Genomic DNA, 55,500 nt, shown 5'->3' with positions numbered 1-55,500 from the left:
CCATGCCGCGCGCTGGGTGGTCGAGCCGGGCCGACCGGCGCTGGCAAAGATCGTCGAACACTTCGGCGCCGAGATCCTGCAAGCAGACGGCACGCTGGATCGCGCCGCCCTGCGCCAGCGCATCTTCGCGGCCCCCGACGAGCGGCGCTGGCTGGAGGCCCTGCTGCATCCGTTGATCGGCCAGGAGATCGTGCAGGTGCTGGCGCGCGCCGAGTCGCCCTACGCGATTCTGGTATCGCCGCTGCTGGTGGAGTCCGGCCAGCATCGGCTGACCCAGCGTGTGCTGGTGGTCGACGTTCCCGAAGCGCTGCAAATCGAACGCACCATGGCGCGCGACAGCGCCAACGAAGAGCAGGTGCGCGCCATCGTGAAGGCCCAGGCCGACCGCGAAGAGCGCCTGCGCCATGCCCATGACGTGCTGTGCAACGACCGCGACCTGGCCTGGCTGGATCGCGAGGTCGACCGCCTGCACGACTTTTATCTGACCCTGCGTGGAGGCCAACCATGACCACCCTCGTTCAGTGCCCGACCTGTGGCGCACCCGTCGAATGGAAAGCCGAGAGCACCTATCGCCCGTTCTGCAGCGAGCGCTGCAAACTGATCGACCTGGGCGCCTGGGCGGCCGAGGAACATGCCATTGCTGGCAATGAGCTGGAAGATGAGCTGTTCAGCGGTGATCTGCCGACCAGACCGCACTGAGGCGACGCGCACTCGCTAGAGTGATGCAACAGCCTTGTGGGGTGTTGATACCGGACTGGCAAGTTTGTTTGTTTTTGGTGTTCTGGACGCCGCTACGGTGTGTTCGGATATTCCGGGTTTCGCCCTCTCGGGCGACTCACTTTTCTTTGAAGTGCGCAAAGAAAAGTAAGCAAAAGAAAACGCACCCCATCATCCGGCCCCGGCTGCGCCGGGGTTCGTTCGCTCCATCGCTGCTCCGAGGGTCGGTGTACATGGGCCATCCCTGGCCCATTACGCCTCTCGCGGCATCCATGCCGCTCGCCCCTCTGCGCAACGATTCCACTCACCCTCCTGAAGGGGCAATTCGCGCGTCTGAACGAACTGGCATTCCAAGGTACGCCCGGCGTGTTCTGGTAGCTGTGAAGTTGCGATGTGGCCGTCGAGTTAAACCAATACTTTCATTCGCGTAGGGCGCCCCTGTACGCCTGCCGCTCGGAAGCAGTACGCCGCTGGGTGTATTGGACGCGGATTGTGGTGCCGAACTCGGCATGGCTCGGCGGACTGTTTGCTGACGCTCCTGAGTTCCCCCTAAGGCTGCCACCATAAAGCATGCAGCGTTCCAGAGAGTTGCCTAGGGCTCAGGCGCGTGCAGAGCCCGCCCAGGAGGGCGAACGGAATCGTCGTGGAAGAGGTTGAGCGGCATGGATGCTGCGAGAGCCGCGATGGGCCAGGGATGGCCCTTCGCGGCGGGCCTCTGGAACGATGATGGAGTGAGCGAACCCTCGCGCAGCGAGGGCCGGATGAACGGGCGGAGGGTTTTGGTTACTTTTGCCCGCAAAAGTTACTCGCCCGGGAGGGCGAAACCAAAAACATCAACAAAAACGCGGCAATTCGGAACAGACGCCTAAAGACAACAAACAAACTTGCCAGTCCGGTATCACCCCCCTCGCAAAGAGCCCATGCCTGCATCCCGACCAAAAGATGAACAGCCACTAAGGCCGCATAAAAACATACTCCCGCTCATCATCAAGATTGTCGGCCAGAAACTGCAGCTCATGCGCCAGCTCCTGCACCTCGCGCTGCGCCTTGTTCATCTGCACCACTTCGCTCAGCAGCGTGCGCAGCGCCAGCAGCCTGTCAAAGCCTTGCGCCTCGGCCGCCTGCAGATCGGCCTGCAACGCCGCCTTCGCCCATGCATGAATACTCATGTTCACCTCCTGCGTTTTGCCACAGGATGGCGCGGGCGACAGCAGCAACCTTGACTCGGATCAATGCGAAGCCCTGCATTCAGCAGGCTGATGAAAGCCGATCAACCGTCGCGCTCGTTGTCCTTCCATGGCGCCTGCAGATAGCGGCTGCGATTGAAGGTTTCCAGCCAATCCGGATAGAACACCACCAGCGCTGTGACCACCGTGCCGTTGATAAAGGCCTCGGGGAAGATGATCAGCCACAGGTAGCCGACGAAGTCGTCGAGCCAGGGCGGCATGGGAAATAGCCCATCCATCCACAGCAGCGCCAGCCCACCGAGCAAGGTCACAAGGGTGGCCAGGGCCGCCGGGAAGAAGCCGCAGCAGAAGATGTAGACGAATAGATTGCGCGGCTGCCGGCGCTCGACGTACAGCGCGCAGAGTTCGGTGATCAGCACGGGGAGCAAAATTAGCAGGATGCCGTTGACGCCCAGCGCGGCCAGATCCAGACGCCCCAGCAGGAGCAGGCCAAGCTGCGCCGCCAGGCCGGCGAGGATGGCCAGCGGCCAGTCCAGCAACAGGGTCACGGCGGTCATGCCGATGAAGTGGTAGGACAGGCCGGAGTCGAAGTCGCGCCGCACCAGCCACAACAGAAACAGGCCGAGCATGGTGCCGAACAGCAGGTGCTGGCGACGCAGATCGCTGAACAGCTCGACCCAGGGCGCGCGCAGCAAGGCCCAGAGCAGCACCGGCAAATAGATCAGCCAGCCCACCAGCAAGGTGCTGAACGCCAGCAGGTTGGAAGCGATCATCTCAATACGCGCTCCGTCTGTCATGAGTCGTACGGCGCAGTCTACACCGCCATTCACAAGCCGAGAGTTCCTCGCGGGGATGGCATGCACGACAGCGCTGCGGCTAAGCTTTGCCCATGGACGATTCCGACTACCTGCGACTGCTCACCCATCAGGCCGAGCAGGCCAACGCCTTTCTCTCCAACGCCAAGAAGTGGGAGCGTGAGCGTTGGGTCTGCCAACGGCTGCTGCAGGCGCTGAACGTGCGCCAGCGCAGCGAGGACTTCACCCCCAGCGGCCAGGAGCCGCCGGATGTACTGTTTCGTGATGCCAACTTCGAGGTGTTCTTCGTGCTCGACGAGGGCCGTCGCCTCAATGACGAATGGCGCGCCGAGCTGGAACGTCGCCGCAGCGCCTTCTCGCTGAGCCAACTGGTGCGCCGTGAAGCGCGCCCCAAGCGCATCCCGGCCAGCGAGCTGCAAGCACGCCTGGCGCCAACGCTGCGCAAGAAGGCGAACAACTACCAGGAACGCGGCATCGACCTGGGCGAGCTGGATCTGGTCGCCTTCGTCAACCTCAAGCGCGCCGAGTTGGACTGCAACAGCTTCTTCCCGCCACCGACCGAATACCTGCGTCAGGGCTGGCGCTCGCTGTCGATGGTCGGCCCGCGCTTCGCTCGCGTACTGTTCGCTCACCCGGATGCCCCGGAATTCCTGCGCCAAAACCTCGGTCGCAGCCTGTTGTTCGACGTAGGGATTGGCCTATGAGCACCTTGCAGGAACTGCTCGCCGAGGTACCGCAGGTCGGCCAGGTGCGCTGGATCGGCGTCCGCCCGCAACGCGGCGCGCCAATGCTCGAGGTCGAAGCCGTGGAAAGCAGGCTGGAAGCGGGCCTGACCGGCGATCACAGCCGCCCCGGCCCTCGCAACGCCCGGCAGGTGACCTTGATCCAGTGGGAACACCTGGCGGTAGCGGCCGCTCTCATGGGCCGTGAAACACCTCTGCACCCGAGCGAGCTGAGGCGCAATATCGCCGTGGCCGGGATCAATCTGTTCAGCCTCAAGGGCCGGCGCTTTCGTATCGGCCAGGCGATCTTCGAGACCACCGGCTGGTGCCAGCCCTGCGCCAAGCTCGAAGCCCGCCTGGGCAAGGGCACCTTCCAGGCCATGCGTGGTCATGGAGGTATCACCGCACGCGTGGTGCAGGGCGGCATCATTCGCCAGGGCGATGCTGTGCAAAGCCTGGGACCTATACTCGCCAATACGCCCGGCCAAGCCTAAAATGGCCGCCATATCAGAGAGGCCCCGATGACCAGCCGCCTTAGCCCCGACGACCAGCAAAAGGTCGATCAGTACCTGAGCGCCCCCCAGCACCAGACCGAACGCCAACCCTTCCGGGTCTGGCGCCTGTTGGCCTGCCTGCTGGCGGCGGTCATCGGCCTTGGCCTCCTCGCCCGTTTTCTGAGTCGACTGGTGCTATGAGCTGCCTCGCGCTCGCCCGGCCCGACTCGCAACGCCTTTTTCAAAGCCTTGTGAGCATTCATCATGACCCATCGCATCGTGATCGTCGGCGGCGGCGCCGGCGGCCTGGAGCTAGCCACCCGCCTGGGTAGAAAACTCGGCAAGAGTGGCGCAGCGCGCGTCATTCTGGTCGACGCCAATCTGACCCACATCTGGAAACCACTGCTGCACGAAGTCGCCGCCGGCTCGCTCAATTCGTCGGAAGACGAGCTGAACTACGTGGCCCAGGCCAAGTGGAACCACTTCGAATTCCAGCTCGGGCGCATGGCAGGCCTCGACCGCGCCGGCAAGACCATCACCCTGGAGCCGACGCTGGACGAAGACGGCAAGGTGCTGATGCCCGAGCGGCAGATCGCCTACGACAGCCTGGTGATCGCCGTCGGCAGTACCACCAACGACTTCGGCACCCAGGGCGCCGCCGAGCATTGCCTGTTCCTCGACACCCGCGCACAAGCCGAACGCTTCCATCGCCAGCTCCTGAGCCACTACCTGCGCGCCCATGCCAACGAACAGGCCCAGGGTACGCAGATCGACGTGGCCATCGTCGGCGCCGGCGCCACCGGTGTCGAACTGGCGGCTGAGCTGCACCATGCCGCGCAGCAACTGGCGGCCTACGGCCTGAACCGGATTCGTCCGGAGGACATGCGCATCACCCTTATCGAGGCCGGCCCGCGCGTATTGCCAGCACTGCCCGAACGCATCGCGGCCCCCGTGCACCAGACCCTGCTCAAGCTGGGCGTCACCGTACTGACCGGCGCGGCCGTCAGCGAAGTCACCGCCGACGGCCTGAAGACTGCCGATGGCCAGTTCATCAAGGCCAGCCTCAAGGTGTGGGCCGCCGGCATCCGCGCACCGGGCTTTCTCAAGGCGCTCGACGGCCTGGAAAGCAACCGCATCAATCAACTGGTGGTACGCCCGACCCTGCAGACCACGCTGGATGACGACATCTTCGCCTTCGGCGATTGCGCCGCCTGCCCACAGCCCGGCAGCGACGGCCGCAACGTGCCGCCCCGCGCCCAGGCGGCGCACCAGCAAGCCTCGATGCTGGTCAAGTCGCTGCGCCAGAAGCTGGTCGATGGCCCGCTGCCGGAATACCGTTATCGCGACTACGGTTCGCTGATCTCGCTGTCGCGCTTCTCCGCCGTGGGCAACCTGATGGGCAATCTCACCGGCAGCGTGATGCTCGAAGGCTGGCTGGCGCGGATGTTCTATGTCTCGCTCTATCGCATGCATCAGATGGCCCTCTACGGCCCGCTGCGCACCGCCCTGCTGATGCTCAGCGACCGCATCGGGCGCAGTACCGAGCCCCGCCTCAAGCTGCACTGAGGCCGTCTACACTGGGCAGGGACGCCCCTTCAGGATGCCCACCTTGTCGCACGACACCGCCTCAGCCCCACGCCAGTCCGCCCTCACCCTGCTGATCGCCGCCACCGGCGTGGTGTACGGCGACATCGGCACCAGCCCGTTGTATACCCTGCGCGAAGTGTTCAACTACGGCGTGCAACCCAATCACGATGGCGTGCTCGGTGTGCTGTCGCTGATCATCTGGTCACTGGTATGGGTCGTCTCGATCAAGTACGTGCTGTTCATCCTGCGCGCCGACAACGACGGCGAAGGCGGGGTGATGGCGCTCACCGCCCTGGCCCAGCGCGCTGCCCGCGACTACCCGCGCTTGCGCCGCGTACTGCTGTTGCTCGGCTTGTTCGGCGCCGCGCTGTTCTTCGGCGATAGCATGATCACCCCGGCCATCTCCGTGCTTTCAGCGGTAGAAGGGCTGGAGGTGGCTTTCGACGGCATCGATAGCTGGATCGTGCCACTGGCGCTGGTGATCCTGGTCAGCCTGTTCCTGATCCAGAAGCACGGCACGGCGCGCATCGGCATCCTCTTCGGGCCGGTGATGCTGATCTGGTTCCTGACCCTCGGCGGCCTCGGGCTCTACGGCATCGCCCAGCATCCATCCGTGCTGCATGCGCTCAACCCTTACTGGGGCGCACATTTTTTCATCAGCCACCCCGGCGTTGGCGTCGCCATTCTCGGCGCCGTGGTGCTGGCGCTGACCGGCGCCGAGGCGCTGTACGCCGATATGGGCCACTTCGGCCGCCAGCCCATCGCCCGCGCCTGGTTCTACCTGGTGCTGCCGGGCCTGCTGCTCAACTACCTGGGCCAGGGCGCGCTGATCCTCAGCAACCCCGAGGTCGCCCATAACCCCTTCTTCCGCCTGGCACCGGGCTGGGCCTTGCTGCCGATGGTGCTGCTCTCGACTCTGGCCACGGTAATCGCCTCGCAGGCGGTGATCTCCGGCGCCTTCTCCCTGACCCAGCAGGCCATCCAGCTCGGCTACATCCCGCGCATGTTCATCCAGCACACCTCGGAAACCGAGCAGGGGCAGATTTATGTCGGCACGGTGAACTGGGCGCTGATGATCGGCGTGGTGCTGCTGGTACTGGGCTTCGGCTCGTCCGGCGCGCTGGCCTCAGCCTATGGTGTGGCGGTGACCGGCACCATGTTGATCACCACACTGCTGGCAGCAGCCGTGGTTCTGCTGCTGTGGAAAACGCCCAAATGGCTGTCGATCCCGCTACTGCTCGGCTTCCTCCTGGTCGACAGCCTGTTCTTCGCCGCCAATCTGCCAAAAATCGTCGCCGGCGGTGCATTTCCGCTGATCGCCGGGATCGTCCTGTTCACCCTGATGGTCACCTGGAAGCGCGGCAAGGAGATCCTCGTCGAGCGCCTGCTGGACAATGCCCTGCCACTGGCCACATTCATCGATAGCATCGCCCGTCAGCCGCCTTTGCGCGTGCGTGGCACCGCAGTGTTCCTCACCGCCCGTGCCGATGCCGTGCCTCACGCCCTGCTGCACAACCTGCTGCACAACCAGGTGCTGCATGAGCGTGTGGTACTGCTCACCGTGGTCAACGAGGACACTCCCAGAGTCAGCCTGGATAAACGTATGGAGCTGCATGAGCATGGCGAGGGCTTCTATCGGGTGATACTGCACTTCGGCTTCACCGAACGTCCGGATGTGCCCTACGCATTGACCCATTGCCAGTTGAAGACGCCGGACTTCGAGCCGATGAACACCACCTACTTCCTCAGCCGTGAGACGGTGATCGCCAGCCCGCGCACCGGCATGGCACGTTGGCGCGAGGTGTTGTTCGCATTCATGCTGAAGAACGCCAACAGCAGCCTGCGCTTCTTCAACCTGCCGCTGAACCGGGTGATCGAGCTGGGTACGCAGGTAGAGATCTGACGCTGCATCACCTGAAATCGTAAACGCCGGAAACGACGAAGCCCGCACAAGGCGGGCTTCGTCGTTTTATATGGTGGGTCGTGTAGGATTCGAACCTACGACCAATTGGTTAAAAGCCAACTGCTCTACCAACTGAGCTAACGACCCTGAAAATGGTCGGGGTAGGGGGATTCGAACTCCCGACATCCTGCTCCCAAAGCAGGCGCGCTACCGGACTGCGCTATACCCCGTCTGGAATTTGGCTCCGCGACCTGGACTCGAACCAGGGACCCAATGATTAACAGTCATTTGCTCTACCGACTGAGCTATCGCGGAACTACTGCATTCCAACCTCTGCTGCGTTTCGGCTTTCGCTTTACCGCTTCAGAGGCGCGCCATTTTACTTAGCAAATTACCCCTGTCAACCCCCATAAACTGCTTTTACGACAATGCTTTGCAGTCGGAGCATGGACTACTATATGTTGCATTGCATGGCAGCCGCGGCAAGACGCCGCCGCAGCACGATTTCAGGACAGTCCATGAGCAACCAGGACAAGCCACCGCAGCCCTCCAAAGTGGTCAGCCTCGCCAGCCGAGGAATCCAGCCACGCTTCGGCGACCTGGTGCAAAGCTGCCGCAAGCTGGTGATGAATCGCCTGGCCGAACACTTGGCCGGTGTATTCGGCCAGGTCGACGACACCCTGTTCGAATGCGCGGAAAAGGCCGAGAACAACAAGGTTCAGACGCTGTTCTTCGACAACATGCGTGAGATCCGCCGTCAGCGCCCGCAGATCGAGCGCAGTTACCATCAGCGCATCGCCCAGAACTTCTCCGACTTTCTCGACGGCAAGCTGCAGGAGCAAACAGTTACCTCGCTGGACGCCGAGCAAATGGCGCTGGTGCAAAACGAGGATTACGAGGAAACCCTGCAGGTGACCAATATGGTCAGCCGGGTCAAGGCGCGTTCGACCCAGGCCCTGTTCGCCCTGGAGCAACGCCTGGCGCTGCTCAACAACGGGCAGAAGCTCGGCGAAGACAGCAACCCGTTCGGCCCACAGGCCATCGCTCAGGCCTTTCGTGAAGCCCTGGCGCCCTGCCCTTTTCCGCTACAGATCAAGACCATCCTCTACATGCTCTTCGATCGGCATGTCATGCAGAGCTTGGAAGGCCTGTATGGCGCCCTCAACCAGCGCCTGATCGAGGCGGGCATCCTGCCCAACCTCAAGTACAGTGCGCAGATCACCGCCAAACAGGCACGCCCGACGCCGTCCCCGACCGCCTCTGCCCAGGCAGCGGGCCAGCCGATTTCGCCGACGCAGCCCGCCACCAGCGCCTCGCCAGGCAGCTCAGCTGGGGTCACGCAGCCGCTCGATCTCAGCGCGCCACCGCCGGGCGACCCGCTGGCGTTATTCAGCGGCCTGTCCAGCCTGCTCGGCGAGCATCGCCAAAAGCATCCGGAAGAACCCTTGCTCGGCGGCACCCCGAGCATCGCCAGCTTCTCGCCGCGTGGGGCCAACCGCACCTACAGCGCCAGCGAGCTGCTCGACGCGCTCAATCGCATGCAGCAGCAATCGGCCCAGGAACTGGCGCAGCGCCTGCACAAGCCGCAGCCGGTCGAGGGCCTCAAGGCCGCCCTGCAGGAACAACTGGCCACACACAGCAGCCACGCCCAGCAGAGCAAGGTGTCCGACCCGGAAGCGGATGTGATCGATCTGGTCGGCATGCTGTTCGACTTCATTCTCGACGACGCCAATCTGCCCGACAGTTGCAAGACCGCCCTGTCCCACCTGCACACGCCTTATCTGAAGATCGCCCTGCAGGACAAGGCGCTGTTCACCCAGCATCACCACCCGGCGCGCCGCCTACTTAATGCCATGGCCCAAGCCGGCGTGCTGTATGGCAATGAAACCGATGAACGCGGCCTGCAGGCCAAGATGCACTGGGTCGTGGAGCGGGTGATCCATGGTTTCAGCGGTGACCTGAACCTGTTCGACGGCCTGCTGAGCGAATTCAACGAGTTCGTCGACACGTTGCGCCACAAGGTCGAGCTGCGCGAGCGCCGAGCCGTGGAAGCGGCCAAAGGTCGTGACCGCCTGCTAGGCGCCCGCGAACAGGGGCTCGCGGTAATCCGCCGCTGCCTGGTGCAACGCGAGCTGCCCGGCATCATCCGTAACTTCCTGGAGCTGACCTGGGCTGACGTGCTGGTCTTCGTTCTGCTTCGCCATGGCGAACAGAGCGAGGAATGGCGACGCGCCTGCGAGGTCGCCGAACAGCTGGCCTGGAGTGGCATGCCGCTGGATGAAGCCGGCCGGCAACGCCTGCAGACGCTGCGCGTACCGCTGCTCAGCGACCTGCGCAAAGGCCTGGAACTGCTCGGCGGCTACCACGAGGACGGCATTCGCCGTCTGTTGCAGGATCTGGTCGCCTGCCAGCATGCCGTACAGGCCAAGCAGCCACAGTTGGCCGCCCAGCTCAAACCATCGCTGCCGGAAAGCCCGCTGGGCGCCATGCTCGGCGAGGATGCTGAGCTTGCCCGACAGGCGCCACCACGCGCCGAGTTGTCTTCCCGCGCGCAAGCCCTGACGCAGGAACTGACCAAGCTGGAATTCGGCACCTGGTTCGAATTTGTCAGCAATGGCCAGAGCCGCATCCTCAAGCTGTCCTGGTTCAGCCCGACGACGCACAACTACATGTTCGTCGATCACCAGGGCCAGCGCGTCGCGGTCAAGCCCCTGACCCTGCTGGCCAGCGAGATGGAACAGGGCCTGGCCCGTATCGTTTCGCCCGAACGTGCGATTCCGCTGATGGATCGCGCCTTGACCGCCATCTACCGTGTGCTGCAGCGCTTCACCGGGCGCACAGCCGATCCCCGCTAAGGAGCCTTCATGGAAGAGCGTCGTCAGCACAGCCGCCACGGCACCGAGCTGCAGCTGGAAGTCTTCGATCTCAATACGGGCCAGCGCCTGGGCCGCATCGTCGACCTGTCTGCCGATGGTTTCATGCTGTTCAGCGACACGCCGCAAACCGCTGACGCCGTGCTGCAGTGCCGCCTGGTGTGCAGCAACGGCACGCAGGAGATCGCCGAAGTGAGGCTGGGCGCCGATTGTCTGTGGAGCCGCCCGGGTGCCGACGATCAACACTGCTGGGCGGGCTTTCACATCATCGATCTGGCCGAGGATCAGGCCGTCGCACTGGAGAAGTTACTGGCCAGGCTGTGAAGCAAACGCTACCCCTGAAAATGAAAACGGAGCCCACAGGCTCCGTTTTTCATTGGCGGACGCTTACTGCGCCAGCTTCTTGTAACGCACGCGGTGCGGCTGCGCTGCGGCATCGCCCAGGCGTTTCTTGCGGTCGGCTTCGAACTCGGTGTAGTTGCCCTCGAAGAAGTTGACCTTGCCATCGTCCTCGTAGGAGAGGATGTGCGTGGCGATACGGTCGAGGAACCAGCGATCGTGGGAAATCACGATGGCGGCGCCGGGGAAGTCCAGCAGCGCTTCTTCCAGCGCACGCAGGGTTTCCACGTCGAGGTCGTTGGACGGTTCGTCGAGCAGCAGCACGTTGCCGCCCTGCTTCAGAGTCAGCGCCATGTGCAGACGACCGCGCTCACCACCGGAGAGATCCTTGACGAACTTCTGCTGGTCGGCGCCTTTGAAGTTGAAGCGGCCGACATAACCGCGCGACGGTACCTCGTAGTTGCCGACCTTGATCATGTCGAAACCGTCGGAAATCTGCTCCCACACGGTCTTGTTGCCCTCGAGCTGGTCGCGGCTCTGCTCGACGCTGGCGATCTGCACGGTTTCGCCGATCTCGATGGTGCCCGAGTCCGGTTGCTCCTTGCCGGTGATCATGCGCAGCAGTGTGGACTTACCGGCACCGTTACCGCCGATCACGCCGACGATGGCGCCTTTCGGGATGCTGAAGGACAGGTCGTCGATCAGCACGCGGTCGCCGAAGGACTTCGAGACGTTGACGAAGTCGATGACCTTGTCGCCCAGACGCGGGCCAGCCGGGATGTAGATCTCGTTGGTCTCGCTGCGCTTCTGGAATTCCTGCGACTGCATTTCCTCGAAGCGCTGCAGACGTGCCTTGGATTTCGACTGACGCGCCTTGGCGCCCTGACGCACCCATTCCAGTTCGGCCTTCATCGCCTTGGCATGCGACGCCTCGGCCTTGGCTTCCTGGGCCAGGCGGTTGGCCTTGGATTCCAGCCAACCGGAGTAGTTGCCCTCGTAGGGGATACCATGGCCGCGGTCGAGTTCGAGAATCCAGCCGGCAACGTTGTCGAGGAAGTAACGGTCGTGGGTAATCGCAACCACGGTGCCGGGGAAGTCGTGCAGGAAGCGCTCCAGCCAGGCCACCGAATCGGCGTCCAGGTGGTTGGTCGGTTCGTCCAGCAGCAGCATGTCGGGCGCCGACAGCAGCAGCCGGCACAGCGCCACACGGCGCTTCTCGCCACCGGACAGGTGTTCGATCTTGGCGTCCCAGGCCGGCAGGCGCAGGGCATCGGCGGCGACGTCCAGCTGGCGCTCCAGGTTGTGACCATCGGCGGCCTGCAGGATGGCTTCCAGCTTGGCCTGCTCGGCAGCCAGCGCATCGAAGTCGGCGTCCGGCTCGGCGTAGGCGGCGTACACCTCGTCGAGGCGCGCCTGAGCCTGCTTGATCTCGCCTACCGCTTCCTCAACGATATCGCGCACGGTCTTGCTCGGGTCGAGCTGCGGCTCCTGCGGCAGGTAGCCGACCTTGATGCCCGGCATCGGGCGGGCTTCGCCGTCGATCTCGGTGTCGACGCCGGCCATGATGCGCAGCAGGGTCGACTTACCGGCACCGTTGAGACCCAGCACGCCGATCTTGGCGCCCGGGAAGAACGACAGAGAGATGTCCTTGAGAATTTCACGCTTCGGCGGGACGACCTTGCTGACCCGATGCATGCTGTAGACGTACTGAGCCATGAGAACCTGACTTGATGAATAAGTAGAATGAAGACGGTGCGCACGCCGCGCGCTGTGCAGATACCTTAGCCGCTACCCGGGCAAGTGCCACCTGATGCCATGCAGGAGATGCAACAGCGGATCATGACGTGTGCGGCGCAAAGCTACCGGAATGCGGCAGGCAGGGCAAACCGTCGCTCGTCGACTTCACTGGCACTTCGCCACATTTAAGGGCATGCTAGCCGGCTGGCGTGCCAGCACGCCCATCAAGCATCGCCCAGACAGCTGCAAGCAGCAGGTTCACCCTACGTGCCGACGTCTTCCACATTGCCTTCACCGCCGCCAGGAGAACCGCAACCGAGGCGTCGCGAGTCGCTCAGACGCGCCCTGATCGTGCTGGTGCTGGCCATGCTCGGCCTGCTCGCCTGGCAGTTGATGCAGGAACACCATCAGTTGCTGGACAACCAGCGACGTTTGAGCCAGACCTACGCCGACCAGCTCGCCCGGCATCTGAGCCTGAGCATGCGCCTGAAGGCCCAGGCGGGGCAGGCGATTCTTCAGGGCCGACCGAACGAGCCCCTGACCCTGCCGGTGCAGGCCGATCAGATCAGCGCTCTGCGCAGCCTCTTTTCCAGTCTCGATAGCGTTGTCCGCCTGGACGCGGAAGGCCAGTTGCTGAGCGAAAGCAACGCAGGCAGCGGCGACCTGCCCTTCGTCCGCAGCCTGCTGCTGCGCAACGGCAACGCCGCCTACCGCTACGCGATGAGCCCACGCGACGGTGGCCTGCTCTATCTTGCGCTGCATCAGCCAGACGGCGGCCTCGCGGTGCTGCGCATGAGCACCAGCGCCGTACGCAACTGGCTGCAGGAACAGCAGCAAGGCGAATACCGCTGGCTGCTCGAAGACAGCACCAGCCGCCGGGTGATCTTGCGTTCCGATGGCGCCACGGTACCGGCCCAGGCGCTTGAACCGGTCACGGCAGAAGAACATGCCAGCAGTATCCGCCTGTTCCCCCTCGACGGCAGTGAGTGGCAACTGCGCGCGCTGTTCGACAGTTCACGCGCGAGCAATCAGTTGATGCCGGTGCTGGCCGGCAAATTCCTCCTGTTCGGCCTGCTCAGCCTGCTGACACTGCTGGCGCTGCATGGCCTGCAACGCGAGCGGCGCAGCCTGCAACGTCTCAACGCCGAGTCGCGGCGCTCACTGCGCCAGGCCGCCAGCGCCTTGGGTGCGGTGGAGGAATGCATTCTGGTCACGCAGGCCGATGGCGCGCTGCGTTATCTGAACCCGCAGGCCGAGGCGTTGTTCGGACTGGACGGCCAGGCAGTCTGGGATCGTCATCTACTCGACTTGCTGCCGGATCTCGACCCGCTGCTGCTCAACAGCCCTCACCTGGCGAGCGACCTCGGCCCCGAGCTGGTGCGCCTGGAAACCCAGGGGCGCACCCGCCTGTTCGCCGTGACCCGCAGCGACATCAGCGAAGGCGCCCATCATGGCGGCTATGTCTGGGTGCTACGCGACGTCACCGATGAACAGCAGGCCATGCGCGTGCTGCAGGAAACCCGCCGACGCTACCAGGACATCTTCGAGGGTACTGGCGTCGCGCTCTGCGTACTCGATCTGTCCGAGCTGCGCAGCTTCCTGCTGCAACAGCGCGTGCGTGACTCCGCCGGCCTGCAACGCTGGCTGCAAGCCGACCCGGAGCATCACGAGCAATTGCGGCAACAACTGCACATCACCGAAGCCAACCAGGTGGCGCTCAACCTGCTCGGCGCCAGCAGCACCGAACAGGCCTGGGAACAGCTGTTCGATTGCGGCGCCATCGAAGCCGAGGATCTGCGCTTCAAGCTCGCGGTCGCCGTGGTGGAAGGCCCCAACCTGGTCGAGCTGGAAACCCAACTCGTCACCCGCCAGGGCTTGCGCCGTCACGTCTGGCTGGTACTGCGCCTGCCGGAGATGATTCAGGATTACCAGGCGGTGACGCTGAGCATCAGCGACATCACCAGCCGCAAGCGCATCGAGCTGTCGCTGATCGAACGCGAGCGCTTCTGGTCGGAAGTGGTGCGCTCGGTACCCGATCTGCTCTACGTACACGACATGCAGAACAAGCGCGTGCTGTTCAGCAACCACAGCCTGGGGCTCAAGCTGGGTTACAGCCGCGACGAACTCAAGGCCATGGACGATGACTTCTGGGTGGAAGTGCTGCACCCCGATGACAGCGACTATTACTGGCGCATCCGCAATCTGCAGAAGGTCGTCGGCGACGGCATGCTGCTCGAGTCCGTGCTGCGCTGGCGCCATCGCGACGGTCAGTGGCGCTGGTTCAGCATCCGCGAGCAGGCCCTGGCGCGTGACGCCCAAGGACGGGTCAGCCGCCTGATCGGCGTGGCCAAGGACATCACCGAGCAGATCGAACAGAACCAGTCGCTGCGCGACAGCGAACAGCGCTACCGCCTGCTGGCCGAAAGCATCAGCGACGTCATCTTCTCCACCGACAACAGCCTGAAGATCAATTACGTCAGCCCCTCGGTAGAGCCGGTGCTGGGCTATACGGTCGACTGGATGATGAGCAACGGCTTCCAGAACCTGGCCGCCAACCCGCATCAACTGAGCGGGCTCAATCTGCTGCTCGAGCGCATTCGCGATGCCCTGGACGAACGCTCCCGCCTCGACCGCCTACGCGAGGAACTGCCGGATCAACTGTTCGTCTTCGATTGCCTGCGTGCAGACGGCCACAAGATCCCCGTGGAGCTGCGCCTGGTGCTGATGTGGGACGAGAATGGCCGCTTCGAAGGCATCCTCGGTGTCGGCCGCGACATCAGCCAGCAGCGCCGCGCCGAGAAAGACCTGCGCATGGCCGCCACCGTATTCGAGCACTCCAGCGCGGCGATTCTGGTCACCGACCCGGCCGGCTACATCGTCCAGGTCAACAAGGCCTTCAGTCGTATCAGTGGCTATTCCGCCGGCCAGGTACTGGATCAGTTGCCAGGCATGCTCACCGCCGATCGGCAGCAGGCTTCGCACGTGCAGTACATCCTCGGCCAGCTCAATCAGCGTGGCTCCTGGGAGGGCGAGGTCTGGCTCAAACGCCGCGACGGCGAGAACTTCCCGGCCTGGGTCGGCATCACCGCCGTGCAGGACGAGGAAGGTGACCTGGTCAGCTACGTGTGCTTCTTCAGCGACATCAGCGAGCGCAAGGCCAGCGAGCAACGCATCCACCGCCTGGCCTACTACGACGCTCTCACTCACCTGCCCAACCGCACCCTGTTCCAGGATCGCCTGCACAGCGCCCTGCAGCATGCTGAGCGGCATGACGAATGGGTGGTGCTGATGTTCCTCGACCTCGACCGCTTCAAACCGATCAATGATTCGCTCGGCCACGCCGCCGGCGACCGGATGCTCAAGGACGTGGCCGTGCGCCTGTCGGCCTGCGTCGACGGTGACGATACCGTGGCGCGCATGGGCGGCGACGAGTTCACCCTGCTGCTGCAACCGCGCGCCACCCGTGAAGGCGCCCTGAACCGCGCCATCAGCGTTTCCGAACAGATTCTCGCCAGCCTCGCCCGCCCCTTCGTGCTCGAGGGGCGCGAATTCTTCGTCACCGCCAGTATCGGTATCGCCCTTGCCCCGCAGGATGGCAATGAGCTGAGCCAACTGATGAAGAACGCCGACACCGCGATGTACCACGCCAAGGAGCGCGGCAAGAACAACTTCCAGTTCTACCAGGCGGAGATGAACGCCAGCGCCCTGGAACGCCTGGAGCTGGAAAGCGACCTGCGCCATGCCCAGGAACAAGGCCAGTTCGTCCTCCACTATCAGCCGCAATACTCCAGTGATGGCCACCGCCTGACGGGCGTCGAGGCGCTGCTGCGCTGGAACCACCCGACTCGCGGCCTGGTGCCGCCGGACGAATTCATCCCCGTGCTGGAAGAGCTCGGCCTGGTGGTGCAGGTCGGCGAGTGGGTACTGGAAGAGGCCTGCAGCCAGCTCAAGGCCTGGCACGAAGAAAAGATTCGCATCCCCAAGGTGTCGGTCAACCTGTCCGCCCGCCAGTTCGCCGAAGGCGATCTGGAAAGCCGCATCGCCGTCATCGTCGAACGCACCGGCCTGCCGCCAGCCTGCCTGGAAGTGGAACTGACCGAAAGCATCCTGATGCGCGATGTCGGCAGCGCCATGCAGATGCTCAACGACCTGAAACGCCTCGGCCTGTGCATCGCGGTGGACGACTTCGGCACCGGCTACTCGTCGCTGAACTACCTCAAGCAGTTCCCCATCGACATCCTGAAAATCGACCGCAGCTTCGTCGACGGTCTGCCGGATGGCGAACAGGATGCGCAGATCGCCCGCGCCATCATCGCCATGGCCCACAGCCTGAACATGATGGTGATCGCCGAAGGCGTCGAGAGCCAGGCGCAACTGGAGTTCCTGCGCGAACACGGCTGCGACGAAGTGCAGGGCTACCTGCTCGGTCGGCCGATGTCGGCGCAAAAACTCAGCGAGCAGCTCATGGGGGCGACGCTAGTGAACTAATGGCCTTAGCATAGCCAATCTTTCATGGACGAATACAACATGCACTCGACAGAGCTCAACGAGTCGGATCTAGCTGCGCTGGAAGCTAACTATCCAATTTTATATCCAGCATGCTGGAGACAAGCCACCCGCATTAGAACCACCATTAACTTAGAGATCAGTTATCTTCGACTCTACAGCCGTTACGGCACCTCTAGCACTGCGGATCTTCCGACGGAATATCAGCGTTGGAAAAAAGCCAAAATCTATTCCAGCAACATCACCTACGGCGGCATGGAGTTTCACGCACCACAGCGACTTCACAGCCTACTAAGCTTTGCCGGAACAATGAATGCTGAGTTATTGGTTTATGCTAATCAGGCATGGCTTTTGTCTTTTGAGAGCGCAGCACTCAACGGACTGAAATACGACATTTTTGCAGAGTGGCAGGCACTATCCAACCTTCCAACCTATCGAAAATTGACGGCTGCGGATGAGCAGATTCATGACCCTGCGGGCAGGCACCGAGAGCCCCATTTAGATGAAAGGATACTTGCAGGCACAGTTATCATGGGGTTGTGCATGGGCCTTTTCGCCTATGTCGGGGCAAGTATGTTCGCCGTTTTGCCGTTGCTAATAGGCTTGGCACTGATACTGCCAAGCCTGCATTCGGACATATTTCCCGCAAAACGCTGGGGCCGCCTTATTTTGCTAACTACCATAGAACGTTTAACCCTACCCTTCAAAAGCGACCTACAGTGCTATCGCTGTGGCCATGTACTTCTCGTACAACACAGAAGAGACTTGAACACATCAATCCCTGTCGTACTTTATGTAGACAATAGCCCTGGCCATCTTCATATAGCGCCCGCCTACATAGATAACCGGCTCACCCACTGGCCAGACCGTGACGCATTCACCCTATGGGTCAATATGTCGCTGGAACCTTACAACATCGCACTGCCATTAATACCTCTACTGCTATTCGCCGGGTTTAATTTATTGGCTGTAAGAGGTGATAGCTTTGACGGTTGGTTATTGGGGTATAGCCTGTCAGGTGCGTGCATCCTCTTCGCGCTGTGGCGCTCCTGGCGTTCAAAAGCTCGGCACCAGCTACTCAAGAGCTTCAACAAAGAAATCCTTGAGTGCCATTTGCCAGCTCCATGAGCGACCTTCATATGCCTGAATGCGACCTTTGCGGTAGAATCCGCCGCTCTTTTCATCCGCCCAGCTGATTTCAGGGGAACGCCATGTTCAGCCGTGATTTGACCCTCGCTCGTTATGACGCCGAACTCTTTACCGCGATGGAGCAGGAAGCACTGCGCCAGGAAGAGCACATCGAGCTGATCGCCTCGGAAAACTACACCAGCCCGGCAGTGATGGAAGCCCAGGGCAGCGTGCTGACCAACAAGTACGCCGAAGGGTATCCGGGCAAGCGTTACTACGGTGGCTGCGAGTACGTCGACGTGGTCGAGCAACTCGCCATCGACCGCGCCAAGGAACTGTTCGGCGCCGACTACGCCAACGTCCAGCCACACTCCGGCAGCCAGGCCAACAGCGCCGTGTATATGGCCCTGCTCAACGCCGGCGATACCGTACTGGGCATGAGCCTGGCCCACGGCGGCCACCTGACCCACGGTGCCAGCGTCAGCTTCTCCGGCAAGATCTACAACGCCGTACAGTACGGCATCAACGACCAGGGTCTGATCGACTACGACGAAGTCGAGCGCCTGGCCGTCGAGCACAAGCCGAAGATGATCATCGCCGGCTTCAGCGCCTACTCGCAGGTGCTGGACTTCCCGCGTTTCCGCGCCATCGCTGACAAGGTCGGTGCCTACCTGTTCGTCGACATGGCCCACGTGGCCGGCCTGGTCGCCGCCGGTCTGTACCCGAACCCGGTACCGTTCGCCGACGTGGTCACCACCACCACCCACAAGACCCTGCGCGGCCCGCGCGGCGGCCTGATCCTGGCGCGCAAGAACGAAGAGCTGGAGAAGAAGTTCAACTCCGCCGTATTCCCGGGCGGCCAGGGCGGCCCGCTGGAGCACGTCATCGCCGCCAAGGCCGTGTGCTTCAAGGAAGCCCTGCAGCCTGAGTTCAAGGCTTACCAGGCGCAGGTGATCAAGAACGCCCAGACCATGGCCCAGGTGTTCATCGACAATGGCTACGACGTGGTTTCCGGTGGTACCCAGAACCACCTGTTCCTGCTCTCGCTGATCAAGCAGGACATCACCGGTAAGGATGCCGACGCAGCCCTGGGTCGCGCCTTCATCACCGTCAACAAGAACAGCGTACCGAACGACCCGCGTTCGCCGTTCGTCACCTCTGGCCTGCGTATCGGCACCCCGGCCGTGACCACTCGTGGCTTCAAGGAAGACGAGTGCCGTCAACTGGCAGGCTGGATCTGCGACGTACTGGCGAACATCGGCAACGATGAAGTCGAAGGCCGCGTGCGTGAGCAGGTCAAAGCCCTGTGCGCCCAGTTCCCGGTTTACGGCAACTAAGGCTCAGCCTGAAACGAAGAAGCCCGCCAATTGGCGGGCTTCTTTTTGCTTGGGATTTGCCTCAGGCCGGTTGTTTCACATAGCGCGCCAGTTGCGCGTCACGACTCATCACGTCGAGGGTAGCGGCCAGCACCTGCTCGCTGGTGGCGTCGGCTTGGCTGAAGATGCTGCCGAAGTTGTCGTGGGTGACCTTGGCGAAGTGCGCACGATCCTTGGCCTCGACACCGAGCAGGGTGGCGTAAGCATCCAGTGCTTCGCCCTGACCGAGCGCCATGTCCTCGGCGATGGAATCGAGCATGCCGTTCATCGCCAGCATGGAGCGACCGTTGTAACCCAGCGCGCCGCTGGTGTCGCAACCGTTGGTGCCGGAGGTCATACCGAAGGTGGCGTTACCCGAGGTACCGTTGGTGGTGGTGGCCAGGAAGTGTGGCGCCATGCCACGCTGCCCTTCGAACAGCATGTTGCCCCAACCACAACCGTTACCACCGGCTGCATCGGCAAAGGCCCCCAGACTGGCCATGCTCAACACCCCGAAGACCAACCCCTTGCTCAGCATTCGCTTGCTCATAATCTGTCACTCCGCAATATCGAGTAATAAAAACAGCATAAGGAGCTTTGGTGACACTTGGCGAACTGTCAAACTTCCGCCTACCTAACCGACCAATAGTCAGGCAGCCAAGCGCTATGTCGATAGCGCCTGGGCCAGGATGCCAAGTGAGGCGACCGAGGCCACGCAGCACCGTGCTGTTGACTATAGTGTGAGAAACCCTTCAGGAGCTTGATCCATGACCGATACCGCCAACGAGCGTCGGCGCTTCCAGCGCATCGCCTTCGACGCCCCCACCGTCATCGCCCAGGGCGAGCGGCGCTGGACGGCCACCCTGCAGGATCTTTCGCTGAAGGGTTTGCTGATCGAGATGCCCGCTGGCTGGGACGGCGACCCGGAACAGCCTTTCGATACCCTGGTCGAACTGGGCGGCGAAGCTCAGGTACGTATGGAGGCGGTACTGGCACGTACTCAGGATGGCTATCTGGGCTTCGTTTGCCGACATATCGACCTGGACTCCATCAGCCATCTGCGCCGCCTGATCGAACTCAATCTCGGCGATGAGGAACTGCTGGAACGGGAGCTGGCGGAACTGGGCAAAGGCCCGCTGTAACACCGGCGACAACTGCAGGTTGTCGGCCTGGCAAGGGCTTGTCAGCAGCGATGGCGAACGAGCGGCAACGCCTGCCATACGCTTTGTATGCAGAAAGGTAGGCGCCGGTTCAGCGTGACCACGTATGAACCGCACGCGCTGCCAGAGGGAAGAAAACCTGTCCGGTGAAGGCGACTAGTACTGAGAATGCCGCCTCACCTGGCTCGCGGCGGGACGCCCAAATGCGCTGCCGCACCGCCCGCCCAAACACCGGTATCAATGCTGACGCGCGCACGCAACCTCTGCGGCTTGACGGCGCTGGCGGCGTGCCTGAATGCGCTGCTGCTCGCGCAATGCGGCATCGTGCGAATCGACAGCCTTGGCGTCGAAATTGAAGGCCCGGGAAAAGAAGTCGAAGAACAGGAACATGATGGTGTCTCCTCGTGTGGATACGCCTTCATGCTGCGCGCCGATAGCCTGCTATCTATTGATTCGGGTCAATTTCCACCCGGGCCGGGTCGCGGCAGAACGCCGCATGGCGAGATCGCGGCTAAAGCCCCTCCCACAGATACCCGGAGTCTGCTGTGGGAGGGGCTTTAGCCGCGACTTTCTTTATTCGAACAGCGCATCCAGCGCCTGCTCGAGGCGCGTTACCGGGATGACCTGCAACCCCGGCGGAGCCTCCTTCGGCGCATTGCCCTTGGGCACGATGGCTCGCTTGAAGCCGTGCTTGGCTGCCTCCTTCAGACGCTCCTGACCGCTCGGCACGGGGCGGATTTCGCCAGACAGGCCGATCTCACCGAACACCAGCAAGTCGTGCTGCAGTGGCCGGTTGCGCAGGCTGGAGATCACCGCCGCCATCAGCGCCAGGTCGGACGCCGTTTCCAGCACCTTCACGCCGCCAACCACGTTGAGGAATACGTCCTGGTCATAGGTCGGGATCCCGCCGTGGCGGTGCAACACCGCCAGGAGCATGGCCAGGCGGTTCTGATCCAGGCCCAGGGTGACGCGGCGCGGGTTGCCCAGATGGCTGGTGTCGACCAGTGCCTGCACCTCCACCAGCATCGGCCGCGAGCCTTCCCAAGTGGCCATCACCACACTGCCGGGCACCGCTTCCTGGGCGCGATTGAGGAAGATCGCCGAGGGGTTGGACACTTCCTTGAGGCCCTTGTCGGTCATGCCGAATACACCCAGCTCGTTGACCGCACCGAAGCGGTTCTTCACCGCCCGCAGCAGGCGCAGGCGGCCGTCGGACTCGCCCTCGAAATACAGCACGGTGTCGACCATGTGCTCGAGCACACGCGGGCCAGCCAGCGCGCCCTCCTTGGTGACATGGCCGACAAGGAAGATCGCCGTGCCGCTCTGCTTGGCGAAACGCACCAGCAGCGCTGCACTCTCGCGCACCTGGGCAACGCCGCCAGGGGCCGACTGCAATTGCTCAGTGAAAATGGTCTGGATCGAGTCGATCACCATGACCTTGGGCTTTTCCTGACGGGCAGTGGCGATGATCGACTCGATGCAGGTCTCGGTCATCACCTTGAGCTTGTCCTGCGGCAGATCCAGGCGACGCGCACGCATGGCCACCTGCTGCTGCGATTCCTCGCCGGTGACATACAACGCCGGGAAGCGCTGGGCGACGTTGCACAGGGTCTGCAGGAGGATGGTCGACTTACCGATCCCAGGGTCACCGCCGATCAGCACCACCGAGCCATCGACCAGGCCGCCACCGAGCACCCGATCCAGCTCACCGGAGGCGGTGGAGAAGCGCGGAATCTCCTCGACGCTGACCTCGGCCAACGTCTTGATATTGGCCTTGTCACCCGCCCAACCGGTGCGACCGCTGGGCGTAGCACCCTCGACCACGGTTTCCACCAAGGTGTTCCAGGCGCCGCACTCGCCACATTGCCCTGCCCATTTGGGAAAGGTGGCACCGCACTCGGTGCAGCCGTACATGCGTTTTGCCTTGGCCATTGCGCTCGATCCTGCCGCTGTAACGAAGGCTGGCACGATACCGAACAACTGGATAAATTTACAGACCGATGCCCCATTCAGGACACGCCATGCAGATCGAACTGCTGCCTACGACCGCCGAGCAACTGCCGCTGATCGCCAATCTCTACCAGTTCTATGCCTATGAAAGCTCCGACTGGGAGCAGGAGGACGTGGAGACGGATGGTCGCTTCTATATCCACCAACCGCACCTGCAGCGCTACTGGCAGGCGCCGGGCTGGAGCGCGCAGTTGATCCTCGCCGATGGCTTCATCGCCGGCTTCCTGTTGATCGAGCACAGCGAGCTGCCAGGCATCGATGCGCCGGAGTTCGCCGATCTGTTCGTCTTGAAGAAATACCGTCGCCTGGGCATCGGCCGCGCGGTGGCGCAACAGGTGATGGGCGATGCTCAACCCTGGCTGCTGCGCTTCTACCGCCAGGACGAAACGGCCCGCGCGTTCTGGCAACAGCTACTGAGCGACTGGCCGAGACCGCCGCGGGCGGTCTGGACAGAAGATGAAGCGGACGGACTGCTCACTTACCTGATCAACCCGCCCGTACATTGAAGCAAGGCTGGAGGCTTAGCCCTTGCAGCCATTGCCGCAGCCGCAGCATTGCCCGCCGGCACGCTTGAGTTGCCGGGCCAGATCATCCTTGAGCGCGACACGGCTCAGTTTCAGCGCCTGTAGCGTCACGTCGTCGAGCAATTCGACGCCGTCCTCGATGCGGCAGATGCGCTTGTCCAGCGCCTCGTACTCATCGGCCTGACGGGAAAACTGCGCGTCCTGCTGACGCAGGCGCTGCAGTTCCTGACGAAGTTCGGGGAAATCATGAACCAGCGGATGGTGTTCGACGTGCATGGCAAGACTCCTGAGTGAGAATGAAGCCAGCCTAGCTGCACGCGTCCCTGCCACCGTTGATCAGGATCAAGCTCAGCGAACCTGCTGCAACAGCGCGGCAATCTCGTCCTTGAGGGCTACCCGCTGCAACTTGAGCCCCTGCAGCAACAGATCGTCGGCAGCCGCACGACCGTCCTCGATCTCGTAGACCCGCTTGTCCAGCGCCTCGTACTCGGCGGCCAGGCGTACGAAGTGAGCATCGTGCTGCAACAGGCTGCGCAGCGCCTCCAGTTGCTGGGGAAATTCTCGGGACAACGGGTGATGTTCGAGCGGCATGGACAACCCTCCGATTTCGGTGACTTCCTTGAGCCTAGCCGATGCACGGAGGCTTGCCGCCTGCGCGTCGGGATTGTCTTTGGCCGCCGACTGGGGCTGAATCACAACCTACACTCTTGGAACACCATCACCCTAGGGAGCAAGTATGAGCATTCTCAGCGAATTCAAGGCCTTCGCGGTCAAAGGCAACGTGGTCGACATGGCCGTGGGCATCATCATCGGCGCGGCCTTCGGCAAGATCGTCTCGTCCTTCGTCGGCGATGTGGTGATGCCGCCGCTGGGCATTCTGATCGGCGGTGTCGACTTCTCCGACCTAGCCATCGTGCTCAAGGCGGCCGAAGGCGATAGCCCCGCCGTGGTGCTGGCCTATGGCAAATTCATCCAGACAGTCGTCGACTTCACCATCATCGCCTTCGCCATCTTCATGGGCATCAAGGGCTTGAACAGGCTCAAGCGTGAGGAAGAAGCCGCCCCTGCAGCACCGCCCGCGCCGACCAAGGATCAGCAACTGCTCAGCGAAATTCGCGACCTGCTCAAGGCGCAGCAAGGCAAGGAATAAGCGTAACGGCCAGTGGAGCCTGCAGGGGCTCCGCCGGCGCGAGACACGATTTGTTGCAGCTTGCTGAACTGTACTGACGTGTTTTTCGTTAAATTGGTCAGCCCTTGGCTACCTACCCCCCTACATGACACTCCTGATAGCGTTCGCTGTCCTTTCCATCCTGGTTTCGTTCATCTGCTCCATCCTCGAAGCCGCCCTGCTCTCCCTCACGCCCAGTTACATCGCACAGCAGAAGGCCGAAAAACCTCAGCTGTACGAGCGACTGAAAGAGCTCAAAGACAAGATCGACCAGCCCCTGGCGGCTATCCTGACCCTCAATACCGTGGCGCATACCGTTGGTGCGACGGGCGTTGGCGCGCAGGTGGCGATTGTCTTCGGTGACGGTTACCTGGGTATCGCCTCGGCGGTCATGACCCTGTTGATTCTGGTGCTTTCGGAGATTCTGCCGAAGACCATCGGTGCCCGTTACTGGCGCGCCCTGGCGCCCTTCCTGCCGGGCCTGCTGCGGGGGATGATCCTGCTGCTCAAGCCGTTCATCGTGATGTCGGATCTGATCATGCGCCTGTTTGGCGGCAAGGAGCCTGAGCACGACATTCGCCAGGAGATCAAGGCGTTGACCCTGCTTGGCCGTGAAGTGGGCAAGCTCGACGAAGACGAACAGCGGGTGATCAGCAACATCCTCGACCTGCACGAGATTCGCCTGCGCGACATCATGACGCCGCGCATCGTCTGCGAATCCGCCGCGCCGGATGAGTCCATCGCCACGTTCAAGGCCCGTGCCCGCGAGAGCCAGTTCTCCCGCTACCCGGTGATTGGCGAGGATGAATCGCCGCTGGGCGTGGTGTTCCGCTATGACGCCCTGGCCGCCGAGAACGATGGCGAACCGATCACCCAGATCATGAAGCCGCTCAAGGTCGTGCCGGAAAGCATGAACGTGGAGAACCTGATGACCCTGCTGATGCAGGAACGTCAGCACATGTGCCTGGTGTACGACGAGTTCGGCAGTTGGCGAGGCCTGGTGACGCTGGAAGACATCATGGAAACCATCATCGGCAAGCCGATCCTCGACGAGACCGACGATATCCCCAACATGCGCCGCTTCGCCAAGCGCCGCTGGGAGCACCGCATCAAGGCCATCCGCGAAGACTGATCACCAGTAGTTTTCCACCGCCACCTGGCCCGGCCTACGGGTCAGGCTCAGGTTGAGGCTGCGCGCCTTGAGACGCTGACGAATGTCGTCGATCATCTGCGGATTGCCGCAGATCATCACCCGCGACTGCTCGGGCGTCAGTTCCAGCCCGGCGGCACGCTCCAGCTCGCCATTGTCGAGCAAGTCGGTGATCCGCGCAGCCAGGCAGCCCGGCGCCTGTTCGCGGGTAACCACCGGCAGGTAGATGAGCTTGTGCGCGAACTCAGCCAGGTGCTCCAACTCGGCGAAGCTTCTGATCAGCGGCTGATAGGCCAGCTCGGCGCTAGTGCGCGCGCTGTACACCAGCACGATGCGCTCGAAGCGCTGCCATACCTCGAAGTCCTGCAGGATCGACAAAAACGGCGCGATGCCGGTGCCACTGCCCAGCAGCCACAGGTCGCGGCCATCGACGAAGCGATCCAGGGTCAGGAAGCCGGTGGCCAGCTTTTCCACCAGCAGGCTGTCGCCAACCCGCAGGCGGCTTAGCTCGCTGGTGAATTCGCCGCCCGGCACCACGATGGAGAAGAACTCGAGAAACTCGTCATGCGGCGCGGACACCAGCGAATAGGGGCGCCAGACCACGCTGGCATCGGCTTTTTCCACGCCCAGGCGAACGAACTGCCCGGCACGAAAGCGAAACCCCGCATCCCGCGTGGTACGCAGGGTGAACAAACTGGGCGTCAGCGTCTGCACGTCGAGCAAGGCCTGACGGGTGAAGTTGTCGCCGCTGACGGTCATAATCGCCTCCTTCATTGAATACCTGCCCAGTCTGGCGCAATCGACCGCCGACAAACACCGAAGGTTTGCATGCCTACTCTCGACACCCCCTTCGCCAGCCTCGAACTGCAACGCCAACCGCACCAGGCCAACGAGCCACTGCAGGCCTTCGACGCCGCCGACGAATACCTGCTGGGTCATCTGCACGAGCAAGGCATCGAGGCCGGCAGCCGCGTGCTGCTGCTCAACGACAGCTTCGGCGCCCTCGCCTGCTCGCTGGCCGGGCACTGCCAGGTGACCAGCAGCAGCGATTCGCATCTGGGCTTTCTCGCCTTGCAGAAAAACCTCGCCAGCAATGGCCTGAGTAGCGACACAGTCACTTTTTTGCCGAGCAGCGAAACGCCGCAAGGGCCGTTCGACTGGGTGCTGATTCGCGTGCCCAAGACCCTGGCGCTGCTGGAAGAGCAACTGATCCGTCTGCACAGCCAATTGGCGCCGGGCGCTCGCGTGATTGCCGGGGCGATGATCAAGCACCTGCCGCGCGCGGCGGGCGATCTGCTGGAGCAATACATCGGCCCGGTGCAGGCCTCGCTGGCGGTGAAGAAGGCCCGTCTGCTCAGCGCCACGCCTGAGGCTAAAGCCGCTCCACGCTCGCCCTACCCGAGCCGTTATCGTCTGGACAAACCTGCGCTGGAACTGATCAACCACGCCAACGTGTTCTGCCGCGACGGCCTGGATATCGGCACCCGCGCTTTCCTGCCACACCTGCCACGCCACCTCGGCGCACGCCGCGTCGCCGATCTGGGCTGCGGCAACGGCGTGCTCGGCATCGCCTATGCCCTGGGCAGCCCGCAGGCGCAACTGACCCTGGTGGACGAGTCCTACATGGCGGTGCAGTCGGCTCAGGAAAACTGGCAGGCGGCGCTCGGTGAGCGAGCGGTGACGATCCGCGCAGGCGACGGCCTGGCCGAGCAGCCGGCCGACTCGCTGGATCTGGTGCTGTGCAACCCGCCGTTCCATCAGCAGCAGGTGGTCGGTGATTTTCTCGCCTGGCGCATGTTCCAGCAGGCCCGCGCGGCATTGGTCACCGGCGGCGAACTGTGGATAGTCGGCAACCGCCACCTGGGCTATCACGCCAAGCTGGCGCGGCTGTTCCGAGGCGTCGAGCAGGTAGCGGCCACCCCGAAGTTCGTGGTGCTCAAGGCGAGAAAGTGACTCGTTGATTGTCACGGCCGAAAAGTATCACTAAAGTGGCACTTTCATCTTCGCAGCGGTCACCGTCCATGAAAGTCGAGTTGGTCACGAACTTAAAGCGACAGGCCACCAAGATTCTGGCCGACCTTCACGAGTCCAAAGAACCCGTACTGATCACCGAGCATGGAATGCCTTCGGCTTATCTGGTGGATGTCGATGACTACCAGTTCATGCAGAAGCGCCTCGCCCTTCTGGATGCACTGGCAAGCGGTGAACGGGCCGTCGTCGAGGGCAACACGTTCAGCCACGAGCAAGCCAAGGAGCGGCTGGCCAAGTGGCTGAAATAGTCTGGACAAGCGTCGCGCTGGAGCAACTCAACGACCTCGCCGAGTACATCGCCCTCGACAAACCGGATGCCGCCAGAGCGCTGGTCGGCAAAGTGGTGGACGTCGTTGCACGGCTGGAGCAGTTCCCCCTCTCAGGTCGGGTGCCGGAGGAGCTTCCCAGCTCCGTCTATCGCGAGATCGTCGTGCCTCCATGCCGAATCTTCTATCGGTATAGCGATGAAAAGGTCTTCATCATCCACATCATGCGAGAGGAGCGCATGCTGCGCGCTCACATGCTCGGATGAACCTCACAGGGTCAGGGTAAAGCGCGATAGCAACGCCCCCGGCAGCGCCATAGACCCTGTCTGTCGGGCGCCATAGGTACCGCCAGGCAGCAACAGCTCAGGCTCGCGGGTCAGAGCCTCCAGTTGCGGGCCGAGGAAGTCGAACAGCGAATCATCGAAGCGCATGGTGCTGACCGGTGCCTGAATCTGTCCGTCCTCGACCCAGAAGGTGGCGAAGCGGGTCATGCCTGTCAGGCGCCCGGCCGGCAGGTCGGAGAAGTTGCCGTACCACAGGTTGCCGATATACAGCCCGGTGCCGAGGCGCTGCAGCACCTCGTGCTCATCCAGATCGCCGCCGTGCATGTGCAGTGACAACGGGTATTCGCCGCGTCCGGCACCGTTGGCGGTCAGGCCGTACTCGGCGGCGCTGCGCGAGCTGACCAGGCGCTCGCCGGGGCGACCCCGGTCGATCAGGCGCAGCGGCTGGCGTGGCCCTTCAGGCGTGAAGGCCGGAGCCAGACCGCCCTCGATGCGCTCGTCCACGGTCACCTGGGTGTTGAGTTCGGCCTTGCCGCCGAACAGCCGCTGCAAGGGGCTACCGACCGAGGCCAGCGCCTGTGCGCCGAAGCCCCAGCAGCACAGGCTGACCAGCTCCTCCAGCGCAGCCGGCGCCAGATAGGCACGGTAGGCACCTGGCTGCAAAACCTTGGCCGGGAGGCCGAGAAACACTAACTGCTGCCGCGCGTCATCGAGTTTGCGGATGAACGACTGGGCATCCCAGTGCTCGCCAGCATAGGCACTTTTCACCGCCTGGCCATTGCCATGGAACAGGCTGAATTCGAGGTTGAAGCTGCTGGCGGCATACCAGCCGAACGCGCCCCAGGAACTGGCGAAGCCCTGGTACTGCGGGCCGACGGAGAGAAAACCGACCAGATCCAGGCCCTGCGCTGCCGCAACCACCTGCTGCGCGATGGCCGCGCCGTCCAGCGCAACCGCTTCGCCCACCGACTCGCTGCGCCAGGCCTGACGATTCAGGCGCAGATACGGGTCGTCGCTCAGGGTTGGCAGCACACCACGCAGGCGCTGCAGCGCCTGCCGTAGCAGGGGCGCGTCTTCATCGAAGACCCCACTGAGCGCCAGCTTGCTTTCGGCATGGCGCAGGCCTTGGTATAGCGACAAGGTGACGTACACCTGCTGCACCTGCCCGGCCTGACGCACCTGCCCCTGGTTGAAGCGGATAAAGCTGGAGACCTCGGCGCCGTAGGCCAGGGTAAAGCCCTCCTCGCCCACGACTTGCGCCTGCAGATGCGCAAGCAATGCATTGAAATGCTGACGAGCATCCATCAGGCCGCCCCTCCGAAAACGTCGATATCGGCAAACACACAGGCCGGTGAGGCATGCCCGACACGGATCACCTGATTGGGTTCGCCCTTGCCGCAATAGGGCGTGCCCATCACCTCGAAGGTGCTGGCATCGCCGACCGCCTTGAGGTTGCGCCAGAAGCGCGAGCTGATGCCGCGGTAGTTGGGGTTCTTCACTACGCCCTTGAGTTCGCCGTTTTCGATCAACTGGCCCCACTCGCAGCCAAACTGGAATTTGTTGCGCGCATCGTCGATCGACCAGGAACGGTTGTTGCTCATCAGGATGCCGCGCTCGATGCCGCCGATCAGCTCGACCAGGGTCTGGTCACCGGGTTCCAGATTGAGATTGGCCATGCGGTCGATGGGCGGTCGATTCCAACTGCACGCGCGGCTGTTGGCCACACCCGGCAGCCCGCTGCGCCACTGCGACAGCGCACCGCCGAGCGGGCGCTGAAGGATGCCATCCTCAATCAGCAAACGGCGCTCGGCCGGTGCGCCATCGTCGTCATGGCGGTAGCTGGACAGCTCGCCCGGCACGCCGGGATCGAAGCTGACGTTGAGCAGCGGCGAGCCGTACTGGTAATGCCCGAAATCCTCCTGGCGAATGAAACTGGTGCCAGCGAAGTTGCGCTCGTCGCCGAGGATGCGATCCAACTCCAGCGGATGGCCGATGGACTCGTGGATCTGCAGGATCATCTGATCCGGCATCAGCAGCAGGTCACGCGAACCGCTCGGCGTGTTGGGCGCCAGCAACAGTTGCAGCGCCTCGTCGGCGATACGCGCGGCGCTGCCGATCACACCCAGTTGCGACAACACCTCGGCACCGCCCTGGCGCGCCAGGTGCGTGCCACCGAAGCTGCGGCTCTGGCTATCGCGCTCATCGCTGGCGGTGACGCCGATCTGCGGGAACACATAACGCTGGGCGCGGCGCAGGCAGGCACCGGCACTGTTGAGGTAGATCTGCTCGTGATCGGTGAAAGTCAGCCCGAGATGGCTGTCCACCAGGCGCGTATCGCGGGGAATCAGCGCCGACTCGGCCATCAGCAGCTCGAACCAGTGCGCGGCACTGGCCTGCGGCTGCTGGTAGCCAGGCATCACATCATCGGCCTGTTCGGCAGGCAGCGGTAGGTCACCGAGGTTCAACAGGTTATGCCCGGCCAGCGCGCGAGCCAACTGCTCCGCGCGCTCCAATGCTGCTTGCAAGCCGGCCTGACTGAGGTCGCTGGTAGCCGCATAGGCTTCGACACCGCCGATACGCACGGTGAGCATGGCGCCGGAATCATCGACGAAGGACGGCGCCTGCGCCACATGCCGCCGTACCGAGTAGGACGCCCTGGTCTCATGCACATGGCGCAGCGACCAGAAGTCTGCGGTGGATTGCAGCGCGGCGAAGCGGCGCTCGAGCGTATCGCTGAGAGCGAACATGGAGCCTCCCGAAAATGACGGTGGAGGCGGCCAGTATAACGCCGGGGGACAAGCCAGAACCCAGACGATGGCCGCCTGAGTCCTGGCTGGGGCGGTCAGCCCTGCAGGTAGACCACCTGGGTATGGGTGTACTCGTACAGGCCGTGCTTGCCATCAGCACCGCCGATGCCCGACTTGCGCACCCCGGCGTGGAAGCCCTGCATCGCCTCGAAGTTTTCGCGGTTGATATAGGTTTCGCCGAAGTCGATTTCGCGCATGGCGTGCATCGCCTTACTCAGGTCGCGGGTGTAGAGCGACGAGGTCAGGCCGTACTCGCAGTCGTTGGCCAGGGCGATGGCCTCGTCGAGGTCGTCGACGACCTGGATCGGCAGCACCGGGCCAAAGATTTCCTCGCGCATGATCGCCATGTCGGCGCGGCAGCCCGCCAGCACCGTGGGTTGGTAGTGGAAGCCCTGGCCGAGATCGGCCACGGCGCCGCCGGTCACCACCGTAGCGCCCTGCGCCTGGGCCTGGCGTACCTTGGCCGCGACCTTGTCCAGGCCTTCGCGGTTGATCAGCGGGCCCATCTCCACGTCCGGCTGGGCAATCGGGTCGCCGTAGCGGGTGGCAGCCATGGCCTTGGCGATGCGCTCGATGAATTGATCGGCCACGCCACGTTCGACGTAGACGCGCTCGGCGCAGTTGCACACCTGACCGGTGTTGATGATCCGCGAGTCGCGGATGGCGCGTACCGCCAGGTCGAGGTCGGCATCGGCCAGCACGATGGCCGGCGCCTTGCCACCCAGCTCCAGGTTGAGCTTGGTCAGGTGCGGGGCGGCGGCGGCCATGATGCGCTGGCCGGTTTCCACGCTGCCGGTGAAGCTGATCATGTCGGCCTGGCCATTGGCGGTCATACCAGCGCCGACGCGGCCATCACCGCTGACCACGTTGAACACGCCAGGCGGCAGGTCGGTTTGCGCCACCAGCTTGGCGAACTCGAAGCAGTTGTTCGGCGTTTCCTCGCTGGGTTTGATCACGATGGTGTTGCCGGTGATCAACGCCGGCGCCATCTTGCGGGCGATGAGGAAGAACGGGAAGTTCCACGGCAGGATGCCGGCGACCACGCCCAGCGGCTTGCGCAGCAGGAAGATCTGCTCGTTGACGCGGTCGCTGCTGATCACCTCGCCTTCGATGCGGCGTGCCCACTCGGCCATATAGTCGAGGTAGTCAGCAGTGAAATTCGCTTCCACCTCGGCCAGGGCGTTGATCTTGCCCTGCTCCAGGGTGATGGTGCGCGCCAGCGTCGGCGCGTTGGCACGGATCAGTTGGGCGATCTGGCGCAGGTAGCCGGCGCGCTCGATGGCCGGTTTGCGCGCCCAGGTTTTCTGCGCGGCGCGAGCGGCGGCGAAGGCCTGGTCGAGGTCTTCGCTGCTGGAGGCTGGGATCTTGGCCAGCAACTCGCCGTTCGCCGGATTGAAGACGTCGATGTGTTCGCTACTGGCAGTGAAGCGGCCGTTGATGTAGTTCTGGTAGAAGGTGACGGACATTACGATTTCCTGTCTGAATGAGTGTTAGGTGAACTACGGAACTCAATAGGTTCGCGATGTGCTGACCGGGCTGCCGAGATCTTTGTATTTCGCCAGGTTGGCCAGCGCGGCCTGTCGCATCAGGCTGATGTCAATGCCTACGGCGATGAAGCTGCAGCCCCAGTCGCGATAACGTCGGGCGTCCTCCTCGCGGGGCGCGAGAATGCCGGAAACCTTGCCGGCGGCCAGGGTGGCGTCGATTGCGCGGCGAATACAGGCCTGCACCTCGGGTTGGCTGGCATCGCCGGCATGGCCAAGACTGGTCGACAGATCCGCCGGGCCGACAAATACCGCATCAATGCCCTCGACCGCCGCGATGGCTTCGGCGTTCTCCACGCCGGCGCGGGATTCAACCTGCACGATCAGGCATAGCTGTTCGTGCGCCGTTTTCAGGTAGTCGCTGACGCCATCCCAGCGCGTGGCCCGGGTCAGCCCACCGCCGACACCGCGAATGCCATGGGGCGGGTAACGTGTGGCGCGCACCAGGGCGCGCGCTTGCTCGGCGCTTTCCACCATTGGGATCATCAGCGTCTGCACGCCGATGTCGAGCAGTTGCTTGATCAGCGTCTGGTCATCATTGACGGCGCGCACGATGGGCGCACAGCGATAAGGCGCTACCGCCTGAAGCTGCGCTTGCAGCGCCGGTAGCGTATTGGGCGCGTGCTCGCCATCTATGAGCATCCAGTCGTAATCGAAGCTGGCAACTATCTCGGCGGCATAGCCGCTGGCGAAGCCGGCCCAGATACCATATTGGGTCTGGCCGCTACGCAGGCCGGCCTTGAAGGGGTTTTTCGGCAGTTGCATGAGACCTCCTTATTGCAGATTGACGAATAGCCCGCCGTCGACCAGCAGCGAGGCGCCGGTGACATAGCGGGCCATGTCCGAGGCCAGGAAGACCGCCGGTCCTGCCAGGTCTTCTGGCGCGCCGAGGCGCCCGAGCGCGGTGCGCTGCTCCATGTAGCGACGCTTATCCAGATCGGCCAGGTCATCGGCATTGATATCGGTCGCAATGGTGCCGGGCAGCAACGCGTTGCAGCGAATGCCGTAGGGGCCAAGGGCCACCGCGCAGGACTGCATCAGCGACAGCAGGCCGGCCTTGGTCGGCGTGTAATGGGTCTGCATGGCGCCACCGACCAGTGCACTGATCGAACTGACGGCTATGATCGAGCCACCGCGGCCTTGCTTCTTCATCTGGTTGGCAGCCGCCTGCACGGCGAAGTAGGCACCGTTGAGGTTGGTATCGACGGTTTTCTGATACAGCTCGCGGGGCATATCGAGGAAGCTGTGAAAAGGGCAGATGCCAGCGTTGTTAATGAATACGTCGACACTGCCGAACGCGTTTACGGCGGCGATAACCAAGCGCTCGCCGGTATCCGGATCCGCTGCATCGCTGCCCACCTCGATGGCCTGGCCGCCGTCACTGCGGATTTCATCCAGCAGGCTGGCGGCAGCGTCGCTGCCGGTGCTACTGCCGCTATGGCCGATGACGACCCGGCCGCCCTGTCGGGCGCACTCACGGGCGATGGCGCGACCAATACCGCGCGATGCGCCAGTGACGATAACTGTCTTGTTTTCCAGCAGCATGAGACTGCCCTCCTATTCAAGTACCAAGATAATTGCCGTAGCCAACCAGGGTTATCGCGCCGAGGATTACCGCGATGCCGCCCAACAACAGGCGCTGGGTACGAGCGCTGGTGCCCTTCCATTCACCCAGGTAAAGCCCCCAGGCATTGGATACGACGATGATGAAGGACATGTGCAGAACCCAGGAGCTGGCATCGTTGCCCAGCCGGCTCTCGCCCATGCCGTAGAAGAAGAACTGCAGGAACCACAAGCTGCCGGCCGTCGCGCAGAGCAGGTAATTGCGCAGCAACGGTGTGCTGCGGTTGCGGTAGTCGCCCCAGGTGCCGTTACGCCAGTTCAGCCACAGGCACCACAGCGCATTGGTGGTCAGACCGCCCCACATGATGACCATGAAGGTCAGATTGTTCTGGAACAGCGGGTTGCTGCCCGCCGCGACCGCCGCCTCGGCGAGCGGCCTGCCTGCGGAAATGCCGTAGCTGAAGCAGGCGCTGAGGACGCCGGAAACCAGTGCGGCAATCGCCCCCTTGGCAATGGAGAACTCCGCCACGCTCTGTTGCTTGTCCTGCGTGGTGATTTCGCCCTCCTTGCGCAGCCCGGCGCGCCCGCAGAAAGCGATGCCGAATAGCGAGATCGCCACCCCAGCCAGCACCCAATAGCCACCGGCGCTCTGCAGCATGGCCGTCAGCGTGCCGTGCTGGGCGTCGGTGAACAGATCGCGATAGATCGGCGGTGCCAGCGCCCCCAGCGCCGAGGTCAGCGCCATGATGATCGACATGCCTAGCGACAGGCCCAGATAGCGCATGGTCAGGCCGAAGGTCAGGCCGCCAATGCCCCACAGCACGCCGAACACATAAGTCCACAGCAGGGTAACCGGATCGGCTCCGGTAAGGATTGCCAGGAAGCCGGGAATGGTCAGCAGGCAGGCCAGCAGCGGCGCCACCAGCCAGGAGACCAGGCCGCCGACTATCCAGTAGCTTTCCCAGGCCCATCCGCGTACCCCTTTATAGGGGATGTAAAAGCTGCCAGAGGCAGCACTGCCGATGAAGTGCAGGAGCACTCCCAGAGCGATGATTTCCACGTGAAGTCCCTTATTGTCATTGTCATGGGTGCGTTGCGGGGTGAATCAGGTGCCTGCGCGCAAAGAGAAAACGGTCTGCAGATCGGTGCATACCGGTGAGTGGTCAGGGTTGCTGTGCATGATGTCGGCCATGTAGGCCCACCAACGCTGCATCACCGGCAGTTGCGGCAGCTCCTCCAGACGATGCGGCTCGGAGTGATGCATAACGGCGAACAGCGCGTGATCGGTTTCGTCCAAGTAGATGTGGTAGTCCTCCACACCCGCATCGAGTAATGCCGTGCGCAGTTCAGGCCAGAGTTCATCGTGGCGTTGCCGGTATAGCTCGGCGCAGCCGGGGAACAACTTCATGCGAAAGACGCGGGTTGCCATTCAGGCACTCCTATCAGTTAAAGGGTCGGTTTGCGCTCGGCAGCAACCGGGTAGATACGCAAGGCATTGCCGAACAGCACCTGCTCCTGCACCGCATAAGGCAGCTGCGCCAAGTAGTCGCTGGCAAGCTGGAGAATCTGTGGGTAGCTGCCGAGGCGCACACTGTTCGGCCAATCGCTGCCGAACAGGATTCGCTCGCCACCGAACAGTTGCCACAAGCGGTCGAGCCGCTCGCGATAGTCGTCAATGGCGAAGGACGCACCATTGGCCGATGGCTGAGCGATTGCCGACAACTTCATCGACACCTGCGGGCGCGTGGCCAGCTCGCCCAGTGCGCGCCAGAAACGCTCAGCCTCAGCCGGCGCGTATTCGGCACTGGGCAGGTGATCGATGATCAGCGCCAGCTCCGGCACCCGGTCAGTCAACGCCAGCAGCGCTTCGATCAGGGCATAGTCCGGGTTGGCACTGTCCAGCGTGCGGCCACTGGCAGCCAAACGCTGCAGATCGGCGATAAACCGTGGGTTATCCAGCTGCTGCTGCAGATCGCGCTCCCACAGGTTGCCGTAGCGGGTGCCGAGAAACAGCGGTTCAGCCAGGTACTCGTCGAGCAACGCCGCACAGCCGGTTTCGCCGAGCGGCAGGTTACCGACGAAACCGAGCATCTGCGGATGCGCCCGCACCGCCTCGCACAGCCAGTGGTTATCGTCCGCCCAGGGGCTGGCCTCGACCGCAATCGCCCAACCGATACCCTGATCGGCTGCCGCCGCAAACAGATGCGACGCCAGCGTGGTGCGGTGGATCGGCGCGTCCGTAGGCGGCCACGGCACGCCCTGCGGGCGCACCGGGTCGAACAGATGGACGTGCGAGTCGAGAACCAACCCCTGGTAACTGTGCATACCAATCCTTCTTCAACAGAGCGCTACGCTCCTCAGTGGGTGTAAGGTCGATGCAGGGCGCACGCAGGGTTCAGGTCAACCCCGAAACCAGGTTTATCCAGACGCGAGAGGCGCATACGACCGCCCTCAGGCACAGGCTCGCCGAGCAATTGCGGGTGGAACATCGGCACCACCTCGTCAGCCTTCGGTGCCATCATCAGGAACTCGGCGAACGGGCTGTTGGTGCGCGTGGCGACGAAGTGGTAGCTGTACACCGAAGAGCCGTGGGGCACGACCATGACGTTGTGCGCATCGGCCAGCGCCGAGATTTTCTGCAGTTCTGTGATGCCACCACACCAGCCGACATCGGGCTGGATGATGTCGCAGCAGCCCATTTCCAGCAGCATGCGGAAGCCCCAGCGTGTGGCTTCGTGCTCGCCGGTGGTCACCAGCATGCCCGCCGGTACGTTCTTGCGCAGGTCGCGGTAGCCCCAGTAGTCATCCGGCGGCAGCGCCTCCTCGATCCACTTCAGGCCGAACTCGGCTGCACCGTGGGCCAGGCGCGTGGCGTAGTTGAGGTCCAGGCTCATCCAGCAGTCGAGCATCAGCCAAAAGTCCTTGCCGACCCGCTCACGCATGGTCGCCAGCTCTTCGAGGTTCTTGCGCAGGCCTTCCTCGCCCTCGGCCGGGCCGTGATGCAGCGGCAGCTTGCCGCCGATGAAGCCCATTTCCTTGGCCAGATCGGGGCGCGCGCCGGTGGCGTAGAACTGCAGTTCGTCGCGCACCGCACCACCGAGCAACTGGTGCACAGGCTCCTGGCGCACCTTGCCAAGCAGATCCCAGAGCGCCAGGTCGACACCGGAGATGGTGTTGATCACCAGCCCCTTGCGCCCGTAGTACATGGTCGAGTTGAACATCTGATCCCAGATCTTCTCGATGTCGGTGACCTTGGCGCCTTCAATGAAGCGCGCCAGGTGCTTCTCGACGATATAGGCGGCCGGCTCACCGCCGGTGGTCACGGCAAAGCCGACGTTGCCGGCGCTGTCTTCGATCTCCACCACCAGCGTGCCGAGCACGTTGATGCCGAAGCTGCGGCGGCTCTGGCGGTACTCGGGATACTTGCTCATGGGCGTGCAGATATGGTCGTCGATCCAGTGGCCATCGCCCTGGTCGTGGTAATCGGCGCCACCACCACGCAGGGTGAAGGCACGCACTTGTTTGATCGTCGGGACACTCATGACATTGCTCCTTGATTCGATTCAGTGAGAGGTGGCGGGCTTGTGCAGCGGCTGCGCGCCGGGAAGGCGAAAAACCAGAACCATCAGCGCCGCCAATACCGTTGTGGCGGACAGCAGGTAAAGGCCGGCTGCCGGCGAGGCCGCTGCGGTTTCGGCCCAGTTCTTGAGGATCGGCGCGATAAAGCCGCCAAGCGCGCCGCAGGAATTGATCAGGGCGATACCGCCTGCGGCAGCACCACCGGCCAGGTAGCTCGATGGCAGCGTCCAGAAGATCGGCTGCACAGCGATGAAACCGGCGGCGGCGAAGCACAGCGCCAGCACGCCCACCAGAGGGCTGGATACGCTCACCGACAGAGCGATGCCGGCCGCCGACATCAGCAGGGTCAGGCAGGCGGTGCGTTGACGCAGGCCGGTGCGATCGGACCAGGCGGGAATAAGCCAGGCTGCGAACAACGCGCAGACCCAGGGAATGGCGCTGACCAGGCCGACCATGAAACCGACCTTGCTGCCCATCAACCCGGCCACCTGGCTGGGCAGGTAGAACACCACGCCATACACACTGGCCTGAATCAGCAGGTAGATGGCGCACAGATAGAGCACCGTCGGCTGCACCAGAACGGCGAGCAGGTTCTGCCCGTGGGACTGCTTGTCACGATCCTCGGCACTAATCACAGCCTGCAGCGTCTGGCGCTCCTCGGCGCTCAGCCACTGGGCATCGGCCGGTCTGTTGTCCAGGTACCAGTAGGCCCAGACGCCAACCACTGCCGCCATCAGGCCCTCGACCAGGAACATCCATTGCCAGCCGTGCAGCCCGGCGAAGCCGTCGAACTCCAGCAACAGGCCGGACAGCGGCGCGCCGAAGATGAAGGCCAGCGGGGCGCCGAAGTAGAAGAAGCCCATGGCCTTGCCGCGCGACGCCGAGGGGAACCACTGGGTGAGATAGTAGATGACGCCAGGGAAGAAGCCGGCTTCGGCCACGCCGAGCAGGAAACGCAAGGTGTAGAAGGTCGTCTCGTTGTGGGCGAACATCATCGCCGCCGAGAGCAGGCCCCAGGTGACCATGATCCGGCACATCCAGATGCGCGCACCGACCTTGTGCATGATCAGGTTGCTCGGCACTTCGAGCAGGGCGTAACCGACGAAGAAGATGCCGGCCCCGAAGGCGAAGGCAGCATCGCTGATGCCGGTGTCGGCCTGGAACGCCAGCTTGGCGAAACCGACGTTGGCGCGGTCGAGAAACGCGAGGATGTACATCAACAGCAGAAACGGAAGCAGACGCCAGGAAACCTTGGCGATCAGAGCAGCAGGTACGTTGTTCACGGCAGCATTCCTCTTGGAATTATTGTGCACTGCGTGTGCTGGCGACTGGCGCCAGGATCAGAACTCGGGCTTCAGCTGAATTTAGCGCCTGAGCGACGAGTGGATGGAGGATGGCTGCCGGTAGACGGCGGATGGATGGCGAGCATGGAAACCTCGAGCTGTTGTTTTTGTTGCGTCGACTCTAACGGCGGCTACCGATGCACGACCAATCGAATCTCGCTTAACATCGATAATCAAAAGGTATCGATGGAGCCTCCCATGCACTCGCCCCACAGCCCGCGCAACCTGTTCAACCGCTTGCGCTACAAGCACCTGCACATGCTGGTCGCGCTGGGTTCCAGCCAGAACCTGCACCGCGCCTCGCAGATCCTGAACATGTCGCAGCCGGCGGCCACCCGCATGCTGCATGAGATCGAGGAGATGTTCGGTTGCGAGCTGTTCGAGCGCCTGCCACGTGGCATGCGCCCGACTGCGCTGGGCCGGCAGTTGCTGCAGTTCGCCGAGACGGCGCTCAATGGTTTGAACCGCTGCGCCGAGGATCTCAGCGCACGCCAGCAGGGCGGCTATGGCTACCTGACCATCGGCACCATCATGGGCGCGGCGCCGCGCCTGGTGATGAACACCATCGCCGAGATCAAGGCGCTGCAACCGCAACTGCGCATTCGCATCACCGGCGACACCAGCGACCAGATCATCCGCTCGCTGGAACAGGGCAAGATCGACCTCGCCGTGGCGCGGCGCAATGCGGCCATGGACAGCCAGCACTACGCCTTCGAAGCCCTGGGCAATGAACGCCTGCTGCTGGTGGTGCGCAAGGGCCACCCGCTGCTTAGACGCCGACGTCTGACCCTGGAGGAACTGGTCGGCGCCTGGCCATGGATATTGCAGCCAGACTCCAGCCCGGCGCGCATCGCCTTCGATGGCGAGCTGGAACGCCTGGCCCTGCCGCAACCGGCCGACATCATCGAATGCGGCTCGGTATATGCCATGCAGCAACTGGTACAACTGACCAATGCGCTGATGGTGCTCTCGGAAACCGCTCTGAGCGATTACCTGAAGATGGGCCTGATCCGCGCCCTGCCGCTTGAGCTCGAAGAGCGCATGGCGCCCTTCGGCCTGCTCTGGCGCCAAGGTGAAAAACCGACCCAGGCGCAGAGCACCTTCATCGAACTGCTGCGCCGTCGGGCTGCCGAGTTGTGAGGGGCGTGCGCGGATATACCGAGAGCAGCCAACCAGAACTCAGAAGTCGACCGTAGCCGACAGTTTGAAGGTACGCGGCGAGCCCTGCGTCAGGTAGCCGCCATTGGCCGAGGCCCAGTAGTTCTTGTCGGCGACGTTCTCCAACAGCGCATTGAAGGTCACGACATTCTCGTCCAGGCGGGTCTTGTAGCGCGCACCCAGGTCGACCCGCGTCCAGGCCGGGATGCTGTAGTCGTTGGCGCTATCGACGAACTGCCCGCCAGTACGCAGCAGCAGGCCGTTGAGGCTCAGCCCCGGTACACTCGGCACGTCCCAGTCGGCCCCGACGTTGAACTGGAACTCGGGCACGCCGACAGCCTGGTTGCCATCGTTGCTGCCGCCTGCGGTACCGCGCAGCTCGGCTTCCGTCCAGGTCGCCCCACCGAGCAGACGCAAGCCACTCAACGGCTCGCCGAACAGGCTCAGCTCGACACCACGGTTGCGTTGCTCGGCATCCACTGCGTAGTAGCCATTACCATCGGTCACGCCCTGTGGCTGCTCGATGCGGAACAGGCTCAGGTTACCGCCGAAACGCCCCCAGTCGAGTTTCACCCCCGCTTCGGTCTGCTTGGAGCGATAAGGCGCGAACATCGTACCGCTGTTTTTAGCGCTATTGGGCGCGGTCGGCCCCTGCTGCAGCGCCTCAATGCGATTGGCATAGAGCGACAGGTAATCGGTGGCCCTGAACACCAGGCCGTAGGCCGGCGTGGTGATGCTTTCCTGGTAATTGGACGTACGCGCTCTGCTCGCCGCACTCCAGGCATCGGCGCCGATGGACTGGCGGCGTAGGCCGAGCGTCAGCAGCACACGATCATCAAAGAAGCCCAGGGTGTCAGAGACCGCCAGGCTCTTGTTCTGCACCTTGCCGGTGGTGTCCGGGTCATGCAGGTCGCCGGAGGGCTTGCTGGCCTTGGGTACGGAAACCGGCGAGCCGTCGTACAGATTGCCCTCCTCGCGATTGGCCGCACTGGTCGACTCGAAGGCGTTGCGTTTTTCCTGCCAGATGCCGTTGGCCGCCAGGTTGACCCTGTGGCTTACCGAGCCGCTCTGCAGCTCGCCGCGCAGGCCCGTGGCCAGGCTCAAGGTTTCCTGATCGAGCGGCGAATACAGCCGGCCGATGCGCGCCGCGCCATCGGCGCCGTACACGTAGTTGGAGGCATATACGCCGTTCTCCCGCGTGTACTTGCCACCGCCGCTGACGTAGGCCGTCCACGACGGCGACAGGTCGTACTCAGCGCTGAACATGCCGTAGGTGTCTTCAAGTTGCGACCAGCTCCAGGGTTGGGCGTAGTTGTGCTTGGAGTCCGGCGCGTCCGGCACCTTGCCATTGAGGGTGGACGTGCTCCCCGTGGTGGTCAGGTAGACCACCGAGCGTCCCTGGTTCACACGCTGCTTCTGGTAGCCGATGTCCGCGGCCAGGCGTAGGCGCTCACCGCGATAGTCCAGGGCCAGGGAAGCCAGACCGAAGCGTGAATGCTCATCGTCGACGCCCGTTTCCCCTTCACGTTGCGCCAGGTTCAGGCGCACACCGAAACGGTTGTCTTCGCCAAAACGCTGCCCCAGATCGAGATGACCACCCACCCGACTGTCGCTGGCATAGTCGAGGGTGAAGCGGCGTGTCGGGGTGTCCTCGGCACGCTTGGACACCACGTTGATCGCCCCACCGACACCACTGCCGCCAGGCGCGACGCCATTCAGGAAGGCATTGGCACCCTTGAACACCTCGACCCGCTCGACAGACTCGGTGGCAATGATCTGCCGTGGCAGTATCCCGTACAGGCCGTTGAAGGCGATGTCGTCGCTGTACAACTGGAAGCCGCGCACGACGAAGACCTGTGAGAAGTTGCCGAAGCCGTAGGACTGGCGCACGCCCGGATCGCTGGCCAGCACGTCAGCCAACGTCTGCGCCTGGCGCGTTTCGATCAGTTCGGAGGTGTAGCTGGAGAAGGCGAAGGGCACGTCCTGCATGTCCTGGTTGCCCAACAAACCGATATTGGCACCGCGTGCTACCTGATCACCGGCATAGTGGCTCGGCAGATCCGCACGATCATCAAGCCGACCGCTGACAGTGGTGGTGCCCAACTCCAGCACATCGCCGCTGGCGGGTGCGGGGATCAGCGTGACGGTGCCATCGCTGCCAATGCTGAACGTCAGCCCGCTGCCCTGCAGCAGCCGCTGCAACCCGTCGCTGACGGAATAGTCGCCCTTGAGCGCAGTGCCTCCACTCATGCCCCGAGTCAGGCTGGCGTCGTACAGCAGACGGATGCCCGCCTGCTCGGCAAAATCGGTTAACGCCGCATCCAGTGGCTGAGCCGGGATGTCGAGTTCGACGGCCTGCACCTGCGCGGCAACGAGGCCGAGTGAGAGTGCGATCAACGTCGGGATGAAGGGAATCGAACGCATGCGGATGTCCTGTGCTCTGCTGGCTATTCATGCGAAGAAGTCGCATTTGCAGAAACAGAAGACGAAGGCGTTGCGCATTCCTGAACCTGCGCCTGAATATTTTTTGAAACCCACCCAACATCGCCGTCATTCGTAGCCCGGACGCCATCCGGGAAACGGCGGCACAAGCACGGTGTCAGCTGCGCGATGACACCAGCAGCACACCAGGCAAGCGTGTCAGCCTGACCGGCAACGCCGTTTCGATGGCATGCAGCAGCGCCGCCGGATCATTCAGGGCGAACACGCCTGTCACCTTCAACTCGCGCGCCTGACCATCGAGAAACAGCACTTGTTGCGCCTGTTGCCGCTGCAGCTCCTCGAACACCTCGGCCAGTGGCCGGTCGCGAAACACCAGGCGCCCGCGCTGCCAGGCCAGGGCGCGTGCCGCATCCAAAGACTGCGGGGCTTGCAGTTGGCCGTCGAGCCAGGCGATCTGCTCGCCGGCGCTCACGGCACGCGCGTGGCCATCAGCATCGCTGACCTGCACATGCCCCTCGGTCACCGCCAGCAGCACCTGTTCGCCCAGCAGGTTGAGGTCGAAGCGAGTGCCGGTGACACGGATATGCGCATCTCCCGCATCGATCAGGAAAGGATGCTCGGCATCGGCAGCCACCTGAAAATCCACCTGCCCCCGGTACAGACGCACTCGCCGCTGCCCATTTGCATTGGCATCCCAGTCCAGGGCCGTGGCACCGTTGAGATGCAGCCGCGAGCCATCTTCGAGCGTCACTTCACGCCGCTCTCCCGCCTCGGTGCGCACATCGGCATGCCAGCCCGGCGGCGCCATCCACAGGGCAAGCAGCAGGCAGGCAGCAGTCGCCAGGGGTAATGGCCAGCGCCGCTTGCGACGCGGCAGGGGCTGCACAACGGCAGCGGGTCGTTCGACCTGGCCAAGCAGCGCCCACAAGTGCTCCACCTCGGCCATCGCCCTGGCGTGCTCGGCACTGCTCTGACACCAATGCTCGGCTGCGGCCCGCTCGGCCGCACCAGCCCGTCCGGAATTCAGCAGCACCAGCCACTCCCGAGCCTGGCTGCGCAAATCGGGCTCATTCATGACGGGTCATCCATGCGTTCCTGACAATATTCGAGGGCCTTGAGGATATAGCGTCCGGCCATGCTTTCCGAGACACCGAGGCGCTCGCCGATTTCACGCTGAGTGAGGCCATCCAGGCGATTCCACAGCAGCGCCTGACGCAGATGCTCAGGCAACTCGTGCATCAACGTCTGCAAACGGGCCAGGCGCCGGCTGTCTTCAGTGGCCCGTTCGGGTTCAGGCAGTTCGCTTTCCAGCGCCTCATCGAGCGGCGCCAATTGCGGACGCGCCTGCTGCTGGCGGTGGTGATCGATGAGCAGATTACGCGCGATGCGGTAGAGAAAGGCGCGTACATTACCGATCTCCCCCGCCGGACGGCCTTGCAGGCGCAGCCAGGTTTCCTGACGCAGATCGGCAGCGAGTTCGCTGCAACGTGTCTGTCGGGTGAAGAAACGCAGCAGCTCCGATGAATGACGCCGGAACTGCTCTTCGGGAGGCTGTGGATCGACAGGCGTGGACACGAGCGGCTCTCGGTGCCGGAAAGCACGAGAAAATAGTACAAACGCAAATGATTTTCAAATGAATCCATTCGACCCTGTAGCGAATGGAGGTCGGCTGGATCGCCGGGCTCAGCCCGGCGTCCCCAACCCCGCCGCGCTCATGAACAGGCGCAGCAGCCAGGACACCACGCCCAGCGTGGCGACGCTACAGGCCCAGATCAGCACCAGCCAGCCCAGGCGCTGCCACAGCGGCTTCTTCTCTTCGGTTTCGGTCATGGCCGCGTCCTCAGTGGTAGCCATCATCCACGGTCACCTTGCCGCGAAATACGTAGTAGCTCCAGGCGGTGTACATGAGGATGAAGGGGATGATGAACAGCGCGCCCACCAGCATGAAGCCCTGGCTCTGCGGTGGCGCGGCGGCGTCCCAGATGCTGATGGACGGCGGGATCACGTTCGGCCACAGGCTGATGCCCAGGCCGCTGTAGCCGAGGAAGATCAGCACCAGGGTGAGGATGAACGGCGCGTAGTGGGCATTATTCGCCACCGCACGCAACAGTGCCCAGGTGCACAGCAGCACCAGTACCGGCACCGGCATGAACCAGAACAGGTTGGGCAGGCTGAACCAGCGCTCGGCGATGTCCGGGTGGGCGAAGGGCGTCCACAGGCTGACGATGCCGGTCACCCCCAGCAGCACCAGCACCAGCGGGCGGCCCAGGTCATGCATCTGCTGCTGCAGGCGGCCTTCGGTCTTCATGATCAGCCAGGTGCAGCCGAGCAGCGCGTAGGCGGCGATCAGCGCCAGGCCGCAGAACACCGAGAACGGCGTCAGCCAGTCGAAGGCACCGCCGGCGAAGCGCCGGTTGACCACTTCGAAGCCATCGATGTACGCCCCCAGTGCAACGCCCTGGAAGAAGGTCGCGGTCAGCGAGCCGCCGATGAAAGCCTTATCCCACAGGTGGCGCTTGGCGGCCTTGGCCTTGAAGCGGAACTCGAAGGCCACGCCGCGGAAGATCAGCCCCAGCAGCATCAGGATCAACGGCAGGTAGAGCGCATCCAGCACCACCGAGTAGGCCAGTGGGAAGGCGCCGAACAGCGCCGCGCCGCCCAGCACCAGCCAGGTCTCGTTGCCGTCCCAGACGGGGGCGACGGTGTTCATCATCACGTCGCGCTCGCCCTCGTCACGGACGAAGGGAAAGAGGATGCCGATGCCCAGATCGAAGCCATCCATCACCACGTACATCATCACACCGAAGGCGATGATCACCGCCCAGATCAGCGGAAGGTCGATACCCATGTTCAGTTCCTCTCCGGCAAGCTGTCGGTTTCACCTTCGTCCATGCCCTCTTCGGCCGCCGACAGCGGTCGCGCCGGCGTACGCGGCTGGCCAGGACCACCGGAAGACACTTCCGAACCTTCGTCGAGCTTCGGCCCCTTGCGCACCAGGCGCAGCATGTAGCCGATACCGGCGCCGAACAGCAGAAAGTACACCACCACGAACAGCACCAGGGTGAAGCCAAGCTGCGTTGCGCTGTGCCCCGAGGCCGCATCGGCGGTGCGCATCAGGCCATGCACGATCCACGGCTGGCGGCCGATTTCGGTGGTGTACCAGCCGGCGAGAATGGCGATGATGCCGCTCGGCCCCATCCACAACGCCAGGTGCAGGAACGGACGCGAGCGATAGAGCCGATCGCCACGGCGCAGCCAGGTGCCCCACAGGCCGGTGAGGATCATCAGCAGCCCCATCGCGACCATGATGCGGAAGGTCCAGAAGATGATGGTGGAATTGGGCCGATCCTCGGGGGCGAACTCCTTGAGCGCCGGCACCTGCTTGTCCAGGCTGTGGGTCAGGATCAGGCTGGCAAGACCGGGAATCTCCACCTTGAAGCGGGTTTCCTCGCGCTGCATGTCCGGCCAGCCGAAGAGGATCAGCGGGGTCGGCTCGTCACCGACGTTCTCCCAATGGCCCTCCATCGCGGCGATCTTCGCCGGCTGATACTTGAGCGTGTTGAGCCCGTGCATGTCGCCGATGAAGGCCTGTATTGGGGCGACGATCAGCGCCATCCACAGCGCCATCGAGAGCATCTTGCGAATCGCCGGGTTGTCGCGTCCACGCAGCAGGTGCCAGGCCGCCGAGGCGCCGACGAAGAAGGCCGTGGCGAGGAACGCCGCCGTGGCCATGTGCGCCAAGCGATAGGGGAACGACGGGTTGAACACCACGGCGAACCAGTCCACCGGGATCACCCGCCCGTCGACGATTTCGAATCCTTGCGGCGTGTGCATCCAGCTGTTGGAGGCGAGGATCCAGAAGGTGGAGATCAGCGTGCCGATGGCCACCATCACCGTGGAGAAGAAGTGCAGCCCCGGCCCGACGCGGTTCCAGCCGAACAGCATGACGCCGAGGAAGCCTGCCTCGAGGAAGAACGCGGTGAGCACCTCGTAGGTCAGCAGCGGCCCGGTAACCGCCCCGGCAAAGTCGGAGAAGGCGCTCCAGTTGGTACCGAACTGGTAAGCCATCACCAGGCCGGAGACCACGCCCATGCCGAAGTTGACCGCGAAGATCTTCGACCAGAAATGGTAGAGGTCGCGGTACACCGTGTTGCTGGTCTTCAGCCACAGGCCTTCGAGCACCGCCAGGTAACTGGCCAGACCGATGGTGATGGCCGGAAAGACGATGTGAAAGGAAATGGTGAAGGCAAATTGGATGCGGGCGAGTTCGAGCGCCTCTAGGCCAAACATGACACGTCCTCATTCAGGGTTATCTCAGCCCCGGCACGCAAAGCCGAGCCACAGACTCCAGGTATTGGAGTCGCACGAGCGGTAGTTGTTCTTCTCGAGTGAAAAGGCACGATGGCCGGAGGTACAAAGCGCGAAATGCTGCATTGATCTGGATCAATACGCATTGAAAGACTAGTCGCTAATCGCGCAACTGGCGCTGTGGTCGTTTGCCGCGCGACAGGCCACCGCAGCGAGGAGGCAGGAGGTACGCCGGCTGGCGGCCCCAGCTAGGCGCTAGCGAGCCAGGGCTTGCAGGCACGAAAAAAAGGGCGGCCACGCGCTACGCGGGCCGCCCGAATCACGGAGTTGCTACATCGAGTAACCGCGATGACTTGCGATCACCGCTATTGGATTACCGTTCGAGGATCGCGGTCACACCCTGGCCACCTGCGGCGCAGATGGAGATCAGCCCACGTCCCTCGCCGGCCACCGACAGCAGCTTGGCCAGGTTGGCGACGATGCGCCCGCCGGTGGCGGCGAAGGGGTGGCCGGCGGCCAGAGAGCTGCCCTTGACGTTCATCTTGCTGCGGTCAATGGCACCCAGCGGCGCGTCGAGGCCCAGGCGTTCCTTGCAGTACTCGGCGTCTTCCCAGGCCTTTAGGGTGCACAGCACCTGGGCGGCGAAGGCTTCGTGAATCTCGTAGTAGTCGAAGTCCTGCAGGCTCAGACCATTGCGCGCCAGCAGGCGCGGCACGGCGTAGACCGGCGCCATCAGCAAGCCTTCCTTGCCCTGGACGAAGTCCACCGCCGCCGCCTCGCCATCGCGGAAATAAGCCAGCACCGGCAGGCCACGCGCCTTGGCCCACTCCTCGCTGGCCAGCAGCACCACCGAGGCGCCATCGGTCAGCGGCGTGGAGTTGGCCGCAGTCATGGTGCCGCGAGGCCCGCGCTCGAAGCAGGCTTTGAGGCTGGCGAGCTTCTCGGCGCTGATATCCGGGCGCAGGTTCTGGTCGCGGGTCAGGCCACGGAATGGCGTGAGCAGGTCGTCCTGCCAACCTTCGGCATAGGCCGCTGCCAGCTTCTGGTGGCTGGCCAGGGCCAGTTGATCCTGCTCGTCACGCGGGATGGCCCAGCGCTGCGCCATCAGCTCGCAGTGCTCGCCCATCGACAACCCGGTGCGTGGCTCGCCATTGCGCGGGATGGCAGGGGCCAGGTGGCGCGGGCGAATCTTCAGCAGGCTCTTGAGCTTGTCGCCGGTGCTCTTGCCGCGATTGGCCTCCAGCAGAATCTGCCGCAACCCTTCATTGACGCCGATGGGCGCGTCCGAGGTGGTGTCGACACCACCCGCAATGCCGCAGTCGATCTGCCCGAGGGCGATCTTGTTGGCCACCAGGATCGCCGCCTCCAGGCCGGTGCCGCAGGCCTGCTGCAGGTCGTAGGCCGGGGTTTCCGGCGCCAGGCGCGAGCCGAGCACGCATTCGCGGGTCAGGTTGAAATCCCGCGAGTGCTTGAGCACGGCACCGGCCACCACCTCGCCGAGGCGCTCGCCGTGCAGGTTGTAGCGCTCCACCAGGCCTTCGAGGGCGCTGGTCAGCATCTCCTGGTTGCTCGCTGTGGCGTAGACGGTGTTGGAGCGGGCGAAGGGAATGCGGTTGCCGCCGACGATGGCGACCCGGCGTAACTGGGCCATGCTGACTCCTTGCGGATGAGAATGAGGCGAACGGGCCGTTTTGAAACGGCCTGCCAAGGCTAGCGCGAGCGGGCCAGGCTGCATTGGCCGCCTTGCCGGCCAGCCGCGCAGAGCGGTCAATTGCGCTTTGACCATGACTGCGTACAGTGACACGACTTTCGATCCGCCCGCAGGAGCTTTTCATGTCCGACCGTTATCTCGCCTTCGCCAACTCGCCGACCGGCCGCCGCCTGGTCGGCGCCCTCGGTCTGCCGGCGCCGGTGCGCCTGGAGCGCTGGATGGCCGGCCGCATGCGCCCGGTGGACGGCGCCCTGCTGCTCGGGGGCGAGGGTGATCTGCTCAAGGCCCTGCCCGCTTTCGCCAGCAAACTGACCGATCAGCTATTCGCCGCCCGCGAGGGACAGCTCGATCTGCCGCGCTGGACGGCCGAGCACGGCCCCAAGCTCAAGGCACTGGTATTCGACGCCAGTCACCTGACCCGCTTCGAGCAACTGATCGAGCTGCGCGACTTCTTCCAGCCCACCTTCAAGGGCCTGGCGAAGTGCCCGCGTGTGGTCGTGCTGGGTCGTGCGCCCGAGTCGATCAAAGACCCCATTGCCGCCAGCGTGCAACGCTCGCTGGAGGGGTTCACCCGCTCGCTGGGCAAGGAGATCCGCCGTGGCGGCAGCGTGCAGCTGCTCTATGTCGGCAAGGGCGGCGAACAGCAACTGGAAGGCGCGCTGCGCTTCTTCCTGTCGCCGAAGAGTGCCTACGTGTCCGGCCAGGTGCTGCGCCTCGGCGCCTGCGGCGAACAGGTGAAGGACTGGACGCGTCCGCTGGCCGGCAAGAAGGCGCTGGTCACCGGTGCCTCGCGCGGCATCGGCGCGGCCATCGCCGAAGTGCTGGCGCGTGACGGCGCCGAAGTGGTGCTGCTCGACGTACCGCCCGCCGCCGACGCGCTGCAGGCGCTGGCCGCGCGCCTGGGCGGACGCGCCGTGGCCCTGGATATCTGCGCCGAGGACGCGCCGCAGCGCCTGGTCGAAGCGCTGCCCGAAGGCCTGCACATCGTCGTGCACAACGCCGGCATCACCCGCGACAAGACCCTGGCGAAGATGAGCGACGCGTTCTGGAGCTCGGTGATCGACGTCAACCTCAAGGCGCCGCAGGTGCTGACCCAGGCGCTGCTGGACGCCGACAAGCTGCACGACAATGGCCGCGTGGTGCTGATCGCTTCGATCAGCGGCATCGCCGGCAACCTCGGCCAGACCAACTACGCGGTGAGCAAGGCCGGCGTGATCGGCCTGGCCCAGGCCTGGGCGCCGGCCCTGGCGAAGAAAGGCATCAGCATCAACGCGGTGGCGCCCGGCTTTATCGAAACCCAGATGACCGCTGCCATCCCGCTGGGCATCCGCGAAGCCGGGCGGCGGATGAACTCGATGAGCCAGGGCGGCCTGCCGCAGGACGTCGCCGAGGCCGTGGCCTGGTTCGCCCAGCCGGGTTCGGGCGCGGTGACCGCACAGGTGTTGCGCGTGTGTGGGCAGAGTTTGTTGGGGGCTTGAGGCTGTTGCGGTGGTGCTGGTGCTGGTGCTGGTGGGCTAAAGCCCACCCTACGACTGCCTGTAGCCCGGATGCAATCCGGGGAGCAGGTGGCACACAGCGCCCAGGATTGCCTCCTGTGGAAGGCGCTTCAGCGGCGACGGTCGCGGCTAAAGCCCCTCCTATAACTCGCCCTTGCCGCGTTTGCGAAACTCCACGGGCGTCTCGCCGACCCAGCGCTTGAACGCGCGGTAGAAGGTGCTCGGCTCGGAGAAGCCGGTGCGCTCGACGATGACCTCGATGCGCTCGTCGGTCTTGAGCAGCAATTCCTTGGCCAGGCGGCAGCGGTAGTCGGTGATCAGGTCATTGAAGCGTACGCCGGCCATGGCCAGGCGCTCGCGCAGGCGCCGGGCTGGCATGTTCAAACGCGATGCCACCTGTTCCAGAGTGGCGCCGCCATCGACCAGCAGCTCGGCGATCAGCTCACGCACCTGGCGCACCAGATCCAGGCGCTCCACCTCCGCCAGTTGCCGCCGCGCCAGTGACTCGTGCATACGCAGCAGTTCCGGGGCGGCATGGCGCGACGCCTTATCCAGCACGGCAGCGTCGAAGACCAGCGCGCACGACTCGGCGCCCAGTCGCACCGGGCAGCCATAGACCGCCTGGTAACGCTCGACCGGCGCCCCCTCGGCATGCATGAAGCGTACTTCGTGCGGGCGGAAGTCGTTCTCGGTCAATGCGGCGAACAGGCGGATCACAGCACCGGCCAGCATCTCGGGGAAGTGGCGTGGCGTCTCGGGCTCCACGCTCAGCGTCAGCACGGCCAGCTCGCCGTCCACGTCGAGGCGAGCACTGAGGGTATCGGAGAGCAGGCGCACGTAGCGCAGGGCATGGCGCAAACCAGTGCCGAAGGTTTCGCTGGAGAGGAACAGGTATTCCAGGAGCAGGCCATGGAAGGGCGGCAGGTGCTGCGCCAGGAACAGCCCGACGTGCTCCTCGCCGCATTCCTCGCTGGCAGCCTTCCAGAACAGGGTCTGGGCGGCATGCGGAAAACGGCCAGCCGGCAACCCACCTGGCGGCAAGCCGACACGCACCAGCACACGGTCTGGGTCGGTTCCGCTGGCGCGCAGGGCATCGATTACCGGGCGCATCAGCGCCACATCGTCGGTCAGATCACGCATGTTTATCGGCTGTTGTTATTCGTGAGCGGCGCCATCTTAGCAGGCTGCCGGTGAACTACCTACGCTGGCGATACAGGCTGCAAAGGCGCTCAACAGGCTCTGCCCCCCTCTTGATCTCGCTTGCTGCACGGGCTAGGCGGAACCGTGCCAAGTCCGGTACGAAGTTTCGCTGCCGATCCGACTCGACAGGCCAGGCGAATTGGCTGTTCGGCACACGGGCGGGTCAGCACAGCCAATGCCAGCCGACGAACGCCGGTTAAGCTGCAGCCATCCACTGACCAAGGAGTTCCCGAATGGCCATCGACTGGCTCGACCTCGATACCCCGCCAGCCCTGCCCGGTCTGTTTCTGCGTGCCGCGCTGCGGCGCAAGGTGAGTGGCCGCCAGCTTCCCGAGCTCGGCCTGCGCTGCCGGGTGGAAATCGACCCCGAGCACCTGGCGCGTTATCGCCAGGTCTGCGGCATCCCGGCAGACGGTTATCTGCCGCCGGTCTATCCGCACATTCTCGCCTTCGCCCTGCAGATGCAGTTGCTCACCGACAAGCGCTTCCCCTTCCCGCTGCTCGGTCTGGTACACCTGGAAAATCGCATCCGTGTACTGCGCCCGCTGGGCGGGCTGGGGCCGTTTTGGGTCAGCGTCCATGTGGCGGATCTGCAGGCGCATGACAAGGGCGCCACCTTCAACCTGATCACCCGTCTGGAGGATCAGCTCGGCCTGCTCTGGGAGGGCGACAGCCGCATTCTCTGCCGCGCCCTGCGCCTCGATGGCCAGGCGCCGCTGCGTGCCGAACAGGCGCCGCTGGAACTGACGGCACTGGCCGACTGGGCCGCGCCTGGCGACACGGGCCGTCGCTACGCCCGTGTCGCCGGTGACTACAACCCGATCCATCTCAGTGCCCTCAGCGCCCGCCTGTTCGGCTTCCCTCGCGCCATCGCCCACGGCCTGTGGAACAAGGCACGCAGCCTGGCCGCACTGCAGCAGCACCTGCCGCTGGCCGGCTACGAGGTGGACGTGCGCTTCCAGAAACCGGTGCTGCTGCCCACCCATGTCGCGCTGCAAGCCAGCGAGCCCGGCCCCAGTGGTCAGTTCCGCCTGCTCGGCGAGCACGACACGCCGCATATGGCCGGGAGCTGGCAGCCGCTGGAAAGCTGATCTGTACATCCTGTAGGAGCGGCTTCAGCCGCGAAACGGACCGCGGCTGAAACCGCTCCTACGCGTCAATAAGCGCGCCGGACAGCTTGCAGCGCGCCGCATTCCCCCCGAAGCTATGCGGCTCGAAAGGAGCCGCACCATGAACCTCGCCGAACTTACCGCCCGCATGCACGCCATCCGTGATCACAACGACTGGCGTCGTTACCAGAGCCCGAAGAACCTGGTCATGGCCGCCAGCGTGGAAATGGCCGAGCTGGTGGAAATCTTCCAGTGGCTGAGCGAGGAGCAATCCCGCCAGTTGCCGCCCGAACAGCTCGCCCACGCGGGCCAGGAAGTGGCTGACGTGGTGCTCTACCTGCTGCAACTGTGCAGCGAACTGGGCCTCGACATGAACCAGGCGGTGCTCGAAAAGCTCGCCGATAACGAACGGCGCTTCCTCAAATGAGCGACCGCCACTTCGACGAGCTCGCCACCCGCTTCGCCGAGAAGATCTACGGCGGTGCCAAGGGCGCCATTCGCCTCGCCGTGCTGCAGGCCGACCTGGCCGAAGCGCTGCCGGATCGCCCTCTGCGTGTGCTGGATGTGGGCGCTGGTCTTGGCCACATGAGCCTGTGGCTGGCCCAGCGCGGCCATCAGGTCACCCTGGCCGAACCGGCCGAGCCTATGCTGGAAGGCGCGCGCCAGCGCTTCGCTGAGGCCGGTCAGAACGCCACCTTCATCCAGGCGCCCTGGCAGGAGCTGCTCGGCCAGTTGCAACAGCCCTTCGACCTGGTGCTGTGCCACGCCGTGCTGGAATGGCTGGCCGAGCCGGCGGCCATCCTGCCGGTGCTGCATCAGCTCACGGCCAAGGACGGTTGGCTGTCGCTGGCCTTCTACAACAAGGACGCGCTGATCTATCGCAACCTGCTCAAGGGCCACTTCCGCAAGCTGCGCAAGGCGCGCTTCGCCGGCGAAGGCCAGAGCCTGACTCCGCAGCGCCCGCTCGATCCGCGCGAGCTGGCCACGCAACTCGGCGCAGACTGGCAGGTCGAAAGCCGTAGCGGCGTGCGTGTGTTCCACGACTACATGCCGCCGGAATTTCAGGCCAAAGCCGAGCTGGTCGACCTGCTGGAGATGGAACTGGCGCACCGTCGCCACCCCAGCTTCGAGGGGCTCGGCCGCTACCTGCACTGGATCTGTCGACCAACCTGAACGCACCAGAGGGCGCGTTGGACGAACGACAGAGCCCGGCGTAGCCTGAGCGAATATCGGTGATGTCGAGCGCGACCACGGAGATGACCATGCGCAGCGTCATAGCCTTACTCATTCTGCCCCTGCTGGCGGCCTGCCAGAGCCAGAACCCCTATCAGGCCGAATCCTTGCCGATGCCGCCGGCACCGCCCGGCGCAGCCAGTACCTTCGACCGCAGCGCCTACCCCGCACCACCGCGTGACTACGGGCGCTATCGCACCTGGAGCTGGGACGCTGGCCGACCGCCGTCCGGCGCGGCCTGGCTCAATGGCGAGCAACTGGCCGACAGCGTCAGTGCCGGCCTCGACCAATATGGCCTGCGCCCAGCACAAAACGGCAGCGGCGATCTGCTGGTCAACGCCCGGCTGACGCAGGAAACCCGCCTGCGCCAGTACCAGGACGACGCTGGCGCCTATTACGGCGGTGGCCCCTGGGGGCGGCATTACGGCGCCTGGGGCAGCACGCCCATCGTGCGTACCTATGAAGAGAAAGTCGCGGTGGTGCGCCTCGAACTGATCGACCCGCGTGATCACCAGGTGGTCTGGTCCGGCAGCGGCGAAGCCCTGGCCGGCAAGGATCAGAGCGCCCAGGCCGAAGCCATGCGTGCGGCCATTCGCGCGGCACTCAACGGTTACCCGCCCCACTGATCGCCAGGAGTTCAGCATGCGTACCCTGCCCTGCCTGCTTCTCGTCCTGCTGCTGAGCGGCTGCGCCAGCATCAACCTGGAGCGCGACTTCGACCCCAGCCGCGACTTCGCCGCCTATCGCAGCTGGAGCTGGATGAGTGACAAGCTGCTCTATCAACCCGACGACGCCCGTCTCAAGAGCGACCTCACCGAGCAACGCATCAGCCAGGCGGTGAACGACCAACTCGAGCAGCGTGGGCTGCGCCAGGCCAGCGACGGCCAGGGCGATCTCAAGGTGCAGGCCATGCTGATCGTCGACCAGCGCCAGGATCAGATCACCACCCAATACGGCGGTGGCTGGGGCGGTTACTGGGGCGGCCCGGCCTTCACCGAAACGCGCCGCGTGGACTACAAGGTCGCCACCCTGCAGATCGATCTCTACGACGCCAAGGACGGCAAGCTGGTCTGGCGCGGCAGCGGCGAGCAGATCATGCGCAGCCAGGCGCCCAGCCCGGCCGAACGGGAGCGGGCGATACGCGAAACCGTGACCCAGGTACTCTCGCAGTATCCACCGCGCTGAAACCTGCATCGTTCCTGAGCAGGCCGCCTACCGACTCTCGTATCAGGAGCGGCCATCGCAACATATACAGCCACGCATGCCAGTTCAAACGGCTGACGGACGGTCGAAAAATGCTGGCAATCCGCTGGCTCACTCGCCTTCAAAAGGCGCTATGCTCGGCATACACATCTGTGATCACAAAAACCTGCGGGAGAAGGGTTTGACGTCGCTTGCGACGGCCCGCAGCCGGCCGCCAACGATGGCAGGCCAACCACCATGACCGACGCCGAAGTACCGCGCCAGCCCATGACATTCGCCCTGTGGCGCGAGGTGGACGATACCCACGTCCGCACTCGCCTGGGCGGTTTCTTCTACCTGCTGGCCTGGCTGCTGACCTGGGTCTTCAGTGACTCACCGGCCCAGGTCATCGGCAGCGGCCTGCTTGGTATCGTCACCTTCGCCGGCCTGCTGGCGGCCCGCCTGCTGCACCGCCCCAAAGGGCTCACCACGCCAGAGCAATTGCAACGCTGGCTCGACCATCACTGGGGGCTGATTCTGCTGACCGCCCTGTGCTGGGGCCAGGCCCATGCCTGGGCGCTGTACCGTGACGAATACAACGACTCGGAGCTGATCACGACCCTGGCCACGGTGGCCTTCAGCACCGCGATGACCTTCAACTTCGCCATGCGCCGCGGCCGTGCCCTGCTTGCACTGGCGCTGCTGTACCTGCCAGGGCTGATCCTCATGGCACTGGATTGGGAAAACCGCCACACCCTGCTGCTGACCCTGAGCTTCTATCTGGCCTATCTGGTACTGGTGCTTGGCCGTAATCACCGTGAATACCACGCCACCCTGGCTCTGGAGGTGAAGCTGCTGGAGCAGCAGAC

Annotated in this window: 54 protein-coding genes and 3 tRNA genes (2 of these 57 running past the window's edge); 27 read left to right on the top strand and 30 right to left on the bottom strand. The window is 63.8% G+C overall.

The annotated features are described in order from the left end of the window. Positions 1 to 508: the 3' portion of a dephospho-CoA kinase gene (coaE, locus tag ACODS1_RS12080; RefSeq protein ID WP_489085834.1), read on the top strand. Its footprint begins 101 nt before the window's first position; only the last 508 of its 609 coding nucleotides appear in the window; the start codon falls outside the window, past its left edge; it ends in the stop codon at positions 506 to 508. Next, positions 505 to 699 carry a DNA gyrase inhibitor YacG gene (yacG, locus tag ACODS1_RS12075; RefSeq protein ID WP_322982131.1) on the top strand — a complete coding sequence of 65 codons (195 nt, stop codon included), beginning with the start codon at positions 505 to 507 and terminating at the stop codon, positions 697 to 699. The genes coaE and yacG overlap by 4 nt, the downstream gene beginning before the upstream one ends. A 971-nt stretch (positions 700 to 1,670) precedes the next feature. Here yacG and ACODS1_RS12070 read toward each other — a convergent pair. Together ACODS1_RS12070 and ACODS1_RS12065 are read right to left on the bottom strand one after the other, a co-directional pair. Further along, a complete protein-coding gene (locus ACODS1_RS12070; RefSeq protein ID WP_322982130.1) occupies positions 1,671 to 1,886 on the bottom strand; it encodes a hypothetical protein in 216 nt (71 codons plus the stop codon). 101 nt (positions 1,887 to 1,987) lie between these two features. Continuing rightward, a complete protein-coding gene (locus ACODS1_RS12065) occupies positions 1,988 to 2,677 on the bottom strand; it encodes an energy-coupling factor ABC transporter permease (protein ID WP_489085833.1) in 690 nt (229 codons plus the stop codon). A 116-nt stretch (positions 2,678 to 2,793) separates the two neighbouring features. Between ACODS1_RS12065 and ACODS1_RS12060 the strand changes: the two genes are divergently transcribed. The 5 genes from ACODS1_RS12060 (at position 2,794) to ACODS1_RS12040 (ending at position 7,425) form a co-directional block, all read left to right on the top strand. Then, positions 2,794 to 3,423: a DUF1780 domain-containing protein gene (locus ACODS1_RS12060; RefSeq protein ID WP_489085832.1), complete on the top strand. Its 630-nt coding sequence runs from the start codon at positions 2,794 to 2,796 to the stop codon at positions 3,421 to 3,423. Then, complete coding sequence (locus tag ACODS1_RS12055) at positions 3,420 to 3,935, top strand: MOSC domain-containing protein (protein ID WP_489085831.1); 516 nt, start codon at positions 3,420 to 3,422, stop codon at positions 3,933 to 3,935. The genes ACODS1_RS12060 and ACODS1_RS12055 overlap by 4 nt, the downstream gene beginning before the upstream one ends. Before the next feature lie 27 nt (positions 3,936 to 3,962). Then, positions 3,963 to 4,136, top strand: a complete 174-nt coding sequence (locus tag ACODS1_RS12050) for a DUF3094 domain-containing protein (protein WP_322982126.1) — start codon at positions 3,963 to 3,965, stop codon at positions 4,134 to 4,136. A gap of 63 nt (positions 4,137 to 4,199) precedes the next feature. After that, entirely contained in the window at positions 4,200 to 5,501 is a 1,302-nt protein-coding gene (locus tag ACODS1_RS12045; RefSeq protein WP_489085830.1) for an NAD(P)/FAD-dependent oxidoreductase, read from the top strand. Positions 5,502 to 5,535: 34 nt separating this feature from the next. Continuing rightward, positions 5,536 to 7,425, top strand: a complete 1,890-nt coding sequence (locus tag ACODS1_RS12040; RefSeq protein WP_489085829.1) for a potassium transporter Kup — start codon at positions 5,536 to 5,538, stop codon at positions 7,423 to 7,425. Between the two features lie 71 nt (positions 7,426 to 7,496). Here ACODS1_RS12040 and ACODS1_RS12035 read toward each other — a convergent pair. The 3 genes from ACODS1_RS12035 to ACODS1_RS12025 form a co-directional block, all read right to left on the bottom strand. Then, positions 7,497 to 7,572 (bottom strand) — tRNA-Lys (locus ACODS1_RS12035). A gap of 6 nt (positions 7,573 to 7,578) precedes the next feature. After that, positions 7,579 to 7,655 (bottom strand) — tRNA-Pro (locus ACODS1_RS12030). 9 nt (positions 7,656 to 7,664) lie between these two features. Then, positions 7,665 to 7,740, bottom strand: a tRNA-Asn gene (locus tag ACODS1_RS12025). A 203-nt stretch (positions 7,741 to 7,943) separates the two neighbouring features. On the opposite strand from ACODS1_RS12025, the gene ACODS1_RS12020 reads away from it, so the two are divergent. Next, positions 7,944 to 10,280 carry a DUF1631 domain-containing protein gene (locus ACODS1_RS12020; RefSeq protein WP_489085828.1) on the top strand — a complete coding sequence of 779 codons (2,337 nt, stop codon included), beginning with the start codon at positions 7,944 to 7,946 and terminating at the stop codon, positions 10,278 to 10,280. Positions 10,281 to 10,289: 9 nt separating this feature from the next. Continuing rightward, complete coding sequence (locus tag ACODS1_RS12015) at positions 10,290 to 10,622, top strand: PilZ domain-containing protein (RefSeq protein WP_322982123.1); 333 nt, start codon at positions 10,290 to 10,292, stop codon at positions 10,620 to 10,622. A gap of 63 nt (positions 10,623 to 10,685) precedes the next feature. Here the strand turns inward: ACODS1_RS12015 and ettA are convergent, their stop codons facing one another. Beyond that, a complete protein-coding gene (gene ettA / locus ACODS1_RS12010) occupies positions 10,686 to 12,353 on the bottom strand; it encodes an energy-dependent translational throttle protein EttA (protein ID WP_489085827.1) in 1,668 nt (555 codons plus the stop codon). Positions 12,354 to 12,641: 288 nt separating this feature from the next. On the opposite strand from ettA, the gene ACODS1_RS12005 reads away from it, so the two are divergent. From ACODS1_RS12005 to glyA, 3 genes are all read left to right on the top strand, one after another. Continuing rightward, positions 12,642 to 16,862 carry an EAL domain-containing protein gene (locus ACODS1_RS12005; RefSeq protein WP_489085826.1) on the top strand — a complete coding sequence of 1,407 codons (4,221 nt, stop codon included), beginning with the start codon at positions 12,642 to 12,644 and terminating at the stop codon, positions 16,860 to 16,862. 24 nt (positions 16,863 to 16,886) lie between these two features. Next, positions 16,887 to 18,008 carry a hypothetical protein gene (locus ACODS1_RS12000; protein ID WP_489085825.1) on the top strand — a complete coding sequence of 374 codons (1,122 nt, stop codon included), beginning with the start codon at positions 16,887 to 16,889 and terminating at the stop codon, positions 18,006 to 18,008. A gap of 83 nt (positions 18,009 to 18,091) precedes the next feature. After that, positions 18,092 to 19,345, top strand: a complete 1,254-nt coding sequence (gene glyA, locus ACODS1_RS11995; protein WP_489085824.1) for a serine hydroxymethyltransferase — start codon at positions 18,092 to 18,094, stop codon at positions 19,343 to 19,345. A 61-nt stretch (positions 19,346 to 19,406) separates the two neighbouring features. Here the strand turns inward: glyA and ACODS1_RS11990 are convergent, their stop codons facing one another. After that, positions 19,407 to 19,913 carry a DUF3015 domain-containing protein gene (locus ACODS1_RS11990; RefSeq protein ID WP_489085823.1) on the bottom strand — a complete coding sequence of 169 codons (507 nt, stop codon included), beginning with the start codon at positions 19,911 to 19,913 and terminating at the stop codon, positions 19,407 to 19,409. 217 nt (positions 19,914 to 20,130) lie between these two features. On the opposite strand from ACODS1_RS11990, the gene ACODS1_RS11985 reads away from it, so the two are divergent. After that, entirely contained in the window at positions 20,131 to 20,505 is a 375-nt protein-coding gene (locus tag ACODS1_RS11985) for a PilZ domain-containing protein (protein WP_489085822.1), read from the top strand. A gap of 255 nt (positions 20,506 to 20,760) precedes the next feature. Here the strand turns inward: ACODS1_RS11985 and ACODS1_RS11980 are convergent, their stop codons facing one another. Beyond that, entirely contained in the window at positions 20,761 to 20,913 is a 153-nt protein-coding gene (locus ACODS1_RS11980; RefSeq protein WP_489085821.1) for a hypothetical protein, read from the bottom strand. Between the two features lie 183 nt (positions 20,914 to 21,096). Then, positions 21,097 to 22,455, bottom strand: a complete 1,359-nt coding sequence (gene radA / locus ACODS1_RS11975; RefSeq protein WP_322979643.1) for a DNA repair protein RadA — start codon at positions 22,453 to 22,455, stop codon at positions 21,097 to 21,099. Between the two features lie 89 nt (positions 22,456 to 22,544). On the opposite strand from radA, the gene ACODS1_RS11970 reads away from it, so the two are divergent. Beyond that, positions 22,545 to 23,039 (top strand): GNAT family N-acetyltransferase, encoded by a 495-nt coding sequence (locus tag ACODS1_RS11970; RefSeq protein WP_322979644.1) that lies wholly within the window; start codon positions 22,545 to 22,547, stop codon positions 23,037 to 23,039. 15 nt (positions 23,040 to 23,054) lie between these two features. On the opposite strand, the gene ACODS1_RS11965 is transcribed toward ACODS1_RS11970, so the two are convergent. Together ACODS1_RS11965 and ACODS1_RS11960 are read right to left on the bottom strand one after the other, a co-directional pair. Then, positions 23,055 to 23,333: an HP1242/YdcH family protein gene (locus tag ACODS1_RS11965; protein ID WP_322979645.1), complete on the bottom strand. Its 279-nt coding sequence runs from the start codon at positions 23,331 to 23,333 to the stop codon at positions 23,055 to 23,057. Positions 23,334 to 23,405: 72 nt separating this feature from the next. Further along, the gene (locus ACODS1_RS11960; protein WP_322979646.1) at positions 23,406 to 23,648 is read right to left on the bottom strand and encodes an HP1242/YdcH family protein; all 243 of its coding nucleotides are present in this window, start codon (positions 23,646 to 23,648) and stop codon (positions 23,406 to 23,408) included. Between the two features lie 145 nt (positions 23,649 to 23,793). Here ACODS1_RS11960 and mscL point away from each other — a divergent pair, with 145 nt between their 5' ends. Both mscL and ACODS1_RS11950 read left to right on the top strand, forming a co-directional pair. Next, a complete protein-coding gene (gene mscL, locus ACODS1_RS11955) occupies positions 23,794 to 24,207 on the top strand; it encodes a large-conductance mechanosensitive channel protein MscL (RefSeq protein WP_322979647.1) in 414 nt (137 codons plus the stop codon). Positions 24,208 to 24,331: 124 nt separating this feature from the next. Continuing rightward, positions 24,332 to 25,357 (top strand): CNNM domain-containing protein, encoded by a 1,026-nt coding sequence (locus ACODS1_RS11950; protein WP_489085820.1) that lies wholly within the window; start codon positions 24,332 to 24,334, stop codon positions 25,355 to 25,357. On the opposite strand, the gene ACODS1_RS11945 is transcribed toward ACODS1_RS11950, so the two are convergent. Further along, the gene (locus tag ACODS1_RS11945; protein WP_489085819.1) at positions 25,358 to 26,134 is read right to left on the bottom strand and encodes a ferredoxin--NADP reductase; all 777 of its coding nucleotides are present in this window, start codon (positions 26,132 to 26,134) and stop codon (positions 25,358 to 25,360) included. A gap of 69 nt (positions 26,135 to 26,203) precedes the next feature. Here ACODS1_RS11945 and ACODS1_RS11940 point away from each other — a divergent pair, with 69 nt between their 5' ends. The 3 genes from ACODS1_RS11940 (at position 26,204) to ACODS1_RS11930 (ending at position 27,938) form a co-directional block, all read left to right on the top strand. Then, positions 26,204 to 27,328 (top strand): methyltransferase, encoded by a 1,125-nt coding sequence (locus ACODS1_RS11940; RefSeq protein ID WP_489085818.1) that lies wholly within the window; start codon positions 26,204 to 26,206, stop codon positions 27,326 to 27,328. A 68-nt stretch (positions 27,329 to 27,396) separates the two neighbouring features. After that, complete coding sequence (locus tag ACODS1_RS11935) at positions 27,397 to 27,654, top strand: type II toxin-antitoxin system Phd/YefM family antitoxin (protein WP_322979651.1); 258 nt, start codon at positions 27,397 to 27,399, stop codon at positions 27,652 to 27,654. Further along, positions 27,642 to 27,938, top strand: coding sequence for a type II toxin-antitoxin system RelE/ParE family toxin (locus ACODS1_RS11930; protein ID WP_322979652.1), 297 nt, complete (start codon positions 27,642 to 27,644; stop codon positions 27,936 to 27,938). The genes ACODS1_RS11935 and ACODS1_RS11930 overlap by 13 nt, the downstream gene beginning before the upstream one ends. A gap of 3 nt (positions 27,939 to 27,941) precedes the next feature. Here the strand turns inward: ACODS1_RS11930 and ACODS1_RS11925 are convergent, their stop codons facing one another. From ACODS1_RS11925 to ACODS1_RS11880, 10 genes are all read right to left on the bottom strand, one after another. Continuing rightward, positions 27,942 to 29,261, bottom strand: a complete 1,320-nt coding sequence (locus tag ACODS1_RS11925) for a TldD/PmbA family protein (protein ID WP_489085817.1) — start codon at positions 29,259 to 29,261, stop codon at positions 27,942 to 27,944. Next, positions 29,261 to 30,703: a TldD/PmbA family protein gene (locus ACODS1_RS11920; RefSeq protein ID WP_489085816.1), complete on the bottom strand. Its 1,443-nt coding sequence runs from the start codon at positions 30,701 to 30,703 to the stop codon at positions 29,261 to 29,263. The genes ACODS1_RS11925 and ACODS1_RS11920 overlap by 1 nt, the downstream gene beginning before the upstream one ends. A gap of 95 nt (positions 30,704 to 30,798) precedes the next feature. Further along, positions 30,799 to 32,229, bottom strand: a complete 1,431-nt coding sequence (aldA, locus tag ACODS1_RS11915) for an aldehyde dehydrogenase (RefSeq protein ID WP_489085815.1) — start codon at positions 32,227 to 32,229, stop codon at positions 30,799 to 30,801. A 42-nt stretch (positions 32,230 to 32,271) separates the two neighbouring features. Beyond that, a complete protein-coding gene (locus ACODS1_RS11910; protein WP_489085814.1) occupies positions 32,272 to 33,072 on the bottom strand; it encodes an HpcH/HpaI aldolase family protein in 801 nt (266 codons plus the stop codon). Positions 33,073 to 33,081: 9 nt separating this feature from the next. Beyond that, positions 33,082 to 33,852: an L-rhamnose 1-dehydrogenase Lra1 gene (lra1, locus tag ACODS1_RS11905; RefSeq protein ID WP_489085813.1), complete on the bottom strand. Its 771-nt coding sequence runs from the start codon at positions 33,850 to 33,852 to the stop codon at positions 33,082 to 33,084. A gap of 16 nt (positions 33,853 to 33,868) precedes the next feature. Beyond that, positions 33,869 to 34,930, bottom strand: a complete 1,062-nt coding sequence (gene rhaT / locus ACODS1_RS11900; protein WP_489085812.1) for an L-rhamnose/proton symporter RhaT — start codon at positions 34,928 to 34,930, stop codon at positions 33,869 to 33,871. A gap of 45 nt (positions 34,931 to 34,975) precedes the next feature. After that, positions 34,976 to 35,299: an L-rhamnose mutarotase gene (gene rhaM / locus ACODS1_RS11895; RefSeq protein WP_489085811.1), complete on the bottom strand. Its 324-nt coding sequence runs from the start codon at positions 35,297 to 35,299 to the stop codon at positions 34,976 to 34,978. 17 nt (positions 35,300 to 35,316) lie between these two features. After that, positions 35,317 to 36,195, bottom strand: coding sequence for an amidohydrolase family protein (locus tag ACODS1_RS11890; protein WP_489085810.1), 879 nt, complete (start codon positions 36,193 to 36,195; stop codon positions 35,317 to 35,319). Positions 36,196 to 36,227: 32 nt separating this feature from the next. Beyond that, positions 36,228 to 37,412, bottom strand: coding sequence for an L-rhamnonate dehydratase (gene rhmD / locus ACODS1_RS11885; RefSeq protein ID WP_489085809.1), 1,185 nt, complete (start codon positions 37,410 to 37,412; stop codon positions 36,228 to 36,230). Between the two features lie 21 nt (positions 37,413 to 37,433). Then, positions 37,434 to 38,732 carry an MFS transporter gene (locus ACODS1_RS11880; RefSeq protein ID WP_489085808.1) on the bottom strand — a complete coding sequence of 433 codons (1,299 nt, stop codon included), beginning with the start codon at positions 38,730 to 38,732 and terminating at the stop codon, positions 37,434 to 37,436. Between the two features lie 258 nt (positions 38,733 to 38,990). On the opposite strand from ACODS1_RS11880, the gene ACODS1_RS11875 reads away from it, so the two are divergent. Then, positions 38,991 to 39,932, top strand: coding sequence for a LysR family transcriptional regulator (locus tag ACODS1_RS11875; protein ID WP_489085807.1), 942 nt, complete (start codon positions 38,991 to 38,993; stop codon positions 39,930 to 39,932). Between the two features lie 39 nt (positions 39,933 to 39,971). Here the strand turns inward: ACODS1_RS11875 and ACODS1_RS11870 are convergent, their stop codons facing one another. The 7 genes from ACODS1_RS11870 to ACODS1_RS11840 form a co-directional block, all read right to left on the bottom strand. Beyond that, positions 39,972 to 42,374, bottom strand: coding sequence for a TonB-dependent siderophore receptor (locus ACODS1_RS11870; RefSeq protein WP_489085806.1), 2,403 nt, complete (start codon positions 42,372 to 42,374; stop codon positions 39,972 to 39,974). A 175-nt stretch (positions 42,375 to 42,549) separates the two neighbouring features. After that, positions 42,550 to 43,467, bottom strand: a complete 918-nt coding sequence (locus tag ACODS1_RS11865; protein WP_489085805.1) for a FecR family protein — start codon at positions 43,465 to 43,467, stop codon at positions 42,550 to 42,552. Further along, a complete protein-coding gene (locus tag ACODS1_RS11860) occupies positions 43,464 to 43,967 on the bottom strand; it encodes an RNA polymerase sigma factor (protein ID WP_489085804.1) in 504 nt (167 codons plus the stop codon). Before ACODS1_RS11860 ends, ACODS1_RS11865 begins: the two co-directional genes overlap by 4 nt. Before the next feature lie 108 nt (positions 43,968 to 44,075). After that, on the bottom strand, positions 44,076 to 44,222 hold the full coding sequence (locus tag ACODS1_RS11855) for a DUF2474 domain-containing protein (RefSeq protein WP_489085803.1): 147 nt from the start codon (positions 44,220 to 44,222) through the stop codon (positions 44,076 to 44,078). A gap of 10 nt (positions 44,223 to 44,232) precedes the next feature. Next, the gene (gene cydB / locus ACODS1_RS11850) at positions 44,233 to 45,240 is read right to left on the bottom strand and encodes a cytochrome d ubiquinol oxidase subunit II (RefSeq protein WP_489085802.1); all 1,008 of its coding nucleotides are present in this window, start codon (positions 45,238 to 45,240) and stop codon (positions 44,233 to 44,235) included. 2 nt (positions 45,241 to 45,242) lie between these two features. Continuing rightward, positions 45,243 to 46,682: a cytochrome ubiquinol oxidase subunit I gene (locus ACODS1_RS11845; RefSeq protein WP_489085801.1), complete on the bottom strand. Its 1,440-nt coding sequence runs from the start codon at positions 46,680 to 46,682 to the stop codon at positions 45,243 to 45,245. 391 nt (positions 46,683 to 47,073) lie between these two features. After that, complete coding sequence (locus ACODS1_RS11840) at positions 47,074 to 48,351, bottom strand: acetyl-CoA C-acetyltransferase (RefSeq protein WP_489085800.1); 1,278 nt, start codon at positions 48,349 to 48,351, stop codon at positions 47,074 to 47,076. A 182-nt stretch (positions 48,352 to 48,533) separates the two neighbouring features. Between ACODS1_RS11840 and ACODS1_RS11835 the strand changes: the two genes are divergently transcribed. After that, positions 48,534 to 49,889: a 3-oxoacyl-ACP reductase gene (locus tag ACODS1_RS11835; protein WP_489085799.1), complete on the top strand. Its 1,356-nt coding sequence runs from the start codon at positions 48,534 to 48,536 to the stop codon at positions 49,887 to 49,889. A gap of 159 nt (positions 49,890 to 50,048) precedes the next feature. Here the strand turns inward: ACODS1_RS11835 and ACODS1_RS11830 are convergent, their stop codons facing one another. Next, positions 50,049 to 51,047, bottom strand: coding sequence for an AraC family transcriptional regulator (locus ACODS1_RS11830; RefSeq protein WP_489085798.1), 999 nt, complete (start codon positions 51,045 to 51,047; stop codon positions 50,049 to 50,051). Positions 51,048 to 51,340: 293 nt separating this feature from the next. Between ACODS1_RS11830 and ACODS1_RS11825 the strand changes: the two genes are divergently transcribed. The 6 genes from ACODS1_RS11825 to ACODS1_RS11800 form a co-directional block, all read left to right on the top strand. Continuing rightward, positions 51,341 to 52,198 carry a MaoC family dehydratase gene (locus tag ACODS1_RS11825; RefSeq protein ID WP_489085797.1) on the top strand — a complete coding sequence of 286 codons (858 nt, stop codon included), beginning with the start codon at positions 51,341 to 51,343 and terminating at the stop codon, positions 52,196 to 52,198. Positions 52,199 to 52,337: 139 nt separating this feature from the next. Further along, positions 52,338 to 52,643, top strand: coding sequence for a nucleotide pyrophosphohydrolase (locus ACODS1_RS11820; protein ID WP_489085796.1), 306 nt, complete (start codon positions 52,338 to 52,340; stop codon positions 52,641 to 52,643). Continuing rightward, on the top strand, positions 52,640 to 53,389 hold the full coding sequence (locus ACODS1_RS11815) for a methyltransferase domain-containing protein (RefSeq protein ID WP_489085795.1): 750 nt from the start codon (positions 52,640 to 52,642) through the stop codon (positions 53,387 to 53,389). The genes ACODS1_RS11820 and ACODS1_RS11815 overlap by 4 nt, the downstream gene beginning before the upstream one ends. 89 nt (positions 53,390 to 53,478) lie before the next feature. Beyond that, entirely contained in the window at positions 53,479 to 54,075 is a 597-nt protein-coding gene (locus tag ACODS1_RS11810) for a DUF4136 domain-containing protein (protein WP_489085794.1), read from the top strand. Positions 54,076 to 54,091: 16 nt separating this feature from the next. After that, positions 54,092 to 54,634, top strand: coding sequence for a DUF4136 domain-containing protein (locus ACODS1_RS11805; protein WP_489085793.1), 543 nt, complete (start codon positions 54,092 to 54,094; stop codon positions 54,632 to 54,634). A 255-nt stretch (positions 54,635 to 54,889) separates the two neighbouring features. Further along, positions 54,890 to 55,500, top strand: the 5' portion of a protein-coding gene (locus ACODS1_RS11800; RefSeq protein ID WP_489085792.1) for a GGDEF domain-containing protein. 517 nt of this gene lie beyond the right edge of the window; 611 of the gene's 1,128 nt are visible here — the first part of the coding sequence; it begins with the start codon at positions 54,890 to 54,892; its stop codon lies beyond the right edge, outside the window.

It is taken from the genome of Pseudomonas sp. FG29, assembly GCF_057809355.1.
This window is presented reverse-complemented; position numbering and strand designations above follow the sequence as displayed.

Excerpts from the sequence above, each read along its gene's own strand:
- yacG (WP_322982131.1), top strand. The coding sequence starts at position 505 with ATGACCACCCTCGTTCAGTGCCCGACCTGTGGCGCACCCGTCGAATGG.
- ACODS1_RS12070 (WP_322982130.1), bottom strand. The coding sequence starts at position 1,886 with ATGAGTATTCATGCATGGGCGAAGGCGGCGTTGCAGGCCGATCTGCAG.
- ACODS1_RS12065 (WP_489085833.1), bottom strand. The coding sequence starts at position 2,677 with ATGATCGCTTCCAACCTGCTGGCGTTCAGCACCTTGCTGGTGGGCTGG.
- ACODS1_RS12060 (WP_489085832.1), top strand. The coding sequence starts at position 2,794 with ATGGACGATTCCGACTACCTGCGACTGCTCACCCATCAGGCCGAGCAG.
- ACODS1_RS12055 (WP_489085831.1), top strand. The coding sequence starts at position 3,420 with ATGAGCACCTTGCAGGAACTGCTCGCCGAGGTACCGCAGGTCGGCCAG.
- ACODS1_RS12050 (WP_322982126.1), top strand. The coding sequence starts at position 3,963 with ATGACCAGCCGCCTTAGCCCCGACGACCAGCAAAAGGTCGATCAGTAC.
- ACODS1_RS12045 (WP_489085830.1), top strand. The coding sequence starts at position 4,200 with ATGACCCATCGCATCGTGATCGTCGGCGGCGGCGCCGGCGGCCTGGAG.
- ACODS1_RS12040 (WP_489085829.1), top strand. The coding sequence starts at position 5,536 with ATGCCCACCTTGTCGCACGACACCGCCTCAGCCCCACGCCAGTCCGCC.
- ACODS1_RS12020 (WP_489085828.1), top strand. The coding sequence starts at position 7,944 with ATGAGCAACCAGGACAAGCCACCGCAGCCCTCCAAAGTGGTCAGCCTC.
- ACODS1_RS12015 (WP_322982123.1), top strand. The coding sequence starts at position 10,290 with ATGGAAGAGCGTCGTCAGCACAGCCGCCACGGCACCGAGCTGCAGCTG.
- ettA (WP_489085827.1), bottom strand. The coding sequence starts at position 12,353 with ATGGCTCAGTACGTCTACAGCATGCATCGGGTCAGCAAGGTCGTCCCG.
- ACODS1_RS12000 (WP_489085825.1), top strand. The coding sequence starts at position 16,887 with ATGGACGAATACAACATGCACTCGACAGAGCTCAACGAGTCGGATCTA.
- glyA (WP_489085824.1), top strand. The coding sequence starts at position 18,092 with ATGTTCAGCCGTGATTTGACCCTCGCTCGTTATGACGCCGAACTCTTT.
- ACODS1_RS11990 (WP_489085823.1), bottom strand. The coding sequence starts at position 19,913 with ATGAGCAAGCGAATGCTGAGCAAGGGGTTGGTCTTCGGGGTGTTGAGC.
- ACODS1_RS11985 (WP_489085822.1), top strand. The coding sequence starts at position 20,131 with ATGACCGATACCGCCAACGAGCGTCGGCGCTTCCAGCGCATCGCCTTC.
- ACODS1_RS11980 (WP_489085821.1), bottom strand. The coding sequence starts at position 20,913 with ATGTTCCTGTTCTTCGACTTCTTTTCCCGGGCCTTCAATTTCGACGCC.
- radA (WP_322979643.1), bottom strand. The coding sequence starts at position 22,455 with ATGGCCAAGGCAAAACGCATGTACGGCTGCACCGAGTGCGGTGCCACC.
- ACODS1_RS11970 (WP_322979644.1), top strand. The coding sequence starts at position 22,545 with ATGCAGATCGAACTGCTGCCTACGACCGCCGAGCAACTGCCGCTGATC.
- ACODS1_RS11965 (WP_322979645.1), bottom strand. The coding sequence starts at position 23,333 with ATGCACGTCGAACACCATCCGCTGGTTCATGATTTCCCCGAACTTCGT.
- ACODS1_RS11960 (WP_322979646.1), bottom strand. The coding sequence starts at position 23,648 with ATGCCGCTCGAACATCACCCGTTGTCCCGAGAATTTCCCCAGCAACTG.
- mscL (WP_322979647.1), top strand. The coding sequence starts at position 23,794 with ATGAGCATTCTCAGCGAATTCAAGGCCTTCGCGGTCAAAGGCAACGTG.
- ACODS1_RS11950 (WP_489085820.1), top strand. The coding sequence starts at position 24,332 with ATGACACTCCTGATAGCGTTCGCTGTCCTTTCCATCCTGGTTTCGTTC.
- ACODS1_RS11945 (WP_489085819.1), bottom strand. The coding sequence starts at position 26,134 with ATGACCGTCAGCGGCGACAACTTCACCCGTCAGGCCTTGCTCGACGTG.
- ACODS1_RS11940 (WP_489085818.1), top strand. The coding sequence starts at position 26,204 with ATGCCTACTCTCGACACCCCCTTCGCCAGCCTCGAACTGCAACGCCAA.
- ACODS1_RS11935 (WP_322979651.1), top strand. The coding sequence starts at position 27,397 with ATGAAAGTCGAGTTGGTCACGAACTTAAAGCGACAGGCCACCAAGATT.
- ACODS1_RS11925 (WP_489085817.1), bottom strand. The coding sequence starts at position 29,261 with ATGGATGCTCGTCAGCATTTCAATGCATTGCTTGCGCATCTGCAGGCG.
- ACODS1_RS11920 (WP_489085816.1), bottom strand. The coding sequence starts at position 30,703 with ATGTTCGCTCTCAGCGATACGCTCGAGCGCCGCTTCGCCGCGCTGCAA.
- aldA (WP_489085815.1), bottom strand. The coding sequence starts at position 32,229 with ATGTCCGTCACCTTCTACCAGAACTACATCAACGGCCGCTTCACTGCC.
- ACODS1_RS11910 (WP_489085814.1), bottom strand. The coding sequence starts at position 33,072 with ATGCAACTGCCGAAAAACCCCTTCAAGGCCGGCCTGCGTAGCGGCCAG.
- lra1 (WP_489085813.1), bottom strand. The coding sequence starts at position 33,852 with ATGCTGCTGGAAAACAAGACAGTTATCGTCACTGGCGCATCGCGCGGT.
- rhaM (WP_489085811.1), bottom strand. The coding sequence starts at position 35,299 with ATGGCAACCCGCGTCTTTCGCATGAAGTTGTTCCCCGGCTGCGCCGAG.
- ACODS1_RS11890 (WP_489085810.1), bottom strand. The coding sequence starts at position 36,195 with ATGCACAGTTACCAGGGGTTGGTTCTCGACTCGCACGTCCATCTGTTC.
- rhmD (WP_489085809.1), bottom strand. The coding sequence starts at position 37,412 with ATGAGTGTCCCGACGATCAAACAAGTGCGTGCCTTCACCCTGCGTGGT.
- ACODS1_RS11875 (WP_489085807.1), top strand. The coding sequence starts at position 38,991 with ATGCACTCGCCCCACAGCCCGCGCAACCTGTTCAACCGCTTGCGCTAC.
- ACODS1_RS11870 (WP_489085806.1), bottom strand. The coding sequence starts at position 42,374 with ATGCGTTCGATTCCCTTCATCCCGACGTTGATCGCACTCTCACTCGGC.
- ACODS1_RS11865 (WP_489085805.1), bottom strand. The coding sequence starts at position 43,467 with ATGAATGAGCCCGATTTGCGCAGCCAGGCTCGGGAGTGGCTGGTGCTG.
- ACODS1_RS11855 (WP_489085803.1), bottom strand. The coding sequence starts at position 44,222 with ATGACCGAAACCGAAGAGAAGAAGCCGCTGTGGCAGCGCCTGGGCTGG.
- cydB (WP_489085802.1), bottom strand. The coding sequence starts at position 45,240 with ATGGGTATCGACCTTCCGCTGATCTGGGCGGTGATCATCGCCTTCGGT.
- ACODS1_RS11845 (WP_489085801.1), bottom strand. The coding sequence starts at position 46,682 with ATGTTTGGCCTAGAGGCGCTCGAACTCGCCCGCATCCAATTTGCCTTC.
- ACODS1_RS11840 (WP_489085800.1), bottom strand. The coding sequence starts at position 48,351 with ATGGCCCAGTTACGCCGGGTCGCCATCGTCGGCGGCAACCGCATTCCC.
- ACODS1_RS11835 (WP_489085799.1), top strand. The coding sequence starts at position 48,534 with ATGTCCGACCGTTATCTCGCCTTCGCCAACTCGCCGACCGGCCGCCGC.
- ACODS1_RS11830 (WP_489085798.1), bottom strand. The coding sequence starts at position 51,047 with ATGCGTGATCTGACCGACGATGTGGCGCTGATGCGCCCGGTAATCGAT.
- ACODS1_RS11825 (WP_489085797.1), top strand. The coding sequence starts at position 51,341 with ATGGCCATCGACTGGCTCGACCTCGATACCCCGCCAGCCCTGCCCGGT.
- ACODS1_RS11820 (WP_489085796.1), top strand. The coding sequence starts at position 52,338 with ATGAACCTCGCCGAACTTACCGCCCGCATGCACGCCATCCGTGATCAC.
- ACODS1_RS11815 (WP_489085795.1), top strand. The coding sequence starts at position 52,640 with ATGAGCGACCGCCACTTCGACGAGCTCGCCACCCGCTTCGCCGAGAAG.
- ACODS1_RS11810 (WP_489085794.1), top strand. The coding sequence starts at position 53,479 with ATGCGCAGCGTCATAGCCTTACTCATTCTGCCCCTGCTGGCGGCCTGC.
- ACODS1_RS11805 (WP_489085793.1), top strand. The coding sequence starts at position 54,092 with ATGCGTACCCTGCCCTGCCTGCTTCTCGTCCTGCTGCTGAGCGGCTGC.